The organism is Undibacterium sp. SXout7W (assembly GCF_049339385.1).
Lineage (GTDB): Bacteria > Pseudomonadota > Gammaproteobacteria > Burkholderiales > Burkholderiaceae_D > Undibacterium.
Genome location: NZ_JBMPPF010000007.1, coordinates 115,343 through 173,013 on the forward strand (window position 1 = coordinate 115,343; position 57,671 = coordinate 173,013).

Genomic DNA, 57,671 nt, shown 5'->3' on the forward strand with positions numbered 1-57,671 from the left:
CCCAACGACAACAAATAAAGAAATCGCTCAGGTTGGTTCTATCTCTGCAAACTCTGACGCTGACATCGGCGACATCATTGCAAACGCAATGGACAAAGTGGGCAAAGAAGGCGTGATCACTGTTGAAGATGGCAAATCCCTCAACAACGAACTCGACATCGTTGAAGGTATGCAGTTTGACCGTGGCTACCTGTCACCATACTTCATCAATAACCCAGAAAAACAATCCGTTATTCTGGAAAATCCATTCATCCTGTTGTTCGACAAAAAAATCTCGAACATCCGTGATCTGCTCCCAGTATTGGAACAAGTGGCTAAATCTGGCCGCCCACTGTTGATCATCGCTGAAGATGTTGATGGCGAAGCACTGGCAACTCTGGTGGTTAACAACATCCGTGGCATCCTGAAAACTGCTGCTGTAAAAGCGCCTGGCTTCGGTGATCGTCGTAAAGCGATGTTGGAAGATATCGCTATTCTGACTGGTGGTAACGTGATCGCTGAAGAAGTCGGTCTGACACTGGAAAAAGCAACACTGACAGATCTGGGGCAGGCGAAACGTGTTGAAATCGGTAAAGAAAACACGACAGTGATTGACGGCGCTGGTCAGGCTATCGCCATCGAAGCACGCGTAAAACAAATCCGCGCGCAAATCGAAGAAGCAACTTCTGACTACGACCGTGAAAAACTGCAAGAACGCGTTGCCAAACTGGCAGGCGGCGTTGCTGTGATCAAAGTCGGTGCTGCAACTGAAGTTGAAATGAAAGAGAAAAAAGCCCGCGTTGAAGATGCTCTGCACGCAACTCGTGCTGCAGTAGAAGAAGGCGTTGTTCCTGGCGGTGGCGTTGCTCTGTTGCGCGCTCGTGCAGCAGCTGGCGTGATCAAAGGCGACAATGCAGATCAAGAAGCTGGTATCAAGCTGGTATTGAAAGCAATCGAAGCACCATTGCGTGAAATCGTTGCAAATGCTGGTGGCGAACCATCTGTTGTGGTCAACGCGATCATCAACGGCACAGGCAACTACGGTTTCAATGCTGCTAATGACACCTACGGTGACATGATTGAAATGGGTATTCTGGATCCAGCAAAAGTAACACGCTCTGCATTGCAAAATGCAGCGTCTGTTGCTGGCCTGATCCTGACTACTGACGCTTTGGTTGCTGAACTGGCTGAAGACAAACCAGCTGGTGGCATGGGCGACATGGGTGGTATGGGCGGCATGGGTGGTATGGGCGGCATGATGTAATTGCCAGCTTCCGCTGATCAATATAAAAACCCTGCAACGTTAGTTGCAGGTTTTTTTACTTATGGAGAATGTCAGAATCGCTTACTGCTGATACTCACTCTGTACCCGATCTTTACTCCCTCTATCTAAGGCAACAACTGAATAAAAATCAACAATAGAGTGAATTGGACTCAGCCCCTCCCACTACTGATAAACATAAAGACATAAAACATGGCGGCTGTTCTGGCTCTCAGAAACAAGGGCGATACCACCGCTAATTCATGAGTTGATGCACATTAGCATGTGTTTTTACCACACTCAAAAATACTCTCGCCTTCTTTTTCTTAACGAAACTTGACAGTCGGCTGACGTGCTTAGATACTGCCGCTCCTGAAAGAAAATTTTCATAAATGACTGATATCGTTTTCATTTGATTGCATAGCAAGGCAAATTTCGACATCAGATGTACTGAAGTCATATGGTTTTGGAGGCAAGATGGCGCTGCAACAACTCACCGATGAGCAGATCCGTACCTGGACCCGGTCTCAAAAAGACGAATGGTGGTTCAAGAACATTTACCGTGGCGACATGGCGCAATTGACCTTGCGCTCTGCCATAACAGGTTTTTTCCTTGGCGGCATTTTAGCTGCCACGGCCTTATATATTGGCGCTAAAACAGGGATTTCGATCGGTGTAGGACTTACCTCAGTCATACTGGCTTTCGCCTTATTCAAAATACTGGATAACGCAGGTGTTGCCAAAGATTTCACCATACTCGAAAACAACTGTGCGCAATCCATTGCGACAGCGGCTGGTTACATGATCGTGCCCCTGATTACCGTCTTATCCGCATATATGATGATCACGGAAAAAGTAATTCCGTGGTGGCATATGATGATCTGGATGAGCGTTTGTTCCATATTGGGCGTGTTGGTTGCCTTTCCACTGAAGCGACGCTTTATCAACGAAGATCAACTGCCCTTTCCAGAAGGTCGCGCCAGTGGTGTAGTACTCGATGCGCTTTACAACGGCAACGCAGCCTCAGGCATGTTTAAAGCGCGTTTGCTGGCATTGACTGCACTCTGGACAGCAATTTATCAAATGCTGATCAGCGATGGCTGGATGCGTCTCGTGCAGTTCAAATTGTTGCAAATGGATAAATGGACCAGCATGCAAGAAGCGTGGAATCTGCATGAGCGCTGGGATGAGTATTATTATGCTCTGGCCGCCAGATATGATTTATGGATGCCCAATATTATGGGAGTCAGTTTCCGTACTCTTGGTCTGCGCTTTACCGTGGATGCCGCCATGCTGGGCGTTGGCGGACTGATGGGCATACGAGTAGCCAGCAGCGTTTTACTGGGTTCCATCATCAATTTTGTATTTCTGGCGCCGTGGATGATCAACAAAGGTGACATCATTCAACGTATCGCCCCCAATGGCAAAATTGTTCCTATTTCCCGCATCGAAATTGTGAATCAATGGGGCTTGTGGTGGGCGGTCAGTATTATGGTTGTGGGTTCCATTGTCAGTCTGGCTGCAAAACCAGAACTATTCATTAACATCTTCAAATCCTTCAAGAAAAATAAAGAACAGGCTCAGCAAGTTGATATTCTTGCGCATATTGAATTTCCGACACGAATTTCATATATCGGCATTCCAATCTTCAGCATTTTGTCTGCCTGGACTACGCATGCTTTCTTTGGTGTGCCTTGGTTCCTGTCATTTGTTTCCATGCCATTGATTTTTGTACTCACGGTGATCTGTGCAAATGCAATGGCGCTGACATCCTGGACACCTACAGGAGCTTTATCAAAAATCACCCAGTTCAGCATGGGTGCCATTGACAGCAGTAATCCCGCCAGCAATCTGATCCCCGCTGGCATGACTGCAGAAGTGGCATCGAATGCATCTAATCTGCTGTCAGACATCAAACCGGGCTATATGCTGGGCGCTAAACCACGCCAGCAGGCGATTGGCCACGTCATTGGTATTTTTTCCGGTGCGATTGCCTGCATCCCGCTGTATTACCTGTTATTTTTAAGACCAGATGCCAACGGCATTCGTCATACAGCCAATATCGTTTCAGACCAGTTTTCATTTCCTGGTGCAATGCAATGGAAAGGTGTTGCCGAACTCATTGCCAAAGGCGTTTCCAGCTTACCAGCGAGCGCGATTACCGCCATGATCATTGCCGCAATTGCCGCCGTAATCATCGAACTGGCGCGTTTGCTGACAAAGGGAAAATTCCCCTTATCTGCCGTCTCCATAGGTCTTGGTGTCGTGTTACCAGCAGAAGCATGTCTGGCCATGTGGCTTGGTGCTGCAGCATTCTGGTGGATGGGGCGTCGTCACAAAGAAGCCGGCACACCGGGCCATGATTTCTGGGTGGAAGGTTGCGAACCTATTTGTGCTGGTCTTATTTCTGGAGCAGCGCTGATCGGCATCGGGAATGCATTAATTAATGTATTAATATGATTTACTGATCTGAGGCGCTGATCTGATGTCATGATCAGGTCTGACTTCTGATTGATCTGTCGGCCCGTTAACGCGTTATAGCTTAACGGGCCGAACTCATTTTGCATCGGATATATGCTGGTGTAACTATCTGTACTTCAACTTCAGCATTGACGAGGAATATGTGCGAGTTGCTGTCCGACGAAACCGTCAAACGCATCCAGCAATCGCAGATATTCATCTTCCGCGTTTTCGAGCCGCATCAAGGCATATATTGTTGCCTCCAGTGTTGATAACTGATCAGCTTTGTGCGCCTTACGGATACGATAATGGCTTGCGGGCATATCGGCGAGGCTGAAGCGAGGCAAGCCTTGCAAAACAGGATTGCGGTATAACATTTTGCGACTTTTTCTCCATGTCGCGTCCAGCACAATCAACCGGATCTGCGACGCCTGCACATCTGATGTTTCCAGAACGAATTTCGGTGGTGGCAGGACCTGAATATCCTGCGCATCATTTTCTGTTGTATCGGGATACAGCAATAATGTACGCACAGGCGTCATCTCTGGCAAATAAGAGGGATTTTCGATCAGTTGCAGAAGCTGCTGCTCATCAAATTGCTCGCCGATCAACAATTGCGAATATCGCAGACTGAGATGTAAAAGGCGCGCGCTCCCTTTGGCATTACTGACTTCCAGAGGATGCTGCAATAAAATAACCTCTGTCTGATTCTGACAAGGTGAAATCCACTGACAAATACAACTGACAGAGGGACGCAGACATTGCTGGCAAGTTGGTCTTTTAATAGGCAATACGTTCATGACGGCATTGTGACCTGTTGGTATTTCTTCAGCAAGCACGATCTCGCGCAACAAGAAAAGACAGCTTCGACTATCATGTGGGAATTATTCCGCGCACTAAATCGCCTTATGAAACCTCGCTATCTTTTACTCTCCCTGATCGTTGCCCTATTAAATGCCTGCGGTGGAGGTGGCTCATCCGCCACTGGCACCACAACAACAGGTACAGGCATATCTACCGGCACCGGAGCGACAACCGGCACCAGCACAGGAACCTCCACAGGCACAACTACTGGGACAAATACAGGTACCAGCACAAGTACGGGCACATCTACCGGCAGCACGACAGATACCACAACGGGTTCCACAGGAACTGGTAGTAGTACCACGTCAGGCACTGGCACAAGTACCGACACCACAACAGGTACCGGCACCGTTGTTACTCTGGAAAAAAAAGCAGCCTTGCTGGCCGCCAAACTCGGCAAGCCATCACGCCTGCTGGTCGGACTGGGTAGTGTTGATCTTGCCTCCATACAAAAACAAAGCCTGACACCTGACATTTATGATCAGTACCTGGTCGGCGTAGGAGCTGGTTCTTGGCCGACATGGAATAGCCCTTCAGGTGCTTATGTTCAAGTGGTGGCAAAAAATGCTGACGCCATGGGTGCAGTACCCATGTTTACCTTATACCAAATGGCCAGCAATGGGGATGGCAATCTGACTGGCTTGGCCAATGCTACTTTTATGACGCAGTATTGGTCTAATGTACGTCTGCTATTCCAGCAATTACGGATTTATGGCAAGCCTGCCTTAGTGAATTTTGAGCCTGACTTCTGGGGTTATGCGCAGCGCATTTCCAACAATGCTGATCCTGCGACTATTTTTGCGCTGGTAAATACTGATGCCGACTGCAGTAATTTACCCAATAACCTGATTGGCGTCAGTAACTGCCTGATGCAAATTGCACGTAAATATGCACCGAATGCTTATATAGGCTTTCCACCACCATTGTTTGGTGATTTGCTGGCAACCTCGGTAGGTTTTTTGCAAAAACTCAATATGGACAAAGCAGATTTCATCGTCATGCAAACGCTGGACCGTGACGCTGGCTGTTTTGAAACCTCACCGCAGCCAACATACTGCCAGCGCGCAGGCACTGGCTGGTATTGGGACGAAACCAACACTACATCACCTAATTTTACTGAACATTTTGCCTTGGCAAAGAGTTACAACGTCGGATTGCAGCTGCCTGTTCTGTGGTGGCAAACTCCATTGGGAGCCCCATCCACACAAAAAGGATCCGCCACTCAATGGCGTGATAACCGTGCGCGCTATTTCCTGACGCATCCGAATGAACTGATTGCGGCAGGCGGTATCGGTGTTGTATTCAGCGCCGGCGAAGTGAACCAGACGACGATCAATACGGACGGTGGACAGTTCAAAACGCTGTCCACCAACTATTTCCTCAAACCAGCCAGCCTTCCCTGAGGATATCAGCCCAATAAATTCCTGAGGGCGACATTCAATTCCGGGTACTGAAACGTGTATGACAGCGCCTGTGCTTTCGACGGAAGCACACGCTGCCCACCGGTCAGTAATACGGACATTTCTCCCAATGCCAGCTGTAGCACAAAAGCCGGTGCAACCAATAGTGCAGGTCTGTGCAAAGCACTTGCCAGTTCGCGTGTGAATTCGATGTTTCTGACCGGATGAGGCGCAACCATATTGAAAACGCCACGTGCTTGTTCATCTTCCAGCAAACGACACACCAGTGCCACATAGTCACTGATATGTATCCAGCTCATCCATTGTCTGCCATGACCAATTCTGCTCCCCAGTCCTAAGGAAAAAGGCAAACGCATTTTTTTCAACACGCCACCTGCTGAATCAAGCACGAGGCCTGTACGTAAAATGCACACCCGCATATCCATCCCAGCAGCCTGCATCGCCGAGGCTTCCCAATCCACACACAATTGGGCTCCAAAATCTTTACCTGCTGGAGCAGATTCGTCGAGCATTATCTCTTCAGTGTCGCCAGTATCGCCATAAACGCCGATCGCTGAGCCACTTAAAAAAATGGAGGGTGGATGTTTGGCGGCCCTGACTTTTTCCATTAAAGAATCTGTCAGCGCAATACGACTATCACGCAATACCTGCTTACGCCTGGCACTCCAGCGCTGATCAACAATCGGCTCACCGGCCAGATTAATAATGGCATCCCAGACGCTATCTGCATGATAGTCATCAAGACTCCCGATAGCGTTAATAGTCTCGCCACAGAGTCTCTTCACACTTTCAGGGTGACGACTGAACACCGTAATCTGATGTCCCGCTTTACTTAATGCAGCGCATAAGCGACGCCCGATCAACCCCGTACCACCTGTCATCAAAATTCGCATTACTACCTCATGTAAAGTCAACGCACATTACATCAACGGATGTTGAAGTACAGTCTGACAATGTGCCAAATAAATTGCTTAATCGCTTCGTGACAGATAGGCGCAGGACTCCTGGTTAATGTCACTCAATTGAGACTTCATCGTGGCGTCATCATCCCCAAATCATTATGCGAACGGTGAATGCCTGTGAATGCAATGCCAGCGGATAACCAGAAAATACCCAGCGAACATCATCGCTATCGCATTTCCTCCAGAATCTTTAATGTCTCATCAAAATTCCACACCCGGCGGATTTCTATCACATCATATTGTGCCGCGATATTTGGTGGAAACGCCGCATAGCGCGCATTCAGCCGAACGATACGACGCACAGCCTCGTCAAGATCAGCCCTGCCACTGGAACGGATGATCGTGATCTCCTCCACGCTGCCATCACTGCGTATCGCGACATGAACAACAGGGTCACCCCGGGCTTTATCCTTCGCCAATTGAGAATAATTCAAATTACCGTTTCGCTCGATTTTTTGCTTCCAGCTGTCAATATACATTCGTAACGGTACATCTTTCTCAGCGCTGCCAAACACACTACGACGACGTGGGCGTTCATCGCTTTCAGACCGAGTCATTGGTGGTGTACCGCGCAGTAAGTCCAACCCCCTTGCCTGCTCACGGGCACGGTTTGCAAGTTCGCTGCCAAGCAAACTTTTCGGCAGAACAAATACCTGTGCGGTCGGTACTTGCGCTGTATTGCCGTGATCTCCGGTGCTGCTACCCTGATGGATATTGGCATTTGCAGCCTGTTGCATACTCCCTGCTGTGACTTGGGCAGTTTGTGCTGCTGGTAATGCCTGGCTGGCCGTTGTTGCTTTCGTTGCTGCCTCCATCACCTGTGCAGCAACCTGCACCTGCTCACGCTCTCTTTGTTGCATAGCAGCGCGCTCGGCTTGCTGGCGTATTGCCTGCTCCACTTTTTGCTTAGCCAAATTTTCTTCATTCTTTTTCTTACTCAGCAATTCTTCGGCTTGCGCTTTCAGTTTTTCTTCCAGTTGCTGCGCTAATTGCTGAGCCTGTCTCCGCTCCTCCTGCAACCGAACAGACTCAGCAACACGGGCATCTGCCTGCAAACTGCGTTGCTGTTCGATAATAATATCCTGTTGCTGTTTTCGTTCCTGTGTCCATGAATCTAAGGGCACCTGCATGACAAGTTCTGTCCGGCGCTGTTGCGCTGCCACGCGTCTTTGTGCTGCTTGTCGCAATGCCTCTGCACGTTCAGCTTCCTGCTCGCGACGGCTTTGCTCGTCAGCCTCCGCTTGTCGCTGCATTGTCAGTGCAGCAAGCTGGCGGCGACTGGCATCGTCGGCTTGTTGCCGATTTTCTTCGTCCATCTGTTGTATCAATTGTGGTGGCAAAACATTATCTGTACTTTTTTGCATCGCTGCTATTTCAGCTTGTCTCAGCATTTTGTCTTCATGCAATTGACGTTTTTTCTGACTTTCAGCCGCTTTCATCAATATCTCTTCAGACTGCGCATCCTTGGCGATTGCACTAGCGTCTTCCATTTTTTTATGAACATCCTCCGGATCAGGTACGGCCACAACAAAATCACTCAGTACAGCATCTTGGGCAATGATATGAGTAATGTCTGGTGCTGCTAGTGGTCGTGACCGTCTGGTTGCTGAGGTAGCGTCCTGCTTGGTTTTACTTTTGGGGGCGAGGACTGAAGACTTGCTCCTCGGTGCGACAACAGCGGATGCACGTGGCGCAAGCAGCTGCAAACCCGTTGGTGTTGATTCAGGCATTTTCTTGTCTGACGCAGGAGTATTCTGATATTTGCTCTCCGTGTTTGTAACCACGCTCACAGCGGGTGCGGCAAGTTCCGGAGCTGTCGCTGTAGTTACAGTAGCGGGCGTGTTAGCAATTTGTATGCTGAGGTCTGGCGTGGCAGCGCGCCGCTTGGACCAGGGAGCCTCCAGATCAGGTAATGCAAGACCAGGAATCCCGAACTGAAGCGACAATACAAACGCGTGAATTACCAATGAGATGAGTAATCCATACGTCAGACGTTTTTTCACTTCGTCTGGTAAGCGCTGTTCTGTGTGCGTATTAAATAAATTCATTCAGCAGGATTTGTGCCGGAGATAAAAATAGTGTCAGTTTCATTATCGCATGCAAAAACAAGCCAGCGACTATCGCCTTATTTATTGTCAGCATCCCAATCCTTGCGTTTACAACGCGTCGATACGATGTTGATAACAGCAATGTCAATGACAACCCATGCCACTATGCCAATTTCAACAACATCATGGTGGAGTTGAATCAAGAACATCGACCCAATGCGGCGTATGCTCATATTTTCAATGATTTCGGAGTCTTGGCTAGTATGAAAAAAATCTCGGTAATTGACTCACATACAGGGGGAGAACCTACCCGCGTGATTATCAGCGGCGGCCCCGACCTCGGGCATGGTTCACTGGAAACACGGCTGGAAAATTTTCGCCAGCAATTTGATCATTATCGCAGTGCAACCGTTTGTGAACCTCGTGGTTCTGATGTGCTGGTGGGTGCGCTGGCATGCACACCTACTGATCCGTCTTGTACAGCGGCCGTTCTGTTTTTCAATAATGTGGGTTATCTTGGCATGTGCGGTCACGGCATGATTGGATTTATGGTGACACTCGCACATCAAAACAAAATCAGTCTGGGTGCGCACCGCATAGAAACCCCGGTTGGTATTGTGGAAATCGAATTACACAATCATCACGAAGTCAGTGTGCACAACGTCCCTGCCTATCGTTATCGTCAAGCAGTACAGGTCGCAGTACCCGGTTATGGTTTGGTCACAGGTGACGTCGCCTGGGGTGGCAATTGGTTCTTTCTGATCAATCAACATGGTCAAGACTTGCAACTGTCTAATATCGAGAAGCTGACTGACTTTACATGGTGTGTGCGTCTCGCGCTGCAGGCTAGCAATGTCACTGGTGAACATGGTGCCTTGATAGACCATATTGAACTCTTCGGGGAGCCTGACTCAGAAGCTAATCACAGTAAGAATTTCGTCCTTTGCCCGGGGAAGGCCTATGACCGTTCGCCTTGCGGTACAGGCACCAGCGCAAAACTCGCCTGCCTGGCGGCGGATGGCAAGTTGAACGTTGGCGATGTGTGGCGACAGGAAAGTATTATCGGTAGTGTCTTTGAAGCTTCTTACCGACATCTGGAGGGGAGCAACAAAATATTGCCCAGTCTGAGAGGCAGCGCCTATGTGACCGCCGAAGCTGATTTGTTACTCAATGACGACGATCCGCTCATCTGGGGCATACGTTAAATGAACTGAGGCTGGTGAAATCTGCCAGCCTCATTCGTTCGCCTCAAAAAAACTAACGCAAAAAACGTCCATCTTTAGAAACGACCGTCAGCTCAACATAATCTGATCCTTGATGCAGAGTTTTGCTGAAATTCACGACAAAACCATCAAAATCGGTTTTCCCCATGGCATCCAGCGTATTGAGCAAGCGTTCGCTATTGACATCTTTTCCGGCACGCTTTAAAGCCTCGACCAGCACTTTGGCATCCAGAAATCCTTCTATCCCAAGGTAAGAATATTCTTTAACGCCCATCTTGCTCATTACTTTCTGATACTCACGTACCAGTGGCGTTGTCGCAGAAAAAGGGAAAGGCAACACTTGCGAAATGATCATGCCGACACCGTCTTTTCCCAATGCCCGGATGCTTGATTGCGACGCCAATACCGATAACGCAAAATATTGTATGCCTTTGACCTTTTTATTAAAGGCCTGAATAAAATCACTCGACGGCTTGCCAGTCGTGATCAGAATGATGGACTGCAACTCAGCCGCTTCCATTGTACTCACCGCCTTATCCAGATCGGAAGAGTCATTGTTGAGACTGGCCACGGCAGACAACTTTAACTGATGCCGTGCAGCAGCTTGTTCTATGCCTGCCAGTCCCTCCTTTCCGAACGCATTGTTCAGATACACCACACCGATCTTCCGGATTCCTCGTACGCTGAGGTGATCCACAATTTTCTCGGTCTCAGCGCTGTAACCGGCGCGAATATTAAACGTATGGCGATTGAATGGCTTACGGACAACATCAGCACCCGTGACAGGTGCAAAATTCACTATACTGGCTTCTTCCAGCAAAGGTAACAACGCCGTGTTGGCTGGAGTGCCTATCATGCCAAATAAAGTCAACGCTTTTTCTTTTTCGATCAATTGCCTGGCATTGAGCAATGAGCGGGCAGCATCATACCCATCATCCAGTACCACATAGCGCAATTTACGACCGTTCACACCACCTTGTGCATTGACGTAATCAAAGTACGCTTTGGCACCATTCGAATGTGCAACGCCAAGCTCAGCAAGAATGCCGGTCAGCGCTGTCGATTGTCCGATCACGATATCGTTACTTTGTGCAAACGTCGTCTTGTAAGCGAGCAGTAACAACGATAAAAATACTATTTTAATAACAAAAAATGGTCCTGATAATTTATTCCACATAGCGTCTCCTGAAAATTTTATATTGCACAGCAAAGAATACTGGCATCGTTTTATATATATTCCGGCGACACTTGTGGCGCACCATAATCATGGTAATGGCTTGTGATGCCACTATCTGAACCGGTGAGAATAAAGCAAGAAAGATAGAAAGTTTGTCTTACAAATGACTTTTTTTACACAACTGAGGATATCAGTGCAAATTGCCGAGAAATTAAGCATATTCAGCACTACAATTATTTGTCTGATATCAAATAACAACAAGATACATATCAAAAAATAAGTAAAAAATGTATTTTTGGCTTGAAATGATGCTCATTAAAAACATTTCCACAGAGTATCTATATAATCCGTCGTGAAAATAATGAGAGACGTCACTTTATGCGTATGAACACCCCCGTCACCGATATTGAGTACGAACTCAGTACATCTGAGACCATCGTGTCGACGACTGATTTACAAGGCAATATTACTTATGCCAATCCCTATTTCATCCAAGTCAGTGGTTACTCTGAAGAAGAGTTAATCGGTGCGCCGCAAAATATTTTGCGCCATCCTGATATGCCCGTAGAAGCATTTGCTGATTTGTGGAAAACGATCAAGAGCGGTCGTGCCTGGACTGGCATGGTCAAAAACCGCCAGAAAAGCGGTAATTTTTATTGGGTGCTGGCCAATGTCACGCCGGTCTTTGAACATGGCAATGTAATTGGATACTTGTCAGTCAGAACCAAGCCCAGCCGCCAGCAAATCAAGGCAGCAGCAGCTTTATACAAAGAAATGAAAGCGGGCAATCCGAAAAAAATTGTCATTCATCATGGCATGCCCAGAAGAACCGATCTGCGTGGCAAGCTTGCCAGCTTTCAGTATCTTTCTATTGGCAAACGGATCAACTGGAACCTGTCTTTGATCATGCTGGTTTTGTTGTTGACGATACTGAACACCGCTATATCCAAAGAAAAAAATCCTCTCTGGCTAATAGCGCTATGGGGAGTTGCTTTTTTCAGTACCGGATATTTATGGTATTCATTACAGAAATCCATCGTCAAACCACTGAAACAGGCATTACGTGCGAGCCAGATTATGGCTGGTGGCGACCTTACGCAGGAAATCGTGGCACATGCCAGTGATGACATGGGACGCTTATTGGCTTCATTGCGTCAACTCAATATCAATCTGTATTCAATCGTTGGCGATGTCCGTCGCAATTCAGATCAGATACGCATCGCCACCCACGAGATTGCCACGGGGAACATGGATTTATCCGGACGTACCGAATCACAGGCATCTGCACTGGAAGAGACGGCGTCGAGCATGGAACAACTTGCCGCCACAGTGCAAAACAATACCGATCATGCCTTGCAGGCAAACCAGATGGCCAGTACCGCATTTGATGTGGCAGACCGTGGCGGCGTGATTGCCTCGCAAGTTGTCACCACGATGGAAGATATCAGCAGTTCGTCCAAAAAAATTGTCGATATCATCAGCCTGATTGAAGGAATCGCTTTCCAGACCAATATTCTGGCGCTGAATGCAGCTGTTGAGGCGGCACGAGCTGGGGAACAAGGGCGTGGTTTCGCAGTTGTCGCCAGTGAGGTCCGGAATCTGGCGCAGCGCAGTGCCGTCGCAGCCAAGGAAATCAAACAACTGATTGACCTGTCCGTTGGTAAAATCGACGCCGGTACTCAACTCGCAGAACGCGCCGGACATACGATGCGTGACATCATTGAGTCAGTCGAAAACGTGCGTAGCATCATGCATGAAATCGCTGCTGCCTCGCGCGAGCAAAGCGCAGGTATCACCCAAGTCAATGCAGCCATTACTCAAATGGACGACGTCACACAACAAAATGCAGCGCTGGTAGAACAAGCAGCTGCAGCCGCAAGCAGCCTGGAAGACCAGACAGTTAAGGTCGTGAAAGCGCTGGCATTATTCAAGCTGGAGAAAAAATGATTAACAGCGGTATGCAGCGTAGCTGCATCCGCGCCTCAGTTCAAAAGCCAGAAGCAGAATCAGATTCAACATAAAATCGTAGTCAACGTTCTAGCAACGTATCCCGATACTGCGTGGGCGTCATCCCCACCGTCGCCTTGAACACACGAGAAAAAGCACTGTGATCCTGATAACCACACGCCTGAGCTATTTCCGTAATACTGTCTGCGGATTCAGCCAGCAGCTTTGCCGCAGCATCAAGGCGGATTTTCATCATCATCTGACGCGGTGTCAGCGAAAAAATTTTCTGAAAATACCGCTCCAGCTGCGACACTGATAAACCCGTCAAATGGACCAATGTCGCCATCGATACCTGATCCGCCACATGCTGATGGAGATGTGCCACAGCAGCCGCAATTTTTGCATAGACAGGATGATGATTATCTGGCGCAGCCAGATCACGTGAAATTCCGGCAACGCCGATAATATGCTGACGATGATTATACAAAGGTATTTTTTGTGTCATACACCAGCCAGCTGTGCGATTAGGGTAAAGATGTAATTCGAGTTGGTTGCGGATCACACAACTACCACGCAACACCGACTGATCCTGTGCGGAATAAGCCGCTGCCATCGAGCCAGGAAACAACTCTGCTACCGTACGCCCCAGCAAAGCCGATTTTTCCCGTAACCCACAGCGCCGAACCAGGGTTTGATTGACGACGATATATTTGCCTTGATCGTCTTTCACGAAAAAAACGATATCGGGCATGGCATCAAATAAGGCTTCTGAAAAAAAAGCATCACGGAGACTCAAGCCCAGTGTTCTTCGCTGTTCTGACCAATCCACTGCCGCAACTTTGCTCATGCTTTTCCCGTGTGTATTGAACGAAATGGAAAGGAGTGCAACTGAATCAGAAGCGGCTGAATATGGATAGCGTCTTAATATTGGGTAAGACTTCTGTCGTCAGCCAGCACTTACAATGCCTCATCTGAACATTAGCATAGCGTCACTCGCCGCGCCGCGCTGGTAAATCAGAAAAGCAATGCCGGTGCAGTTCGTAGACATAGAGCAAGTCATTCAACACAGCAACCACATGAAACCATGAACAGGCTGCGATTTCAGATAAGGCCGCCACTCATGTTATGTGCTTGTTATGTGCTTGATGTGTTTGTCATACCCTCGTTGTGTCCCCGACATGCCAGTCCGGCAAACGCTTTTCAATAAAGGCTTGCACACCTTCCTGCGCTGAAGCGTCCATCATGTTACACGCCATCGTCTGACCCGCAATCTGATAGGCAGCTTCAATACCCATGTCCAACTGCTTATAAAATAGCTGCTTGCCCATACTGATAGCCACTGCTGGTTTGCGAACAATGCTAGCAGCCAATGATGCAACAGCAGCATCGAGCTGATCGTTAGCAACCACACGATTGACCAGTCCACGCTGCATGGCGGTGTGTGCATCGATAAAATCCCCCGTCAGCAGCATTTCCATTGCCTGCTTACGTGACACATTACGTGACAAGGCAACCGCAGGTGTTGAGCAAAATAAACCGACATTCACTCCCGATACAGCAAAGCTGGCATTCTCTGCCGCTACTGCCAGATCACACATGGCAACCAACTGGCAACCAGCAGCAGTAGCCAGTCCGTGTACCCGCGCAATCACAGGTTGTGGCAATTTCTGTATTGCGATCATCAACTTGCTGCACTTCTGAAATAACTGTTGGTAATAACTAGCGTCAGGATGCTGCTGCATCTGTTTCAGATCATGTCCAGCACAAAACGCTTTTCCAGCCGCAGCCAACACCACGACGCGCACCTGTGGCTCCTGCGCAATGGTTTTAAATACCGTCAGCAATGCATCCAACATTTCTTCAGACAATGCATTAAAACGTTCGCCACGGTTTAATGTCAGCGTGGTAATGCCAGCAGCATCCTCACGTACCACCCAGGGAGATGATGTTGAGTGACTCATTCTGCCTCGCCCTCCTCATCTGGCTCCATACCGGTCTGGACACTCTTTCCTTGTCCCAGCAATACAGGCGGTACATAAGTTGCCAGCAAATGTTCGCGGCTGGCCGGCGTTTCCAGACTGATGCGCCCCAGAGCACCGCTACGATAGTCAAGCAGTAGCGTGTGGGATGCCTTTTCAAAATCCCAATCACCGCCTTTGAGCTTGTAACCACGTTTTTTTGCAACACCTTCCACCACAGCAACCGCATCCATCCCTTCCAGATCAAAACCATAGCGGGTCACCAGCGACTTCGGATAGTGAATCAGCAATTGCTCGGCAAGGAAAGTCGCGATCTCTTCTTCGATCAGCGCATTGATACCGATCGCATGACTAGCCGCCAGCATCAGGCCGTCGGTAGGATGTTCGATCTTCGGCCACAACATGCCCGGCGTATCGGTCAATATCATGTTTTTACCGAGATACAACCGTTGCTGCGTCTTCGTTACCGCAGGTTCATCACCGACGTTGGCAACGCGTTTTTTCAGCAAGGCATTCATCAGCGTCGATTTACCGACGTTAGGAATGCCCATGATCATCATGCGTAAAGGCTTCGTCGGCACGCCACGATGCGGCGCGAGCTTCAGTGCAAAACCGGGCACCTTGGCGACGTCCGCCGGTTTTTTGCAGCTCATCGCGACCGCAAACACGTCTTTCTGGGCGTTGTAGTAGTCCAGCCAGAATTTAGTGGCATTCGGATCAGCCAGATCGGCTTTGTTTAAAATTTTCAGGCAAGGGCGTTGGCGGAAAACGCGCAGTTGCTCCACCATAGGATTGCAACTCGCCTGCGGAATGCGGGCATCCAGCACTTCTATCACCAGATCGGTGTTTTCCATGGTTTCCGCCGCCTTCTTGCGGGCAGCGTTCATGTGGCCGGGGAACCATTGTATCGACATACTTATTCTTCTTTTGAGCAAAAACAAAGCGATATTGTACGTAAGTCTGCCGATCTTGCGCCGGAAGTTTGGATTTTCACGGCTTTTTCGCTTAATTTGCCGTATGTTCAACAGCACATAACTTAGGACTTACGCAAAATTGTCCCAGCAAGGCATGGCGACGAAGGCTGTACGTGCTTGTACAGCGTTTCGTACAATAAGGAGCCATAACACCGCTGAGGCAGTTTTGCGTAAGTCCTTTTGCGTGAGTCCTATAACTCTCTTTTGATGACCGACTTAATTATCCGCCGCTGTTCTGGCCAATTGTCGCAAGACATAAGCCGCCGCCGCCATACCAAATGATGCTGTGACGACAATAGAAGAACCAAATCCAGCACAATTAAGACCCGTAATTCCAGCATTTCCACCATTTTCGCTGTTCACGACTTGCTCATTCTCTGAACTGATCTCCACGGCGCATGCCTCCGCTGTTTCCGGCATGGTCAGCACTTCCATGGAAAATACCGCATCAATACCAAATTTGCTTTTGGCTCCGCGCGGAAACCCATGATTCTGGCGCAGACGTTTTCTTACCAACGCTAACAATGGCTCTTGCTCGGTACGTGACAAATCCCGAATTTCAATTTTACCGGGATCCATCTGACCACCGGCAGCACCAATCGTAATGAGGGGGATGCCTTGCTGACTACAGTAGGCAATCAACGCCGTTTTTGCCTTAACGTTGTCAATTGCATCAATCACATAATCAAAATTTTTCTGCCCCAGCATCTCTTCAAGATTGTCAGGCGTCACAAAATCTTCTACCTCAGTCACCTGACAATAAGGATTAATCAATGCAATACGCTCGGACAGCGCACTTACTTTGGCTTTCCCCAAGGTATCACTGTGAGCTTGTATCTGACGATTGATATTCGATTCAGCAACATTATCCAGGTCAATCATCGTCAGACGCCCGATAGCACTACGCGCCAGCGCTTCGACCACCCAGGAACCGACACCACCAACGCCAATGATGCAAACATGGGCAGTTTTAAAACGTTCCAGCGCAGCTGCGCCATACAAACGGCCAACGCCACCAAAACGGCGCTCAAAATCGATATCTGTGTGTTGTTGCATAATAGGAGAGAGAATGAATTCAGCCGCCATTTTACAAGAGCTGAATTGATGTGTCGCAAGCGCTGGCCGTATCTGTATTGCATAATGCTGCTATCAACCTCAACATGAGACTATCGTGAATCCATTCTTCGACAATGCTCCGGGTTTTGACCAGCCGCTGGCCGTACTGAAACACTGTCATGACCGCATTCGCAAACAACTGGCAACGCTGGATAAGTTATTGGCACATTTGCCCGTCTATGGTGCGGATCAACAGGCGCAGCAAGCGGCACAGGCGGTGCTGCGTTACTTCAGCAAAGCAGCACCATTGCATCACGAAGATGAAGAAATCGATTTACTGCCAACGCTGCAACAAACCGCACAAGACGCCGATGCGGCCTTGTTGCAGCAATTATTACCAACCATTTTGCAGCAGCATGAACAAATGGCATCACAGTGGCACGTGATTGAAGCACAACTGAATCAGATCGCCGAAGGCAGCAGTGCCGCATTGTCAGCATCGGCCATACAGGATTTTGCTGCTTTATATGCTACTCACATGGAAATTGAAGAGACCCAAATTGCGCCAATGGCTCAGCGGTTGTTCAGCGAGCAACAAATGCAGGCATTGGGTCAAGCTATGCAAACCCGTCGTGCAATTTGACAAAAATCTGACAAACATCCAACAAGCACATCGAATATATTTACAGACAATAAAGGAATCCTATGTCTATCGCCGATCTCCGTAAAGATTACCAGCAAGCCAGTCTGTCTGAAGCAGATGTGGCGAATAATCCGTTTCAACAATTCGGTACCTGGTTTGAGCAAGCATTAAAAGCTGATGTTGCTGAAGCCAATGCCATGAGTCTGGCCACGGTCAATGCAGATGGACGCCCGACATCGCGCATCGTGCTGATCAAGGAATTCGATGATCGCGGCTTTTCCTGGTTCACCAACTATGACAGCGCGAAAGGTCATGATCTGGAAAAAAATCCGTTCGCAGCCTTATTATTTTTCTGGACAGCACTAGAGCGCCAGGTACGCATTGAAGGAAAAATAGAAAAAATCAGCGATGAGGAAAATGATCGCTATTTCCAAAGTCGCCCGCTGGGCAGCCGTCAAAGCGCCAACGCATCACAACAAAGCCAGCCAATCGCGGATCGTCATGCATTGGAACAACAATTGGCAGCCGTCGTCGCTGAATTTGGCGAGCAGCCACCACGACCTGCGCATTGGGGTGGCTATCGTCTGGTGCCGGAAAAAATAGAATTCTGGCAGGGGCGCAGTTCCCGCCTGCATGACCGTATTGTCTACACCCGCAACGCAGACCAGCAATGGAGCATCAGCCGCCTGCAACCTTAATCAATCCCCCCGTCCCTTCATGCAGATGCGGGGCATACAGTCGCGCATCTGCTATCCTTGATTGGCAGCTCCAATCAACAGTCTCCACTAAAAGTACCCTGGCAACATTGCAGGTAAAGGTACCAGCGCAAGTTCGGATACGGACACTGTTTTCACGTCATCAAATCAACATATCTGCATGTTATTCTCGGCGCTTTATTGAAGATCCGCAGTTACCCCATGCGCAAGAAAAAAATTCTGCTGTTAAGCGTCTCAGCTGGTGCCGGACATCAGCGTGCAGCCGAAGCAATACGCGTACGTGCAGTACAAAACGAATCTCATCTGGATGTCCTGCATCTGGATGTAATGAATTTTGTTACAACAGGTTTTCGAAAAATCTATACCGATTTTTATATTCGCTTGGTTAACAAGGCGCCAACACTGTGGGGTTACCTCTACCACGCTAGCAATGAAGCCGAGGCTGACAGCACGTTACAACGTCTGCGTCGCGGCATTGAGAGGCTGAATGCAAGATCACTGCTGACAGCGATCGCCGATTTCCAGCCTGATGCCATCATCTGCACGCATTTTTTACCAGCAGAATTGCTATCACGGCTACTACAAAAACAACGTCTGGCATGCCCGGTCTGGGTACAGGTAACCGATTTCGATCTGCATAAAATGTGGGTCCATGATCACATGGCTGGCTATTTTGTTGCGAACGAAGAAACTGCCTATCGTGTGCATCTGAATGGCATCAGCAAAGAAAAAATTCACATTACCGGCATCCCGATCATGCCTGAGTTTATGCAACTGGCAAATCGCCAGCAATGCGCTGCTGACCTTGGCATTGATCCGGCACGCACCACAATTTTACTAATGGGTGGCGGCGCCGGATTAGGTCAACTGGATCAGGTTGCAGAAGGCTTATTAAATACACAGATGGACATTCAACTGATTGTCCTCGCAGGTAAAAATCAACAGGCTCTGACATCCCTGCAGCAATTGGAAAAACGGTATCCGGGTCAATTAGTTCCACTCGGTTTCAGCAACACAGTAGAACGACTGATGGCCTGCGCCGATCTGATCATTACCAAGCCCGGCGGACTCACAACCGCAGAGTGCCTGGCGTCAGGATTACCGATGCTGGTCAATTCGCCCATTCCTGGGCAAGAAGAAAGAAATGCAGATTTTTTGCTGGAGCAAGGCGTAGCGCTGAAGGCTATCGATGATATCAGCCTGCGTTTTCATATCGAATTTTTGATGACACATCCTGAAAAACTGGCAGACATGCGTCGTAAAGCACAAGCACTGGGAAAACCGGAGGCCGCAGCCAGCGTCCTCAGGCAAATTCAGTTATCAACCTGATTCGTTTGATTTTTTACCCTACTTCTCACCTGACTTATCACGTACGATGCAAACATCTTATCCACGTATTTTTTTGACTTTATTCTGGGTATTGTTACTGGCTTTATTTTTTGCGCAGGTCGAAATACAAATCGAAGGTGCCTCAGGCTGGGGTGGGAACTTACCGACATGGCGCATAGAAAAACACTGGCTACTTGATCTGCTCTGGGGTGGTCGCGCAATGACGGGTTACCACGCCTGGGTCTTCCCGTTTATTGCCATGTTTTTTCATTTCCCATTTTTCTTGATGCAGCAATGGAGCATCAAATCAGAAGCCCGAACACTTTCCTGTCTGATCATCTTCTGGATCATCGAGGACTTCATGTGGTTTCTCATGAATCCCGCATATGGTCTGCATCACTTTAATCAGATTGACGCACATTGGCATAAGCACTGGGTATGGGGTACTCCGATTGATTACTGGATTGGCGGTGCAGTCAGTATTTTTTTATTCTGGCGTTCGAATCAAAAATAAAGCACAGACAAATCCCGTCCCTGTTATCACTATGCGCCAGCATAACATCAACCCATATCACACCATATCGGCGCAGACCAGACACATTCGCTATATTACGAAAGTCCCTATTCAACACTGCATTTCTGCACAGTGCTGTATCTGTATCGCATAAGAAGACAAGACCTGAAATGATGGGTCTTTACGCGGCCATATCAAACCAACTCCATCGTCGGTATAGCGCGGTACCACATGTAAATGCAGATGTGGCACGGTTTGCCAGCCAGCTTCTTTATTGGTTTGCAGTACCGTAATACCGTCTGGATGAAACACCTGATCAATTGCTCTGGCAATGCGTCTGGCAACCCGCATCATGGCTTCCACTGAAGCTTCATCTGCCTCCATCAGTGTGGGATAAGGTTTTTTGGTCGCGACCAGTACATGGCCCGGATTGAGCTGTCCGGCATCCATGAAAGCAAATACCCATGCGTCCTCATACACTTTGGCACATGGCAACTCGCCGGACAGCAAGCGTTCAAAAATAGTCGGCATTTTTTATCCAGATCAGATGAAGCATCTCAGTTGAGTATTTTGCTGGCAAAGAGCTTCCGTGCTTTTGCCACTTTAGGAGCGACGACCACAGCACAATATCCCTGTTGCGGATGCTGCCGGAAATAATTCTGATGATAATTTTCGGCAATAAAAAATTGTGGTGCCTCTGCAATCTCAGTCACCACAGGGTCCTCCCACACAGCCGCCATCTGCGCTTTCACTTCACACGCAATCGCTTCTTGTTGTTGATTATAAAAATAAATGACTGAGCGATATTGTGTACCGACATCGTTACCTTGCCGGTTTAATGTCGTTGGATCATGGATGGTAAAAAATATTTCCAACAATTCACGATAACTGATCTGCTCCGCATCAAAACTCACACGCACAACTTCCGCGTGTCCCGTACGCCCAGTACAAATCTGTTCATAGGTAGGATGATCAGTCGCACCGCCCGCATAGCCCGATTCGACTTTCAGAACACCACGTATCTGCTGAAACACCGCCTCTGTGCACCAGAAGCAACCACCACCAAGCACTGCTATTTCTGTCATTTTCTACTCCTGAATTTTCTACATGACATCATTGACGTACCACCACAGCCCTCTTACAACAAAATACAAGCAAATACAGAGCCTGATTCTATTCCGACTGAAAATCCCAGTCAGGTTTGGCTATTTAAAGAGTCCGCAAATAATCGTCCAATTTGGCAAACGTACCACCGAATCCTTGTTCCATACCGCTACGTGCGGCGTCAAAGGTGGTATTTCCCTCCTGATCGGAATTCCAGGGTTGCCAGGTGATAGTTACTTTTGTAGAGGTATCTTCAAGCTTTTCAAAAGTGGTGACCGCCAGCATTTCAAGCGGCCATGTCGGAGACATTGGGTGCCTGGTCATACCACCTTTCTGATCGGAAAAAGATTGTATGAGAGTCAGTTGTGCATCAGGGATGATGTCACGAAATACTTGTTTCCCCCACATTTGCATACCGTTTGGCCCTTCCAGACCGTAGTGATATGTTCCACCAATCCTGAAATCCATCACCGCATGAATGGTTTTAAAGCCTTCAGGACTCATCCAATTTTGTAAATGCTCAACCTCAGTATTGACTTTAAATAACAGTTCACAAGGCGCATTGAAAATTCTGGAAATACTAAACGGAGCAACAGTTTGTATCATGGTTATTTTCCTTTGGTTGAAGTGACAAGGTATTTGCAATACTGAAGCGGACGACGAAGCACTTAACACCTCGCTTACATTCACCTTCAGATTATTAACGTAGCATTTAATTACTGACGAAATGCGTCTATTGCGTCTATTACGTATATTACGTATATTAAAACTCGTTTTCTTGTCGAAGCAGAATCCGGCTGATGATAAAAGCCTCACCTTGACAATATAATTCCGGATGATCGGGGATTAATTTTGCCTCGCTTACTGCCTCTAAACAACAGCAGGGTTACATTTCTAACAAACGCCGTTGGCGCTCTTTTTCTTCCAGAATAGCAGACTCAATTTCTTCCAATACAGCGCCAACATCCGCCTGATGCGTATCAAGTTCAACGATGCCGGTGAGCGGCGTATCGGGTGTCAGTAAGCCATCAGTGTATAAGGCCCATATTTCTTTACCGTACTGCGTTTCCGCCAGTTCAGGGGCAAACTGGGCAAAGTAGGTAGCCAGGTTAGCGACATCACGCTCCAGCAATACTTCCGCTTCGGTATTACTCGCGGCGTCAATTGCCTGAGGCAGGTCAATGATCACCGGCCCTTGCTCGTCGACCAGAATATTATATTCAGACAAATCTCCATGAATAATCCCGGCACACAGCATCAGTACAACCTGATGCAGCAATTGCGCGTGATACTCTCTGGCCATTTCAGGTGTCAGTTCTACGTCATTGAGTCGCGGTGCCGCATGTCCGGCTGCATCAGTCACCAGATCCATCAGCAGTACGCCTTCAAAACAGATATAGGGACGCGGCACTTTGACACCGGCGGCGGCCAGGCGGTACAAGGCATCTACCTCGGCATTTTGCCAAACTTCTTCCTGCATTTTTCGGCCATAGCGAGTGCCTTTTTCCATCGCGCGTGCCTGACGGCTATTTTTAACTTTTCTCCCTTCCTGATAAGAAGCAGCGTGCTTGAAACTGCGTTGACTCGCCTCTTTATACACTTTGGCGCAACGAATGTCTTCGCCACAACGGACGACATAAACAGTCGCTTCTTTTCCACTCATTAACTGGCGCAGAACCTCGTCAATCAATCCTTCTTCTACCAGTGGTTGTATTCTTTTTGGTGTTTTCATGAGCGGGTGGGGCTTCTAATATTCCTACGTTATCAGGACTGATGCAAAATTGTCCCTGAAAGGCCAAATAAGCGTCTTGTACTTGGAGGTACATCACTTGCAGGTGATGTTCGCTTCGCATGCAGGCGACATGTTGCCTGAAATCCTGGTACATCATGGCGACGACGGTAGTACTCGCCTGTGGCCTTGTATTGGACTTGTACAACGGCGAGCCATCAAGCCGCTGGAGCTATTTTGCGTCAACCTTTTTTACACTATATTTTGTCCGCAAAACAGGACAGCATTCTACTGCCTCAACAAATCGGGTTTAACGACGCGGTTTTCCGGGACGTTGCGGTGCCGTGTGTGGACGCGACTTATTTCTGTTAGCGTAAATGGTTTCAGCATCCTGCACTGCACGCTCTTGTGTGCGCATTTCTTCATGATCGTCGTGCAAAGTAAAAAAATCAGCGGCCTGCGCACGCATCACATGCTTGATAGCATCTTCATCAGTGACATCATATTTTTCTGTGATTAATGTCGTGACTTCGTCCAGGTATTCTTCGTAGGTCATCATCTTGGTATTCCGATCAATGTAGAGGTATGCAGCCAGCTGATGCACGTCGTCCGATGTGCGCCGTGCCAGTGTTACAGCATGCAGAGGCTAAGCATTGTACACGCGCCAGCACTGCAGCCTCTCATTTAGCGAGTGAGGCAATGCGTAGTTCAGAATACGGCATCAGAACCGTTCTCGGCTACAATGCCGCCTTTCGCGAACGATATCATCGGAGAAAGTTTTATGAGCATCATTATTCACGACGCCTTACGTGCCTATATAGACCCGTTGACAGAGCACGAATTTGCAGCGCTGGAACGTAGTCTGTTGACTGAAGGTTGTCGCGATGCGCTGGTCTGCTGGGGAGATGTTCTGATTGATGGACATAATCGCTACGCTATCTGCCAACGGCATCAGATTCCTTTTAACGTGATACAAAACAATCAATTTAACAATATTGAAGATGTGCAACTGTGGATGATTGACAATCATCTGGCTCGCCGCAGCGTCTCTGATTTTCAACGTGGAATGTTGGCTCTGCGCAAGAAAGAAATCATGCTTGCCAGAGCAACGGAGCAGGAAACAGCACCGGCCGACGTAGAAACAACTGACGTTGCAGTCCCCATCATCAAGACAACCCAGAGCCGTCAGGAAATCGCCCGGGCCGCCGGCATCAGCAGCAATGCCGTGGTACAGATAGAAAAAATTCAGCGGGCAGCCGCTCCTGAGCTGGTTGGCGCTGTACGCGATGGCACCATTTCTATCAGCGCCGCAGCGGCGATTGCTTCACTACCCGATGCGGAGCAGCGCACGGCTGTTGCCGGCGGACGTAAGGAGTTACAACAAGTTGCCCGACAGGTCAGAGAGAAAATTCGGGAACAACGCGCGCCTAAAACATCTTCACAGCCCAAAGAAGAAAAAGAGAACGCTGTACCAGCAACTGCCAGCGATGCGGTTCATTCACAGCAAGACTTATTGCAACAAATCGCCACGCTGAAAAGCGAAAATATCAGGCTGAATGAAGAACTTGTACAACTGAAAGCAGCGTTGGCTGCCGCAGGCGAATAAACTGTCAAGGGTTGAAATTACGTCAGAAAGCATATGGCGTGGCAGCCTGGTTACACAACAGTGGTCAGGCATAGCCTATCGGTGGATACTGGAGGCAGATCTGCTGTGATTGCTATTCACTTCACATTTACCACCATGTTGCCATGATAAAAGCTCCCCATACAACCCATACTCGCGACAACCGCACCTCAAAAAGACTTCTGAGTAAGTCGCGTGGTGACGAAGCACATTTGCAACTTCTTCAGGACTTGCATACAGCCCATGAAGGCAAACCCTTCGTATTCAATGACGACCACTTGCGCCTGTTATACCTGAGCCCGGAATGTATGCAGAGCGCAATGCGTCTGGATGCCCCTGAACGGCTGATCTGCGGCTATTCGCAGGTGATGATGGGATTCCTGCTATTAAATCCCACACCTCGCCATATCATCCTGGTCGGTCTGGGTGGTGGCTCGCTGGTCAAATACTGCTATCGCTATTTGCCTGACTGCCGCATTACGGCAATCGAGATCAATGCCGATGTGATTGTATTACGCGATCAGTTCCTGATACCAGCGAATGATGAGCGCTTCTGCGTTATTCATGCCGATGCGCTGTCCTGCCTGACCTCTATGCAATCGGAGTCCGATGTGATTTTGATCGATGCATATGATCAGCATGGATTAGTTCCTGCCCTGAATACTGCCGAGTTTTATCAAGATTGTTATCGCAATTTACGCTCTGGCGGAATCTTGGTCAGTAACGTGGGCGGCAAACCCAGCGTGCTGGCTCCCATGCTGAGTCGCTTACGACAGCAGTTTGCACGACAGGTTTGCTGGATCAAGTCACCAGATAGTTATAACCTGATTGTCTTTGCCATCAAAGAATTTCCTCATGCCATAGAAAAACTAAAAACAAGCCTGATGAAGCAAACAGAATACCCAGAACTCACCCTGACTCAGCTCCCATCACTGATGCATCATATCGATCTGATCAATGACGATGGCGAAATACCCGCGTTACTGAATGATTTACGTCATCTGTTGGTCGAAGACCCAAAAGTGCCACAAAGTTATGCAGCGTGGAAAACATACGTACTTGCCTGAAAGACTTTTTGTTGTCGGATCGGATAATTTCTGGCAAGCTTTCCTACACCGATCATTGCGCCGCAGAAGCGCTGGCAACAGCTTTGGAGAAATAAGCCATGTATGATGAAAACGATTTTTTTGCCATATCAAAATTCTTAAAACTAGGTGTCAAAATCAGTTTCAAAAATCCTATGGGACAAAATCCGATATTCCACACCAGTTTCCCCAATCCCAAAGGCGGCATGGTGACTATCGACGAAAAAAATTTATATGATGTGGAAAGAAAATTACGCAGCCTGATCGGCAGCGATGTTCCAGTAAAAACAAAATTATCACCATTTGTTTATCTGGGAACGAATTTCCGTGGGCTGTTATATTGCACCAAAGGTTCGAACGAATATGTTGTACAAGAAACGCACGACCTGTTCGGTACCGAATCAAAGCGTGTTGTTCGTCAGGCCGATAGTTTTTTACAATTACTGAGTTGATACGGTCAGTCTCTGCGGGTTTTATCACTCAGAAGTGTATATTTGGTATGTCTTAGCGTCGAATGAAAGGCTAGCAGCGACGATACAACGCAATGCATCAATCGCTTACAGGTCAACGCCACAGATCAACCGATTGCGCTTAATACCAGCGCCAATTCCGTACGGGTTTCCTGCATCAGAGCTTCAATATTATCCGCATCAATCTGCAACGTTTTTAGGGCATGCGGGACATTATCCCAGTCCAGATCATGGATGGATTCGTTGACAAAGTGGGCATCGAGATAATCGGCGGCAGCCACAACGTCGATCAGTGTCGGACGTCCACCCTGGCTGACAGGATAGTCTTTATGATCAAGCACTGCAGAACGGATATCGTCAGCGATTTCCCAGTCCTCCAAAATAGCAGCTCCGATACTGGCGTGCCATTGATCAATCAGATTCCACAATAACTGCTCGGAAGAAAATAATTCGCGGTAATGATGAGCGCGATTGAGTATGTAAAACTTACCTATGTCATGCAGCAAACCTCCCAGCATCGCTTTATCTGCACTCAGCTTGGTGAAATTACGTGAGATCACCATCGCCAAGGCGGCCACACGCAGACTTCGACGCCATAGCCCGTCCATCTGGCTGGTCAGATTGCCGTTATATTTATTCTCGGCCAACTGCTTCATGCCGATGGAAATCGCTATGTTGCGAATAGCAGCAAAACCCAGTAACAAGGTCGCCGAGCGTAAATCGCTGATTTTACGACCTTGAGGATTAAATGAGGAAGAGTTACTGAGATGCAAAACCTTGGCAGACAATACTGGTTCGGTGCCAATAATTCGCGCAACCATCTCGGTAGAAATATCAGGGTTACTTAGTGCCTTGCGGATTTTCATGGTGGCACTTAAAGAAGTGGGAAACACCAACTTCTTCGCCGACAGCTCCGCTGTAAAATCTTCAATGAAAGCAAACTCGGCTGATTTATCTCTGTGCATAAGGATATCGCCACCGGGGCTGTTGTACACTGATTATGGAATGCTGCTTCAGGCTGCAAAGATTGAACTTCGTCGTTATTGCAGCTTGCGAAGATAACCTGTGCAGCATTACTTCTTGGCATTATTGATTTACTATCGCGGGTTTCAGTTTGTCTTCTGTGACTGATCATGCGGCAATCAGTCATCAGGATAAACTAAAACAAGAAGCACTGTCCGTGAAATGCGCTATTTTCAATACGCAGCACTTCGGCAAACATCAACGATAGAGATTAATGGCATCACGGGTTTCTTGCGCTACGCGTCTTGCTGCAGCTGTATAAGTTTCGCCCGGCTGGGTTGTGGCATACAAAATGGCTCTGGAAGAATTGATCATCATCCCGGTACCACTCGCTGTTTTACCCGCCTGTACTGTTGCAGCAATATCTCCGCCCTGTGCGCCTATACCTGGCACAAGCAAAGGCATATCACCAACAATGCTGCGAACTTGCGCCAGTTCATTCGGGAAAGTTGCTCCAACTACCAGAGCGCATTGTCCACTGGTATTCCATTGATCAGCGACCAACTTTGCCACATGTTGATATAAGGGTTTGCCAGCCACATCCAGAAATTGCAAATCAGATCCGCCAGCATTCGATGTTCTGCATAACACAATGACACCTTTGTCTTTCCATTCCAGGTACGGTGCGACAGAATCAAAGCCCATATACGGATTGACGGTCACAGCATCTGCCGCGTAGCGCTCAAATGCTTCACGCGCATATTGTGCTGCTGTCGCCCCAATATCACCGCGTTTTGCATCTAATATCACAGGAATATGCGGATATGCGGATTTAATATAGCGGCAAATAGCTTCTAACTGATCTTCGGCACGTAAGGCCGCAAAATAAGCAATCTGCGGTTTAAACGAACATGCCAGGTCTGCCGTTGCATCAATAATTGATTTACAAAATTGATAAATCGCATCAGGCTGCGTAAGCAATTCAGCAGGAAAACGACTGATATCAGGATCCAGCCCGACACACAATAAAGAATCATTGTCGCGCCATGCGGCAGAAAGTTGTTCGATAAAATTCACAGCACACCTCAATCAATTGGCATGGCTCACCATGCGGAAGTCCGAGATTATACCGTGCTGCCTGCTCGCATTTCTATGCAACACAGACACATCTCAGAAGAGATTTGATTAAGCTCGTCGGGCAGATGATAATCTGTATCCCGTTGTATTCACTTGCTAAGCATCGCCATGAAAAAAAATTCAACAAAAAACACTGACTTGCTGGCACTGGATAATCAGTTTTGTTTTGCACTCTACTCCGCTTCTTTGGCGGTGACTAAAACATATAAGCCCTTGCTGGATGCTCTAGGGCTTACCTACCCGCAATATCTGGTCATGCTGGTGCTATGGGAACATGATGATATTCTGGTGAAAGATATAGGTAATGCCCTGTTTCTTGACTCCGGCACGCTGACACCGTTACTGAAACGTCTTGAATCCGCTCAATTAGTAGTACGCCAACGAGATAAAAATGACGAACGCCAAGTCAGGATCACATTAACGACTGAAGGTCTGCAACTGAAAAAAGCGGCACAAAATATACCGCCGCAAATCATGTGCGCCAGCAAACAATCAGCAGACACACTGATTGAGCTCCGCACGTTATTGTCTGCTCTCCGCGACGAACTACAATCCGCTTCGTAACAACTCCATATCGCTGCCTCAGTTCAGTATCTAATTTCACTATCAAACAGATAGACAAATACAATCAGCAATTAAATTGTACGCGATTTAATTGCGATATAGAATGATGACATCGACCTACAAATTAACTGGTCGCTTTTAATTTTCACAGGAGAGATTCATGCAAGTTCTTTACACTGCAAATGCGACAGCAACTGGTGGCCGTGATGGCCGCGCCGTTTCGAGTGATCGTCAACTGGAAGTGCAACTGTCAACACCAAAAGAATTAGGTGGCGCAGGCGGCACAGGTACTAATCCGGAACAATTATTTGCTGCTGGCTACTCTGCTTGCTTTATCGGCGCAATGAAATTTGTGGCTGCGGCTCAAAAACTGGCGCTTCCGGCAGATGTGTCGGTTCATGGTCAGGTCGGCATCGGTCCGAATGGTCAGGGTGGATTTGGCTTGCAAGTTGCGCTGAATATCTCCCTGCCGGGTTTGGATCGTGCTGTTGCCGAGGCGTTGGTACATAAAGCCCATGAAGTGTGTCCGTATTCGAACGCAACACGTGGCAATATCGAGGTTGCGATCAATTTGCTGTAATAGAAGATACAAAGGAAGGAGGCACAATAGGAAATTAGCTCCTTCCTCTCTTCAAGTTATTAAAATTGAGTAAATTTTAGCGTCATATTTGTGTCAATCGCAGAGTACTTGCAGCCGGTTTGTGTATGATCGTGGCATCAACACTGCTACTCTGAATATGATCGCTTATTTCAACCAACAACAAGTCCGCGGCAGTTTGGCGTACTCCCAACTGATTCCTGCGCTACGTCTTGCTTTTAGCGAAAAAAATGTCGCTCCTGCCAGGCATGTGCATACAGTTTCGGCAGAAAACAATACCAGCCTTTTATTAATGCCTGTATGGCAAGAAAATGCGCATGCGGGGGTCAAGCTGGTGACAGTTGCCCCGCATAACAAGCACGCACCTTCAGTGCATGCAATTTTCATCTTGTTCGACAGCGCAAGCGGTGTGCCGCTGGCAATCATGGATGGTGAAGAGTTAACGGCGCGACGAACTGCGGCCGCGTCCGCACTGGCTTCGGAGTATTTATCACGTACTGACAGCCGGCATTTATTAGTTGTGGGAAATGGCTCCTTAGCATCACATATGGCTGTAGCTCATTGCCAGACAAGAGCAATTTCTTCAATCACAGTCTGGGGGCGTTCTGTTGAGAAATCGATGCAGTGTGCGGCTGCAATACGTCACCATGTGGAACTTCCTTCGTCCGTTAAAGTGATTGCAGAGGAAAATTTGGAAGCTGCATGTGATGCCGCTGACATTATTTCTTGTGTCACAACCAGCAAAATGCCCGTCGTGCCTGGGAAATGGGTCCGCAAAGGAACACACCTGGATCTGGTTGGTGGTTTTAAGCCCGATATGCGCGAAGTTGATGACGAGCTGATGCGCAAAGCGATGGTGGTAGTCGATACCTACACCGGGGCAATGACGGAAGCGGGTGACATTCTGCAACCACTAGCCAATGGCAGCCTAGTCCGGGAATCCATTGTGGCAGAACTGGCAGACTTATGCGGGCAACGCCATCTTGGCAGAATAGATCATGAACAAATTACGGTATTTAAATCTGTAGGCAGCGCAGTTGAAGATTTATGCGCAGCCAATTTGGTGTGGAATGCTGCGCAGGCAGCCCCACACCAGACAATATGATTGCAGCAAATAATGAATCAAGGGCAGTAATCCAGACCCGCCATCAAACTCTGAACACCAGTTAATCCGCTTTGGGTCCACCACCCAGCAATACGGCCCTTCTCTGTGGCTTAGTGCCATTGCTGCTATTTGTGGCCGAGGATGCTTGCAACGTTGCCGGGTTAGCAGAAGAACTGGGTTCATATGGTTTCAAGAACCATGGATCAACTCTTTCTCTTGGTGGCATATAGCCTCTCGCAGGGCGCTCGGTGCGCTCGCTACGTTCTGCCCTATCACCGCCACCACTACGCTCTGTTTTTGTACGGTGTGGTGGGGCTACAGAAGCGGCAATAAAGCCTGCTAACTGCAAGCGTACGATTTTTTGCTTGATTAATTTTTCGATATCAACCAACAAACGCTCATCTTGCTCCGTGTGCAAGGAGATAGCATCTCCTTTGGCACCAGCACGGCCTGTGCGACCAATTCTGTGCACATAATCTTCCGCGTTATACGGTAGATCGTAATTAATCACACATGGCAACTCAGCGATGTCCAGGCCTCGAGCCGCCACATCTGTTGCCACTAACACTTCGACCTCACCTTGCTTGAAGGCCTCCAGCGCTGCCATACGTTCAGATTGAGATTTATCGCCATGGATAGCAGATGCTTTCACGCCTTGCTTGACCAAATGCACGGCCAGGCGAGAAGCGCCGATTTTTGTATTCGAAAAAACGATGACCTGCTTTAAACCACGTTCACGGATAATAAAAGATACCGCATCACGTTTTTCATCCTCTGCCACTTTATACAGAATCTGAGTCACATTTTCAGATGTCGCGTTACTACGCGCAACCTCAATCAATTGAGGATCGGACAGAAAACTGGCAGCAAGTTTTTTAATTTCTGGCGAAAATGTCGCCGAGAACATCAGATTCTGTCTCTTTTCCGGTAAGAGATTAATAATTCTCTGCAAATCCGGCAAAAACCCCATATCCAACATACGATCAGCCTCATCCATCACCAGAATCTGGGTCTGCGACAAATTGATCGATTTTTGCTGCACATGATCAAGCAAGCGTCCTGGTGTTGCGATCACAATCTCTACACCGGAGCGCAATATCGCCGTTTGCGGAGCCATATCAACGCCGCCAAATACTACTGTAGAGCGCAAAGGTGTAAAGCGAGAATATGCTTTAACGTTATCGGCAACCTGATCAGCAAGCTCACGTGTCGGCGTCAGAATCAATGCCCGTACCGGATGTCTTGCAGGTGATGCGCTGCTACTCGCATGCTCCAGCAAACGCTGAATAATTGGCAAGGAAAAACCAGCCGTTTTTCCAGTTCCTGTCTGAGCAGCGCCCATGACATCACGCCCTGTCAAAATAACAGGAATTGCCTGAGACTGAATCGGAGTTGGATGGACGTAACCTTGTTCTGACAAGGCACGCAAAATTTCAGCTGACAAGCCAAAATCTTCGAACTTCACCGATGCGGCAGGTTGTTCGGAAATAGGTAAATTCGGGGACGTTATTTCAGTCATGATGAGTGGTGGGCCTCCCGTGAGTCGAACACGGTACCAACGGATTATGAGTCCGCTGCTCTAACCAACATGAGCTAGAGGCCCAATTCTTTCTGCAAGCTTTGCCTGCTTTAATCTGAAGTTAATCCAGGGTTGGAAAAATACATCAGTTATTGCAGGTAAAGCCAGATGCCAGCACCTGCAATATGTCACATCAAACAACCGATGCAACACTATGAACGGGCACCAAAAAAAATCAGCGCCCATTGTATAACATTAATTACCTTCGAGGAAGCTTTTGAGCTTATCTGAACGCGATGGATGACGCAATTTACGCAAAGCCTTTGCCTCTATTTGACGGATTCGCTCACGTGTCACATCAAATTGCTTGCCAACCTCTTCCAGAGTGTGGTCCGTGGACATTTCTACACCAAAACGCATACGTAATACTTTAGCTTCACGTGGTGTGAGTGAATCCAAAACGTCTTTTACTACATTTCGCATTGATGCATGCAAAGCGGCATCAGCCGGCGCCAACGTATGGTTATCTTCGATGAAATCGCCCAAATGGGAATCATCATCGTCACCTATCGGCGTCTCCATCGAAATCGGCTCTTTCGCAATCTTCATGATCTTGCGGATTTTATCTTCCGGCATTTCCATTTTGATTGCCAATGTCGCCGGATCAGGCTCTACACCTGTTTCTTGCAAAATCTGACGTGAGATACGATTCATCTTATTAATCGTTTCTATCATGTGCACAGGGATCCGGATAGTGCGCGCCTGGTCTGCGATAGAACGGGTGATGGCTTGACGTATCCACCATGTTGCGTAAGTTGAGAACTTATAACCGCGGCGATATTCAAACTTATCCACGGCCTTCATCAAACCAATGTTACCTTCCTGGATCAGATCAAGAAATTGCAAACCACGGTTCGTATATTTCTTGGCGATGGAAATGACCAGACGTAAGTTGGCTTCCGTCATTTCCCGTTTCGCACGGCGAGCCTTCATTTCTCCGGCAGACATACGTTTATTAATTTCACGCAAATCCGGCAGAGGCAACACAACTCGCAATTGCAAATCGATTAATTTCTGTTGCAACTGCTGTACTGTGGGGATATTACGCCCCAGAATCGCGCTATACGAATGTCCGGAATTCACTTCACCTTCAACCCACAATAAATTCGTTTCATTCCCTGGGAAGACTTTAATGAAATGAGAACGCGGCATACCACAACGGTTCACGACCACATCTAATATCTGCTTCTCGACATGGCGAACTTCATCGACCTGCCCACGCAGGGTATCGCATAGTTTCTCGACAACTTTGGCAGTAAAACGAATACCTAATAACTCGTTAGAAATCGCTTCCTGCGCCTTTACGTAGGACTTCGAGTTGTAGCCTTCTTTTTCAAAGGCCTTACGCATCTTGTCAAAATTGGAAGAAATAACATCGAATTTGGCAAGCGAGTCGCGCTTGAGCTGCTCTAACTGTTCAGCAGAAATGGCCGCAGCACCAGCTGCACCGCCGTCATCTTCCTCATCCTCTTCTTCGTCTTCTTCTTCATCCTCTTCTTCAGAATCTTCTTCTGCTGCAACAGCAACGACCGCAACAGGAGCGGAGTCTTCAGATGCATTGGGATCAACCAAACCATCGACGATTTCATCAATCTTGATTTCATCAGCAGAAATTCTTTCAGCTGCTGCCAGAATTTCTGCAATCGTCGTAGGACATGCCGAGATAGCCTGAATCATATCTTTCAGGCCTTCTTCAATTTTTTTGGCGATGACGATTTCGCCTTCGCGCGTCAACAATTCAACCGAACCCATTTCACGCATATACATGCGCACTGGATCAGTAGTACGACCAAAATCAGAATCAACCGTCGATAAAGCGGCTTCTGCAGCAGCTTCCACTTCATCATCATCGGTGGTGACTGTCACCACATTATCCGACAACAACAAGGTTTCAGCATCAGGCGCTTGCTCGTAGACAGCCACGCCCATATCGTTGAAAGTGCCGATAATGCCTTCAATTGCTTCTGGATCAACAACGTTTTCCGGCAAATGATCATTGATCTCTGCAAAAGTCAGATAACCGCGATCCTTACCAAGCTTAATCAGTGTTTTTAATTTCTGACGGCGACGCTCAAGCTCTTCTTCAGTGGCTTCCGGGTCAGAAGAAAACGCATCTTTCAACAGCGCTTTTTCTTTTGCTTTACGATCTTTTGCCTTGGCTTTATCAATCGCCTTCATCTCGGCACGTTCGACCGCATTCAATGCCGCGATCTCTTCGTTTTCCGGCTGATATTCTTTAGGCTTGCGTCCGCGACGACCCGGCACCTTCACGCCCGGCAACACGTATCCTGAAGTATCAATGGCAGCAAGTACCGCAGCATCGGTAGTCTGGCTGACCGTTGGTGCAGACCCTGTCTTGATTTCTTGCACCTCTGGCGCTGCTTTCGCTGAATTCTTAGTTGGCTTAGTCACTGTCTTTGAATCGGATTTATTAATGGTCACAGAAGCTTTCGATGGTGCAGATGCCAGAGATTTCTCTTGCGGCTTATCTACAGATACATTCTTTTGCTTAATCGCTGTTTGAGGAGCAACTACTTTCGCAGATGCTTCATTCTTTTTTGCTACCGGCACAGCCTTGGCTACTGCTTCTTTACGAGTAGTCGTTTTTTCAGATTGTTTTTTGTCTTTTTTCACATCTTTGGGCACTGATACCGTTTTCAATGCCACCGACGAACGCACCGATGTTTTTTTAACTGGACTGACTACTGGCTGAACTTCAGCTACTGCTGATGTCTTTGTGGCCGTTTTTGCCGCCGTCTTTACCACTTTGGTATCTTTTACAACATTACCCTTCGCTCCCGACTGCGGGCTAGCCTTTGCGCTGACAGGAGCTATTTTAGGAGCGGTTGCAGGTCGAGCAGGTTTTGCTGCAGACGCAGTGGCCGCATCTTTAGATGCTTTTACAACAACAGTCTTCGCCTTTACAGGCTCAGGAATTTTCGCGGGTTTCTTCATTGCGCTAGCCATTGAATCAAACCATCCGGAACTGAAGAAGTCGCTGGCACGGCGCAGGCAATCAACAGATCAGCATTGTCTATTTACAAGCCATTACCACGCTTTTTTGCTACAGACTTCCCAAGTCTCAGTGCCAGTGTTTTGGGTTACTCGGAGGAGCACTACACTCACCTAAACAACACATTCGGCTTGAACGCTCAGTGCTTCAGCCAGAATGAAACAACCTAAGACCTTGAATTGAAAGCTTTTAATTATACCATGCCCGACATGCATTCTCCAGACCACAAGGCCGTACAAGGTCAATTAAGTGAATAAAAATTAAGCAACGAAATCCCTTAACGCTGTGCGGCTTCTAACTCTGCTTGCTTACGCAAACCCTCCTGCAACTGAAGAATTTCCCGGTAACGCGCAACAGCCAGAGGATCTCGCAAACCACCGACGACCAATGCATCCAGCTCGCTACGCAATACCTGCAGCCGGACCTGGCGAATAGCCCCCGCCAACTCAAGCCTGACGACATCCAACTCACTTTCGGTTTGCTCTGCAACCTCAGCAATCAAGGCATCAAAATCGGAACCACTCTGGCGCAGGCGATCTGCCAAAGCGGCAAATTGTGCGGATTCACCCATTTCCTGCGCAAACTCAACCAACTGCGCCAACATCGCCGCACCATCGGGAGCCAGCACAGCTGCTGCAGCCAGAACCTCACCATCCAACATGGCGGATAACGAAGGATGCGCCACCAGAATCCGCATAATTTGCCTCTCCAGCCCCACTGGCGCATTACGCCGCGACTTGGGAGGTGCCAGTTTATGGCGGGCAACCGGCTGCACAAGATCGAACAAAGTCTCAATTTCTGCTGGCGTCGTTTGCGTCAATTGCGCCAGATGACGCACTATTTGCAATCGCAACCCTGAAGCCGGCATCAGCTGCAACAGAGGTTTCGCATCAAATTGAGTTTTAGCACGACCTTCAGCCGAATTCAAATCATTATCACCAACCACTTCGCGCACCAAGAATTGCGACAGCGGCATCGCATCCCTGACTTCCTGATCGAAAGCATCTGCGCCAAACTCCCGAATAAAACTATCAGGATCATGCTCGGCAGGCAAAAACAGGAATTTAATGACTTTATCATCATTGATGTGCGGCAGACAGGCATCCAATGCACGGCGAGCCGCACGACGTCCAGCGGCATCACCATCAAAACTGAAAACTACATGATCTGTCTGGCGTAACAGTTTTTGAACATGCGTTGAGGTACAGGCAGTCCCCAGAGTGGCAACAGATTGAGGAAACCCCATTTGCGCCAACGCGACGACGTCCATATAACCTTCAGTCACCAACACATAACCCGCTTCCCGTATTGCCTGACGGGCTTCAAACAAGCCATACAATTCAAGGCCCTTCTGAAATAAAGGCGTTTCAGGGGAATTCAGATACTTTGGTTCTCCCTGCTCCATGATGCGCCCACCGAAGGCAATCACTTGTCCTTTTGTATTGCGGATCGGAAACATGACGCGATCGCGAAAACGATCATACCTTTTTCGATGTGCGCCATCGTCATCCGTCTTATCGATGACCAGACCAGCTTCCACCAGCGAGGGTGCGGCGTAATCCAAAAATACAGAACGCAAACCATCCCAGGCATCAGGCGCAAACCCCAATCCGAAGCGGGCGGCTATTTCACCTGTCAGGCCACGCTTTTTCAAGTAAGCAATTGCCTGCGGTGCGCCTCTCAACTGCTGCTTGTAATAGTCACTCGCTCTGGTCATCACATCAGACAATGCCAGACTTTTGGCCTGCACCTCAGCCCGCTGCGCAGGTAAAAGCCGATCCTCTTCGGGAACGATCATGCCGTTGTTCTGCGCCAAATCACGGATGGCATCAACATAACTGAGGCCAGAATATTCCATCAAAAACCCAATGGAACTGCCGTGCGCGCCACATCCAAAACAGTGATAAAACTGCTTAGTGGGACTAACGGTGAAACTAGGAGATTTTTCGTTATGAAAAGGACACAAACCCATGTAGTTTGCGCCCCCTTTTTTGAGCTGGACGTATTTACCCACCACGTCGACGATATCAACGCGGGCCAATAAATCCTGAATAAAGCTTTGCGGTATCAAATGATGATGCCTGAAATGCCAATCAGATCAGCACAAGTGCTTATCGTGATAATGCAGCCTTTACCAGACCAGATACTTTACCCATATCAGCCCGCCCAGCCAGTTTGAGCTTGAGCACATCGATCACTTTACGCATATCCTGTGGACCTGCCGCACCCGTTTCGGCAACAGCAGCAACCACCGCCGCCTGCACTTCTTCATCACTGAGTGCCGCTGGCATATACGCGGACAACACTGTCAACTCTGCTTTCTCGATATCAGCCAGGTCCTGACGCCCACCAGCCTCAAACTGAGCAATAGAATCTTTCCGCTGCTTGATCATTTTCTCTATGATAACCAGAATCATGGCGTCATCCAGCTCAACGCGCTCATCGACTTCTTTCTGCTTCATAGCAGCAGTCAGCAAACGGATCGTTCCCAGCTTGCCTGCTTCTTTGGCGCGCATGGCGGCTTTCATATCATCGGTAATTTGATCTTTTAAACTCATTTTTGACCCCGGAACTGATTCAGATAAAAATAACAAAGCCCGCTGCGGCTGACCGGAGCGGGCATGCAAAACCTAAGCAACTAACTGAAGCAACCTGATCTTAACGATCAAGCAGTGCATCAGATTAGTACATTTTCTTAGGCAATTGCTGACTACGAATGCGTTTGTAGTGACGCTTAACTGCTGCTGCCAGCTTGCGCTTGCGCTCTGCAGTTGGCTTTTCGTAGAACTCGCGAGCGCGCAATTCGGTCAACAGACCGGTCTTTTCGATAGTGCGCTTGAAGCGGCGCATGGCGACTTCGAACGGCTCGTTTTCTTTAAGGCGAATTGTGGTCATGTAAGTTCAAACCAATTGAAAGATTATAGGAAGACAGAGATATTAACAGGAAATTCTGATTATTGGAAGAACACTGATTAAATTTTACGCAAAAATGTATATTCACGTGAAAATCAGTCTTCAGAAATGCCTGTCAACGTCCGAAAAAATACAGAAAAATGGGGAGTATAGGCAAAAAATTGCCATGTACACTTTAATTTTAAAGCGGGAGAAAAATATACTCCCCCATGTATTAATCTAATCTATACGTTCTAACTAAAATACAACAAATGCTTTTTCTGTCAGATCGCATTGCCTGCGGCGCTGCCGGAGGCCCAGGCCCATTGAAAATTATATCCACCAAGCCAGCCCGTCACATCCACTGCTTCGCCAACAAAATACAGGCCGGGAACTTTATTAGACATCATGCTTTGCTGTGACAATTCTTTTGTATCTACACCGCCACGCGTGACCTCGGCTTTGCGATAGCCCTCAGAACCATTCGGCTGTAGCTCCCATCGATTGATTTTATCTGCCAGATCGCGCAAACGCTTATCCGGCATATCCGCAATGCGGCTATCGCCCTGTATCTGGTGCGCTGCCAGTAAACCGTCCACCAACCTGGCAGGTAAATACTGTGAAAGGTAGTTTGATATATTTTTCTTGCTCGTCGTTTTTGCCTCAATAAGCTCCTGCGCCAAATCGTTTTCAGGCAACAAATTAATTCGGATTGAGGTGCCGGGCTGCCAAAAACTGGAAATTTGCAGCACCGCTGGACCAGACAAGCCTCGATGAGTAAATAACAAGTCTTCACGAAATACCATTTTCTGCTTCTTTTGACCGGTCTCGATGTCGACTTCCAGTGAAATGCCCGCCAGCGCCACGAAAGGCTGCCAGGCTGCAGCATCAAATGTCAGGGGAACCAACGCAGGACGAGGATCAACCAACTTCAAGCCGAACTGGCGCGCAATCTGATGCGCAAAATCCGTAGCGCCTATTTTGGGTATCGACAAACCACCCGTGGCGATCACAACATTCAGTGCGGTGATATCCCCTTGCGCGGTGGCAATAGTGAAGCCTGATGCGTCTTTTTGAATACCGCTGACGGCACAAGGCATGCGCCATTGTACTTTTCCACTGTCGCATTCTGCTTTGAGCATACGGATAATGTCTTCAGCACTATCGTCGCAAAACAGCTGACCTTTATGCTTTTCATGCCAGGAAATTTGATGCCGCTTGATCAGCGCCAGAAAATCCTGTGATGTATAGCGAGACAAGGCGCTTTTACAAAAATGCGGATTATCCGATAAAAAATTCGCTGGTCCAGCGTGTAAATTCGTGAAATTACAACGCCCACCGCCAGAAATACGGATTTTTTCCGCCAGGCGACTCGCATGATCAATCAATACGACGCGCTTACCGCGTTGCCCGGCAACCGCAGCACACATCATGCCGGCTGCACCTGCGCCGATCACAGCAACATCAAATTGTTTGCTCATACTAAACCTTCCTGAAAATGGAGGCGAGATTGTATAGGATTGGCGACACAATCCCCTTATCCACCTCATGCCGCGCCATAGATTGTCGGAAACAAGCATCCTCCGACATCAATTTGCCCTTTTTTGATGCACGTATTGGCATCGCCATCGTGACTCAAAGATTTTCCTGCTCGTAAGCAAAACAGCAATGTATTTGGGAAATATCGACGCATGCTGTTTGAAATTCACAACAATTTATACTAATTATCGTATTCCACGATCACCGCTTTTAAGTAATTCTTGACTTGCCCCACACAAGAAGAGATAACGGATTTGCAATGACGCAAACGATTGCGCCGCTCTGTAATAAAAGCAGTCCGGGTGCGCCATCACTACCCAGTCATGCTGCACTTGCACCAATCCATGCACCATAATGGATTTTGTCTGATATCACTTCTTCGGGAACTATGACATGCGAAAAATCACCTCTCATCCTGTGCTTAATAGCACAAGCAAAACGCTGATTGCACTGGCAGTCGCCACTGCATTCCCCATGCACGCAGCATGGGCGCAAGAAGCCAAGCCAGAAACAGCAAAAAATACAACGCAGCTAGAAACGGTGATCGTGACCGCCAACCGTCGCGCTGAAAACATCAAAGAAGTACCAATGTCGATTACCGCCATCAAAGGCGAAGCGCTGGATACTTACAATGCCAGCGGTCAGGACATTCGCTTCCTTGCTGCCCGCGTGCCCAGCCTGAATGTTGAATCTGATTTCGGTCGCTCTTTTCCGCGCTTTTATATCCGCGGCCTTGGCAATACTGATTTCGACCTGAATGCATCACAACCCGTCGGACTGGTGTATGACGACGTGGTTCAGGAAAGCCCGATGCTCAAAGGTTTCCCAGTATTTGACGTTGATCAGGTAGAAATATTACGCGGCCCACAAGGAACGCTGTTTGGTCGCAACTCTCCTGCTGGCGTCTTGAAATTTGACTCTGCCAAACCAACACGTCGTCTGGAAGGCTATGGCAGTGTCGGCTTCGGCAACAACAGTGCGTTGAATCTGGAAGGTGCAATTAATATTCCGCTCAATGATGCATGGGCGATGCGTTTCTCAGGACAAGCGCAAAGCCGGGATGATCGCGTGACGAATCCGCGCAGCACAGGAACCAAAACACTGGAGGGATATCACGACAATGCAGCACGTCTGCAATTACTGTACAAAAATGGAAATTTCAGCGCTCTGCTGAATGCACATGGCCGCGACATGGCAGGCAATGCCACCTTATTCCGTGCCAATATCATCCAGAAAGGTACGAATGAACTGGTTCCTGGCTTTGACTATGCCAATTACCCAACCGATGGCATCAATCGCCAGACCCTCACGTCCTCCGGTGCCAGTGCGCGCTTGCGCTGGGATCTGGATGGCATCAGCCTGCATTCCATTACCGCCTACGACAAAGCAAAGTTCTATAGCCGCGCAGACGTTGACGGTGGTTTCGGTGCCTCATTTGCATCACCGATGGGCCCAGGATTTATTCCATTCCCGGCAGAAACAGCAGATGGCATGCCTTACCTGAGGCAAGTCACACAAGAATTCCGCGTGGAATCCAATACCAAAGACGCCCTGCAATGGATCGGTGGCTTGTACTATTTCAGTGAAAACCTGCAAGTTGACAGCTTTGACTATAATTCTCTGGGCGGCAATGTACAGGATGGCTATGCCGTACAGCACCAATATGCCAAATCCTACGCAGCATTCGGCACCCTCAATTATGCTGTCAGCGATCAGTTGAAATTACGCGGCGGTCTGCGCTATACCAGTGATAAAAAAGACTTTGATGCTCAGCGTCAATGGACACCTGGCAATCCACAAAGTGCAGGTGGCACGCCAGTACTGCGCGCTAATCCATCGGCAAGCAATGTCAGTTGGGATCTGGGCGCGAATTACACACTGGATAAACAGACCTCGCTGTTCTTCCGTGCAGCTACCGGCTATCGTGCACCAAGTATTCAGGGTCGGATTTTGTTCGGCGACTCAATCTCCGTGGCAAACTCTGAAAAAACATTGTCTTTTGAAGCCGGGATTAAAAAGGACCTGTTCGACAATACTGCGCGTATCAGTGCCACCGTCTTTCAATACACAGCAAAAGACTTGCAGCTGACAGCTGGCAGCGGTGCGGTGAACCAGAACAAACTGGTCAATGCGGATAAGGCAACCGGACAGGGTTTTGAACTCGATTTGCAGGCAAACCTGAACCGCAACTGGAAAACCACCGTCGGTATCAGCTATAACGACACACAAATCAAAGACCCTGGTTTATTTGTCGCAACCTGCGGCAACGGCTGTACGGTCACGAATCCACTCGGACCTTTCGCCGGTACTGCAGCAATCAATGGCAACCCTTTACCGCGTGCACCTAAGTGGGTAGGCAATTTCTCACTGCGTTATTCGACTCCGATCGCAGAAGGCAATCTGTACGCCAGCACAGACTGGGCTTACAAAGATACTTACAATATGTTCCTGTATGAAGCCAAGGAATACAAAGCAAAATCACTGCTGGAAGGCGGATTGCGGATCGGCTATACATGGGCAGATGGGAAATATGAGCTGGCAGCATACGGTCGCAATATCACGAATAAGCAACAAGTCATTGCGGCAATTGATTTCAATAATCTGACTGGTATCCTGAATGAACCTCGCAGTTACGGTATTCAATTCAAAGCCAATTTCTGATTGGTAGATGAAATAAAATAAAAAATGCACGGAACTGATATTCCGTGCATTTTTTTTGCCTGATCAACATTCCCCGTTAACTCAAACATTCGTTGGCCCACTCATTTAATCAGCAGCTAAGGACTAGCGACGAGATATTAGATAGAACAGGAGTGCATGAGTAAATACATGGATTAATACATGAGTAAATACATGAATTAGTACATAAGCTAGTAAATAAGTTAGTCAATAAGCTAGCGCAGGATTTAGCGCAAATTTAAACAGGATTGGTCACTAACCCAGCGCACATCTATGCTGCCTCCCGCTCCCTGACCAATTTTGCCACCATCACACAATGTTCGACCTGATCGGCGATATTTTTAGGTACAGGAATTTCACCAGACAACACAGACTCAATCCAGCAAGCTGTTGTTGCAGCATCCAGTGCATCCGGTGTATCGGCAACAGCACCAATAATCGACGCTTGCGTCTGTACCAGCGTGGTTGATTCGCCCGCATGAAACCAGTCAATTTGCTGCGCACGTCCAGTGCTGGCAACGGTTTCACCTTCGGTTCCCCGCATCAGAAACACATCACCGCTTTCATGCTGGGTATGATGACTAAAATAATGTTGCAGCATCGTGAAATACTCGGGATGCGTGTAGGAAGCCAGTCTGAGGGCGGCGTGTTGAAAAGGCTGCAGTAATTTGACGAGTGTATGTGTGGAATTGCGCACACCCAGTACACGACGCATCGACAGTAATCTTGCCATCGCGGGCGACAATACATCAATCGCCATGAAAGACACCTGGCCTTGCTGCATCTGTTGTTCCGCATGTACAACGTGTGCAGATAATGGATGCTGCATCACTTCAAAAATCTCTGCCGTCGTTACCCTGCCCGCATCATGCAACACGCCATGAACCAGCACAGGCACGCCGCGCCGCGCCAGCAGCAATGCCAGCAGCGGCGTTAAATTGGCCTTCTTGCGGGCGCCGTTATAACTAGGAATCACCACTGGGGCAAACTGAGCGCCTGATGGTGCGTGTAATGGCAATACAAACTCTTTTGCCGCGCGTAAAAAGCCAGCAATCTCATCTACCGATTCCCCCTTAATACGCATGGACAATAAAATAGCCCCCAGCTCCAGATCAGAAACCCTGCCGTCTAACATCGCGGCATACAACATTTGCGCATCGTCACTGGACATACTGCGGGCACCATCTTTACCACGACCGATTTCTTTAATAAAACGCGCCGCCGCCAGTGGCTCCTTATGAGGTGATGCTATACATTGGGTCATATTGATTCATCTTTTAAAGTAAGGAAAGTACCGTATTCCATTCTTCTGGCGTGACCGGAGTAATGGATAAGCGACTGCCTTTCTGTAACACCTGCATTGTGGATAATGCCGGAATTGTTCTGAGTTCAGCCAGACTGAGTAAGCGGGTTTTACGAATAGCCTTGATGTCCACCATCATCCAGCGCGGATTTTCTGGTGATGCTTTAGGGTCAAAATAGTGGCTGGAGGGATCAAACTGCGTATGATCGGGATAAGCTGTACTCGCCACTTCAGCCAATCCGGCAATGCCTGGTTCGACGCAACTGGAATGATAAAAAAGGACGCCATCCCCGTTGGTCATCGCATCGCGCATGAAATTACGCGCCTGATAATTACGAACACCAAACCACGGCGTTACTTTGCTTTTCAAGGCATCGTCAATGCTCACTTCGTCGGGTTCGGATTTCATTAACCAATAAGCCATCGCCATGAACCATTGAGAGATAAGAAAACGAAATTGTCGCATATTTACGCGGTATCACGCTGGTCTGCCAAGAACAGGACAAGAGGTAAAAATATGACGCCAGACAATCTGGTCACTTCTGACTCTGAATAACAGGAAACATGCACATCATTCAGCCGCAGAGCGATTTGTCTTGCGAAGGCAAAAAATAATAAAAAAACGGCTGTCGCAATGACAGCCGTTTCAGAAGAAGTCCCCACCGATGCCGCTATGCCGGCATCCTGAACCTAACGGTTCAAGTTGGCCACAGTCAATCCAATTTCGGGCTCATCGGACTAGCGACGCTCACACCTATCAGACTATGTTCCACGGCCTATGCACATAAATGGTTCAAGGAATATATGACATTGGCGAACACGGCAGGGAATTAAAGTTTACTCCTAACGGAAATTTTCACAACAACTATTTTGATTAAATTAAATAATCCATCTGAAAATTAAAATAGATTCTCTTGCGGCGTCAATGCGCTGTCGAGCACCTGATGCATATCGCTGATTTTTTGTTTCACTTCCGCCAGAGATAAACCTGCCAGTGGACCTTCCGGTGATTTTGTCGCCAACAACTCTGTCGTCATGCCCAAGGCGGCCATCACCGCAATTCTGTCATTGCCTTTGACTTTGGCTACATCACGGATGGTGCACATTTTGTGATCAAGATAGGCAGCAGCCTCGCGCAAAGCACGATCTTCCCCCTCTTTGCAGGCGAGTTTGTAATTTTGCCCCATGATGATCACGTCAACCTGAATCGTTTTCAGCTCGCTCATACTGCCTCCTCGTCATCAGTGGTGTTTTCGACCGGTAGCTGAGTCAGCAACACGGCCACACGGTCATGGGCCTGTTGCATACGTTGTTGCATCTCCAGATTTTGCGCTGTCAGTGTCGCCATTTCATGACGCAAACCCGCATTTTCTATGCGCAAGGCCTGCGTGAGCGCTGCGAGCGCCGCCACTTTATCAGAGAGTAATTCGAAATCAGAAATCATTATATCGGTGTAGTGAGATTGGATCAGGGTACATTGCGCTGGATGTCATACTACGTATTTCATCAAATGCCCTGATCCTTTTATTATACGAGGAAAAATTCGGTCAAAGCATTTCTACCAAGTGACCGCTGGCTAGAATCAAGGCCGCTCTTGTCCGTTTATCTGCAAAAATATCACTAATCGCAGCCTGATATGTCTGTAATTGTGTCAAATATATATCTTTCTGCCCTGGTAGTAATTGTCGTTTGTAGTCGAGTATCCACACTTCCTTCTCAAAAACAACGACCCGATCGAGTCTGATCAGTTGATTCCCCTGCAACACATCCATCTCGTTTCTGGCATACAAATACTGGGCGGGATTAAAAAATCGTTCCAGTGCTTTATTGCCAAAAATCTGCGTAGCCTGCTGATGCACGACCTGCGCAATGCTGCTGGCACATGGCAGCCAGGCAGCAATCGACTCCGGCTCAGGCAATGTCAGTGGCCATACTGACGATTGATTGCTCAGGCGTTCCATCAATGCGTGCAAAGCAATCCCTTCAAGCTGCTCATCTGTTTGACTGACAACCGGCTGCGCCTGAAGCGCCATGACAGGGGGCTGAAAACACTGCAACGAAAATTCTGTATTGACGATGGCGAATTCCGACATCGCAATCACAGGCGGAGCGGCTTCTTCGACCATGGCCAGCGTGTCGTACCAGCTTGGTGAAGAAGATTTTCTACCGTTGTGTACCCCGCTGAGAATGAATAACTGCTTGGCGCGGGTAATGGCAACGTACAGTAAATTCCAATTTTCCTGCGTTGCTTGTTGCTCATCCTGTTCAAATAGCAGATCACGCGCGGCACCTCGCTGATCTTTTTTTTCAAAAACAGAAAAATGAGGTGATTCATCGGGCGATAAAGGCCATTGGCACAAAATACCCACACGGTCCTTCATCGATTCACTGTGGTTCGCATCGAGCATGACAACCACTCTCGCTTCCAGACCTTTGGCACTGTGTATGGTCAGAATACGCACGGCATCCGCCGCGCTATCTACCGATGACTCGTCAGGTGTGTCGCCATCTCCTGCTCGTTGCAGAGTATGTAAGGCAGCAATAAATTTAGGCAGACTGGGATAGCGCCCTGCATCCATATTCAATGCCAGTTCGGTAAAAGCGCTGATATTGCCAATCACTTGATAACGCTGTGCCGCTGATGCAGATTGCGCATAACGCTGAATAACCTCTCCCTGATGCAAAATCTGATCGAGTAAATCATGCACCGGCAAATGATGCGCAGCCGCCATCCATGACTCCAGCAGCCGTGCGGCGCGGCACAGGGATGGGAAAACATCTTCTTGGGCAGTAGCCTGAAGACGTTTCCACCAGGCAGTCTCTGATCGCTGCGCGAGATAAATCAAATCGTCATCAGTGCATCCCATCAACGGTGATTTCAGCACATGGGCAAGGGAGCGATGATCGCCCGGCGTGATCAGAAAATTCAACAATGCAATCAAGTCGAGTATTTCCAACGCCTCCAGTAATCCTCCACGACGGCTGGAAACAAAAGGAATACCCGCTTCGCGCAATGCCTTCTCATAGGCAGATAAATGCGTGCGGCGCTTGACCAGCAACATCACATCTGACCACCTGAATTTGCCATCCAGTGTCTGTTTTCGCACGTCAAGCAAGGTCAGGGCAACTTGCTGACCTTCAATATACCTGAGCTGATTTTCCTGCTCCTCCAGCGGTGAGGTCAGAGGATTACGCAAAGGAAAACGTGATGCAACTTCTGTCGTTTCGTTTTGTGACGCGCTCTGTTCAGTCACCAGTGGAAGCCGCCAGACTGCGCCGACGGACGATGATCCCGTGGTCTGGGCTTTAAACAATGGATTATGTCCGACCATTCCCTGATTCAGCATATCCACAATCGCTGGCGCATTCCGACGCGTCTGATTCGTCCGCAACACCACGGCACCACGCTGTGCCAGCATTGCGGATGCGGTGGTAAACACACGTGGTTCAGCACGGCGAAAACGATAAATCGATTGCTTGGGATCGCCAACAATAAACACGCTCGGTTGCGTCGAGTCATCGCCATAGGCTTCCAGCCAGGCTTGCACAATACCCCATTGCAATGGATTCGTATCCTGAAATTCATCCAGCAAAATATGCTTGTAACGCGCATCCAGGCGACTATGCAGGTAGGCCGCAAATTCTTCATTCTTAAGCAGACGGTATGCTTGCCATTCAAGATCAGCAAAATCAAACACTCTTTGCTCAGCCTTCAACAACTGATAACAATCGAGATATACCTGCCCAACGCGGAATAAAGCTTGATTCAGCTGTACTACCCTTTTTTCCTGACTACGCCGCTGCAATTGCAACAGGGTTTGTACGATGGCTGCGCACTCGTCTTCAAAAGCCAATATCTGATTAGCGCCGAGATGTGTTTCGATTGATGCTATCAGGGCTTTGACTTTGATATTGTGCGAACGTGGACTACCTGTACTGCCGATCAATCCATCACACAGCAATTCAAAACTGTCCAATGAAGGCCCTTCGCTAAGTCCCCGTTCTATCTTGACTGCATTGGTTTGATTTGGCTTAGAACCCTGTCCCAGAATACGTGCCAGCAAACTGATTCTGTTATACAAGGTGGCATCATTCCAGAGCGAAAGCCGGGCATCGGCATGCAGGTCGTTGCCGCATAATTCATGCAGCCACGTCAACGGTGCATCCTCACCGTCAAACTGGGTTGATGCCCACCATTCCGCACGCTTATCCAGAAAGGCATCGAGCATGGCTCGTGTATTAAAATCACCTACCTGATCATACAAAAATAACAGTGATTGTCGTGTTTCATCGTAATCAGTTTGCGACAGTTTTTGCATCAACTGACCGTATGCCTCGCGCTGCAATTCTGCGGTCGTCTCGGTCAAACTAAAACCATGCGGAACACCCGATGCCAGCGGTGCCAATTGCAGCAAGCGTCCAAACCAGCTATGAAACGTATCCATGGCAAGCGTTTGTGGGCTGGATAAAACACGTTCATACAAACTGCGTGCCAATGGCAGCAACGCGGGTAAATCCTGAGTGCGCACGCCTCTTTCCAACAACAATCCGGATGCCGTGGCCTGATCTGCAAGTGCTAATGTGTGCAACAGCTCCATCAGCCGCTCGCGCATTTCCTGTGCCGCCTTGCGGGTGAAAGTAATCGCCAGCAATTCTGCCGGCGCCGCCCCTGCCAGCAACAGGCGCAACATTCGAGATACCAGCAACCAGGTTTTACCACTACCGGCGCAAGCCTCTACCACCACACTATGATGAGGATCACAAGCGGCCGCAGTGAATTGTTCTGCCCTGACTGCTTCTTCATTCAACTCGTAAGCAGCAGAGTGCTGATTGACTGCGTGATTGAGGGCGGTACTCATGACCACGCTCCTTTACGGCATAATCCCCGCATATCACAATACTGGCAGGCAGTTTCCACACCATGCGCGGGCAATGCTGCTCCCTGCTGAATTGATTGCATACTGTTGCGTATTGATTCCGCCAATGCAGTAGTCCACAGATCAAAGTCTGCGGCATCAATATGTCCGGTTTTTTGTTGCGACAATTCGAGTGCAACATAACTGGCGGCCTGCACAGGATGCTCACTCAACAAACCATAAAATGGCAATTGATGGTCTTCTCCATCCAACAGGCGACGGCGCAGATCAAGAATATTTTTTGTCTTGTAATCAAGTACAGCACGCTCATCATCTGCATTTTTATCAATACGATCAATACGACCGCGCAATCTGATCTGTCCGCCATCCCAGGTCAAATCTTTTTCACACCAGAGTTCACCAATTTCAAACTGCCAGCCGTCAAGCTGACGTTGTTCCACCCATTGAATATATGCAGGAATCACTTTTTTCCAACGAACGCTATATGCCAATGCCGATGGACTTTGCCGAAGCACTTCCATAAAAAAACCATCCGATATCTGATGTAACAATGGCTCTTTTTCTGCATCAGGATGAAGTGATAACTGATCGTGAAATAATTTCAGAATGGCATGTAGCCAGTCGCCGTAATCCCGTTTTTCCGGCATATCGGACAACTCATCCAACGCGTTCAGGCGTAACATGCGACCCGCAAAAAATTGATATGGACACACCACCAGGCTACCGTATGCGCTGGCAGATAATGCCTCCGGTAACAAATCAGGCGCGCTGGGCGCTGGCTGAGTCACAGACATAACCTGTAATTTGAGTGAGGTCACATCGGTTGCATGCGTTACCAGCGCGGCCTCACCAGTACGCTCCAGAGTCAGGTTCAGTTGCGCAATCCAGGGGCTGACCGGAAGATGCTCACCATTCATTGAGCCTTGCCATGACAACACGACCACCGGGTTGGACAATAACAATTCCGCAAAATCTCTGAGTTGTTGACACTGTCTACTCTCACGTGTTGCAAGTCCGCATTCACGTCGTACAGCATTCGCAAAAAATAAAATCTCCGGTGGCTGTGATGGCAAATGCGCAGCATCGGCACCGACCAGCAAGACAGCATCAAAACAACGTAAACGCGCGCCATTTAATGGCAACATCATCACTCGCTTATCAATATGTGTTGAAATAAAAGGGGTGCTCTCCATTTGCAGATTAACGAAAGCACGCCATTCGGCAAATGAAAACGTGATGTCCATCCCGCTACAATCTTCCTGCAATGCCTGTAGCATCTGTATCAACTGGCTACCGGCAGTATCTTCCTGCAAAGCGTTATACATCGATAATTCATAAAAACTCTGCAAGCTCGTTGCACTCCATGCCGATAAACTACGACGCTCAACAAAATTGGATGCCTGACGGGCGATACCCGCTAACCAATTTGCCGCATGCGCTGCATCTGCGTGCCTGTTCAGCGCGCTCAAAACAGAAGACCAGCCTCCTAACACATTAGAGCGCCGCACAATCAGTTCAATCTGCATTACCAGATCGGCTTTATTCAGTTCAGTGTCTACGGATTTAACCTGAAGATAAGGAGACTTGATTAAATCCAGCAAAGCGATCGTATCGGCACGCGTAGTAATCACTTCAAACCACGCAGCGAATGCTGCTGCAGCACGCGTGGTGGATAATTTCCAACCAGTCTCATCCGCCACATAAATCTGCGCGCGCTCAAGCAGTGCCCTGATACGACGTGCGACAACCCTGTCCTGCGCAATGATGGCAACATTTTGCAAGCCATTCTGCAACCAGTCGATAATAGTCTGCGCACCTTGAACAGCTTCATCCTCTAATGAGTCTGCGTTATATAAGCGAATATGACTGATATCGACATATTCATTTAATACCTGCTGAACACCGGCTTCTGAGACTTCCTGCAAAGCAGGCCATGCATGGTAGTAAGGCTGCGGTATTGCCATTGCACGCCAATCCAACTGAACAGGTAACACCATGTCATGCTCAGACCAGGTACGCAAAAATGCGTTCTCCATCGTATCCGGTGCTGTCGGACTAATCCATACCAGCACACCTGTCGTATTTTTCGCCAGTTGTTGCAAGCGTTGATAGCGCTGTGCGGTAGGATCGCGCTCATCTAATTGGCTTTGCCATACCGACCAGACAAGTTGCGTTTCTTCCGATAATAAAGCCTGTGCGGGCGGTGGCAATTCGGCCAACGCAGAACGCCAGCCCTGCTCCATGGCGGCACGACTTTCTCCGGCAACTGGCAACATTGCCAGACTGAGTTCATCTGACAAAGTGAGTAAGGTTTGCGCTAGTGGTAAAACGTCGGTATTACGGCGCGCACTGAATAATTTTTTCAACCAGGCGTGCTGACGCAATTCTGCATACAGCCCCATCAGACGTTCACTGGCAGAACTGGCGCGTGGCATCTGCAGATCCGGCACCTGCATTTCCAACAAAGCGAACAGGGTATGTATGCGTGGAGGAATAAAGTTAGTTTGCAACTCATTCGCCAGCGCCTGCAACAACAGATGTGCATGTGCGAATGTTGGAACAATGATCTGTATCGCCGAATAATCCCTGCTTCCGATCGCAACCCATTTGTGCTTGCGTGTGGATAGCAGAAATCGCTTTGCAGTCAGCATCCAGAAATCAGAAGATGCAGAGATGAACTCTGGGGGAAGGAGCATAAAAGGAACAAATTTACCTGTTGGGCAATTATTCTATGCGACTGCTTCATGAAAATGTAGGTAAGCACCACACTTTTTTGAAAATAGGTTATCATCTGAAGAATAGCTAGGCACTTCTGACTCTTCGTTGGCATAGCTTGGGTGCTGCACATTCGATATCATTGAATTCGTGCCTGTCGCCCCCAGATTCGTTACCGGACGCGGCAAGTTCCAATTCTCTGAGCTGCATTCTGTGGTGCTGTTACCCCTTAATTTTTCCCTCTCGATGAGGATTCCATGAGCGAAAACATCAAATATGTAAGCGACGCTTCATTTGAAGCTGACGTATTAAAATCCGACAAACCAGTTCTGGTTGATTTCTGGGCCGAATGGTGTGGTCCATGCAAAATGATTGCTCCTATTCTGGAAGAAGTAGCTAAAGAATATGATGGCAAAATCGTTGTTGCAAAAATGGATGTCGATGCAAATCAAGCGGTACCTGCTAAATTTGGTATTCGCGGTATTCCAACACTGATTTTATTCAAAAACGGTGCTGTCGCTGCTCAAAAAGTTGGCGCACTGGCAAAAGGTCAATTGACCTCGTTCATTGACAGCAACATTTAAGCTCTTATTTCTAAAGCTACTATTGCAGTCAACAAACACTGAATTTCAGATGGGTAAGCGATCAATACTATCGCTTACCCTTATATCATCACCCATGATATTCTTCAGTCAGTTTTAACGAATTAAAGCAAAACAGCATTTCTTTCTGATTATTTCTTTCTGATTTATTCCGTAGTTCCTCTGCTCACTCCCCCACCTCATTTTCCCATCCCGGGACACTCACCATGCATCTATCTGAACTAAAGGCCCTGCACGTATCCGCTTTGCTGGAAATGGCAATAGGACTCGATATCGACAACGCTGCGCGTATGCGTAAGCAAGAATTGATGTTCGCCATCCTGAAAAAGCGCGCAAAAGCAGGCGAACAAATTTTCGGCGACGGCGCCCTCGAGGTCTTGCCTGATGGCTTCGGCTTCTTGCGCTCGCCTGACGCCAGCTATATGGCATCGACCGACGATATATATATATCGCCTTCACAAATCCGCCGCTTCAATCTGCACACCGGCGATTCGATCGAAGGCGAAGTGCGCACGCCGAAGGACGGCGAACGCTATTTTGCATTGGTGAAGGTGGACAAAGTTAACGGCGAATCGCCGGAAGCATCCAAGCATCGCATTCTGTTTGAAAACCTGACGCCGCTGCACCCAAATAAAGTGCTGACGCTGGAACGCGAAATGCGCGGCGAAGAAAACACCACTGGCCGTATTATTGACATGATCGCCCCTATCGGTCGTGGTCAGCGCGGTTTGCTGGTAGCGTCGCCAAAATCCGGTAAATCCGTGATGCTGCAGCACGTCGCGCATGCGATCACCACCAACCACCCGGACGTCACGCTGATCGTATTGCTGATCGACGAACGTCCGGAAGAAGTAACTGAAATGCAGCGCTCGGTGCGCGGCGAAGTGGTTGCATCCACCTTCGATGAACCAGCCACACGCCACGTACAAGTTGCAGAAATGGTGCTGGAAAAAGCCAAGCGTTTAGTTGAAATGAAAAAAGACGTCGTCATTCTGCTCGACTCGATTACCCGTTTGGCGCGCGCCTACAATACCGTTATTCCGGCATCCGGCAAGGTATTAACCGGCGGTGTCGATGCAAATGCACTGCAACGTCCAAAACGCTTCTTCGGTGCGGCACGTAATGTCGAAGAAGGCGGCTCACTGACCATTATCGCAACCGCGTTGATCGAAACAGGCAGCCGTATGGATGACGTGATCTACGAGGAATTCAAAGGCACGGGCAACATGGAAGTGCATCTGGAACGCCGTCTTGCCGAAAAACGCGTCTATCCGGCGATCAACCTGAACAAATCCGGCACACGCCGCGAAGAGTTGTTGATCAAACCGGATCAGCTGCAAAAAATCTGGATCTTGCGCAAGCTGCTGTACTCGATGGACGAAATCGAAGCGATGGAATTCATCCTGGACAAGATGAAAGCCACCAAAAACAATGCAGAATTTTTTGAAATGATGCGTCGCGGTGGATAAGCCTTTGGCATGACAAGGCGAATGCCTTTTCATCTTAAGGCATGCGGCAATAAAAAAGCCGGTACTGTATAAAGTACCGGCTTTTTTTATTGCACTCGTCGTTGAAATTGTATTAGCGACTCTTATTCATAGAACTGACACAAAATTACCTCAGCATGGGATAGTGATGAAAGCACTACGCATGCTTGCACGACAAAGAACCATAACTCCACTGGGGAGGTTTTGCGCCAGTCCTGACTACCTTTATTGACGACTTAAGACTGCGTTTTTCTCCCAGCCACCACCGACAGCTTTGTACAGACTGACGACGGCATTCAGATGCGCTCTTTGCGTATCAATCAGGCTGACTTCTGCTTGTGATAAATCACGTTGTGCATTCAAAGTTTCCAGATAACTACTGTAGCCATTGTTATAGCGCAGCTCTGTCAAACGCAATGAGTCTTTGAGAGCCGCGACACGACGCTGACTGGATGAAAATACCTGTTCATTTGCTGCGGTATTCGTCAAAGCATCATGCACATCACGAAAGGCACCCTGCACCGTTTGTACATACTGTGCCAGCGCTTGTGTTTTACGCGCTTCTGCGCCCGACACTACCGCACCGATCGCCCCGGCTCTGAACACAGGCTGCGCAAGACTGGCACCCAGATTCCAGAGCAAGGATGCCGGGTTGATCAGATCTTGAAATACTCTGGACTCGTAACCGACGCCTGTTGTTAATTTCAAGCTGGGGAAATACTGCGCTTTTGCCTGACCGATATCGGCATTAGCAGCAACCAGCGTGTATTCGGCAGCAATCACGTCAGGACGGCGATTTAATAAATCCGAAGGTAAATCTGCAGGAACAATCAACTGCTGATACAACTGGCCAATGCTATTCCCACGCGCAATGACAGGTTGAGCAATCGCACCAGGCGAGCGCCCCAACAAAATGGCAAGCGCAGATTCAGTAATAGAAACCTGTTGCTTTGCCTGCGCCACACTGATTTCAGCCGCTGCCGCTTCTGACTCCGCTACATGCAGATCCAGTTCGCCAATAGAGCCTGAGCTATATCTTTTTTGTTGCAGGCGTAAATTTTCCTGACGAGTTTTCAGGGTTGATTGCGCCAGCAACAATTGCGCATCCGCTGCACGCAAACCAAAATAGGTCTGCGCGAGATTACTGTACAAGCTAGCCTGTACCAAGCCGCGATTTGCCTCTTGCGATAACAAACGAGATTTTGCAGCTTCGTCAGCACGCGCCAGTTTCCCCCAGAAATCAAGTTCATAAGACGCAGTCAGTCCGAGCTGAAAATCCTTACTATCAGGATTCACGCCAGCAGCCAATTTGCCCGCATTCTCACTGGTACGCAGTCGCGATCCACTGAGCGTTGCATCTACCGTAGGATAGCGATTAGAACTGGCACCGACGGCAACAGCACGCGCCTCTTCAATGCGCCCGGTGGCCAGCAATAAATCCTGATTATTTGCATTGGCTTCATCAAGCAAACTGTTCAGAACCGGGTCCTGAAAATTTTTCCACCAAGCTGTGTAATCAAACTTCACTGCATTTTTACCTGTTTGAGCACTGGCAGAAACAGCGCCAAAATTTGCCGGTGTCTCCAACACAGGTCGCTGGTAATCAGGACCTACCGAGGCGCATCCTGCCAGTGCCAGACTGGCCGCCAACGCCGTTACTACAAATTGAGTTCTTAACATAACTTATTCCTTTGCATCGGCTGGAGGGGCGTTGTGCAATATATGAACCGGATGATCAAAATCCTGCTCCGTCGTTTTCAAGCGTTTGTCATTGATCAGCTTAAAGAACAAAGGCACAAAGAAAATCGCCAGGAAAGTAGCTGCCAACATGCCACCCAGTACGCCGGTACCGAGTGACTGACGTGCTGCAGCACCTGCGCCGTGTGAAAATGCGAGTGGTACAACACCCAGGATAAAGGCCAGCGATGTCATCAGAATCGGACGGAAACGCAAGCGTGCAGCTTCCAGCACAGCAGCAACCGGGGCATATCCCTCATGTACTTTCATCACTGCAAATTCAACAATCAGAATCGCATTTTTTGCTGACAATCCGAGCAAAGTGACCAAACCAATCTGGAAATACACATCATTATTAAAATGACGCAGATACACCGCCATCAGCGCGCCAAAGATACCGAAAGGCATTGCCAGCAATACAGAAAAAGGCAAAGACCATTTTTCGTACTGAGCAGCCAAGATCAGGAAAATCATCAACACACCTGCACCGAGCGCCAAACCGGAAGCATTGCTGCTACGTTTTTCCTGGAAGGATGCACCGCCCCAGTCATAGACAACATCTGCAGGCAATACATTCGCCGCCGCACGCTCCATCGCTGCAATCGCCTGGCCCGAACTGAATCCGGGTTTTGCATCGCCCAGCAACTTAATTGACGGTAATGCATTGAATCGTTGTACCGAGTCAGGACCGGTAATAAAGCGTATCGTTGTGAACGCGCGTACCGGCACCATCTGACCAGTGGCAGAACGAACATACATATTGCCTATATCGTCCGGTTTAGCACGATACTGGCCTTCTGCCTGCAATTGTACGGTGTAGATACGTCCATTTTTATTGAAGTCATTCACGTAGTAACTACCCATGGTGGCTGCCAGTGTGTTGTAAACATCTGACAATGCAATCCCCATAGAACGTGCTTTTTCATTGTCCACATCGACATACAACTGTGGGGAGTTTGCCTGCCACAAGGTTTTCACCCCTGCCAGCTCAGGTTGTTTGTTTGCTTCGGCAATCAATTGAGGCAGCAGTTGTGCCAAACGTTTAACACCACCTTCACCTTTGTTTTGCAGGTAGAACTCAAAACCACCGGTTTGACCAAGGCCCTGAATTGCCGGTGGTGCAAAGAACAGCGGTAAGCCTTCTTTGATACGACCGGTTTTCATGTAGCTTTCGCCAACCATTTGCTGTGCAGACTGATTTCTTTCTTCCCACGGTTTCAGGGGGAAAAACATCGTCGCTGCAGAAGACTTCAGTCCGCCACCGCCCAGAAAATCGAGTCCGACCAAGGCAAACGTCGTATCGATGTTCTTGTTGGTTTTCATGATGCCTTCCACCTGACGCACCATCGCATCAGTACGATCCAGAGATGCACCATCAGGCATAATCGCAGCGCCAATGAAATAGCCCTGATCTTCATCCGGAACCAGACCGCCAGGCACGTTTTTCCACAACAAGCCTGTGAGCACCACCATACCCAATACGACCACCACACCCAGCGCAGCGCGCTTGAGGAAGAAAGTCACGCCATTGGTATAGTGTTTGGTCAACCGCAGGAAAGCAGCATTGAACCATGTAAAGAAACGATTGTGATTTTCAGAACCTGGCTTTAAGAGCAAGGCACACAGGGCTGGTGTCAGCGTTAGTGCAACCAGACCAGACAAAACTACCGCAATCGAAATCGTGACGGAGAACTGACGATACAACTCACCCGCCAGACCACCGAGGAAAGCAATAGGACCAAACGCGGCCACCAGCACCAGCACAATCGCAATGACAGGGCCAGTGACTTCGTGCATGGCTTCAATTGCTGCGTCTTTTGGTGTCATGCCCTCTTCATTGATCAGACGCTCGACATTTTCCAGCACCACAATCGCATCATCAACAACGATACCAATCGCCAACACCATACCGAACAGAGTCAAGGTATTAATGCTGTATCCCAGCAGATGCAAACCTGCCATCGTACCGATCAGCGATACCGGCACCGCCAGTGTTGGAATAATCGTCGCTCTCCAGCTTTGCAGGAACAGATACACGACAATGAATACCAGTACCATTGCCTCACCCAGGGTTTTTAATACCTCGGCGATAGATTCCGTCACGAAAGGTGTCGTATCGTAGGGTGTCGCGTATTCCATACCTTCCGGAAATTTGGACTTCAACTCTTTCAACGTGGCTTCTACCGCTTTGCGTGTATCCAGCGCATTAGCGCCGGTTTGCAAGAAGACACCGATATTGGCAGAAGGATGTCCATTAACACGTCCATACAAGTTGTAGTCTTTTGAACCCAACTCAACACGCGCCACGTCTTTAAT

General features: G+C 48.4%; 47 protein-coding genes, 1 tRNA gene and 1 other RNA gene (2 of these 49 running past the window's edge). 18 read left to right on the top strand and 31 right to left on the bottom strand.

Features of this window, described 5'->3' with window-relative positions:
* Together groL and ACO0LB_RS08885 are read left to right on the top strand one after the other, a co-directional pair.
* Positions 1-1,243: the 3' portion of a chaperonin GroEL gene (gene groL / locus ACO0LB_RS08880; protein WP_186883079.1), read on the top strand. 407 nt of this gene lie to the left of the window's left edge; the window shows 1,243 of its 1,650 coding nt (coding positions 408-1,650); its start codon lies beyond the left edge, outside the window; the stop codon is at positions 1,241-1,243.
* Positions 1,244-1,717: 474 nt separating this feature from the next.
* Positions 1,718-3,700 (top strand): OPT family oligopeptide transporter, encoded by a 1,983-nt coding sequence (locus ACO0LB_RS08885; RefSeq protein ID WP_423048582.1) that lies wholly within the window; start codon positions 1,718-1,720, stop codon positions 3,698-3,700.
* A gap of 143 nt (positions 3,701-3,843) precedes the next feature.
* Here the strand turns inward: ACO0LB_RS08885 and ACO0LB_RS08890 are convergent, their stop codons facing one another.
* On the bottom strand, positions 3,844-4,554 hold the full coding sequence (locus ACO0LB_RS08890; RefSeq protein ID WP_423048584.1) for a tRNA-uridine aminocarboxypropyltransferase: 711 nt from the start codon (positions 4,552-4,554) through the stop codon (positions 3,844-3,846).
* A 54-nt stretch (positions 4,555-4,608) separates the two neighbouring features.
* On the opposite strand from ACO0LB_RS08890, the gene ACO0LB_RS08895 reads away from it, so the two are divergent.
* Entirely contained in the window at positions 4,609-5,967 is a 1,359-nt protein-coding gene (locus ACO0LB_RS08895; protein WP_423048586.1) for a hypothetical protein, read from the top strand.
* 5 nt (positions 5,968-5,972) lie between these two features.
* Here the strand turns inward: ACO0LB_RS08895 and ACO0LB_RS08900 are convergent, their stop codons facing one another.
* Complete coding sequence (locus tag ACO0LB_RS08900; protein ID WP_423048588.1) at positions 5,973-6,878, bottom strand: TIGR01777 family oxidoreductase; 906 nt, start codon at positions 6,876-6,878, stop codon at positions 5,973-5,975.
* 236 nt (positions 6,879-7,114) lie between these two features.
* On the bottom strand, positions 7,115-8,995 hold the full coding sequence (locus ACO0LB_RS08905; RefSeq protein WP_423048590.1) for a TonB family protein: 1,881 nt from the start codon (positions 8,993-8,995) through the stop codon (positions 7,115-7,117).
* Between the two features lie 254 nt (positions 8,996-9,249).
* On the opposite strand from ACO0LB_RS08905, the gene ACO0LB_RS08910 reads away from it, so the two are divergent.
* Positions 9,250-10,200 carry a proline racemase family protein gene (locus tag ACO0LB_RS08910; protein WP_423048592.1) on the top strand — a complete coding sequence of 317 codons (951 nt, stop codon included), beginning with the start codon at positions 9,250-9,252 and terminating at the stop codon, positions 10,198-10,200.
* Between the two features lie 52 nt (positions 10,201-10,252).
* On the opposite strand, the gene ACO0LB_RS08915 is transcribed toward ACO0LB_RS08910, so the two are convergent.
* Positions 10,253-11,395, bottom strand: a complete 1,143-nt coding sequence (locus ACO0LB_RS08915; RefSeq protein ID WP_423048594.1) for an ABC transporter substrate-binding protein — start codon at positions 11,393-11,395, stop codon at positions 10,253-10,255.
* A gap of 378 nt (positions 11,396-11,773) precedes the next feature.
* Here ACO0LB_RS08915 and ACO0LB_RS08920 point away from each other — a divergent pair, with 378 nt between their 5' ends.
* The gene (locus tag ACO0LB_RS08920; protein ID WP_423048596.1) at positions 11,774-13,342 is read left to right on the top strand and encodes a methyl-accepting chemotaxis protein; all 1,569 of its coding nucleotides are present in this window, start codon (positions 11,774-11,776) and stop codon (positions 13,340-13,342) included.
* An 82-nt stretch (positions 13,343-13,424) separates the two neighbouring features.
* On the opposite strand, the gene ACO0LB_RS08925 is transcribed toward ACO0LB_RS08920, so the two are convergent.
* The 4 genes from ACO0LB_RS08925 to ACO0LB_RS08940 form a co-directional block, all read right to left on the bottom strand.
* Positions 13,425-14,189 carry a helix-turn-helix domain-containing protein gene (locus tag ACO0LB_RS08925; RefSeq protein ID WP_423048598.1) on the bottom strand — a complete coding sequence of 255 codons (765 nt, stop codon included), beginning with the start codon at positions 14,187-14,189 and terminating at the stop codon, positions 13,425-13,427.
* Between the two features lie 307 nt (positions 14,190-14,496).
* Positions 14,497-15,303, bottom strand: a complete 807-nt coding sequence (locus tag ACO0LB_RS08930; RefSeq protein ID WP_423048600.1) for an enoyl-CoA hydratase — start codon at positions 15,301-15,303, stop codon at positions 14,497-14,499.
* Positions 15,300-16,235 (bottom strand): ribosome biogenesis GTPase YlqF, encoded by a 936-nt coding sequence (gene ylqF / locus ACO0LB_RS08935; protein ID WP_423048602.1) that lies wholly within the window; start codon positions 16,233-16,235, stop codon positions 15,300-15,302. Before ylqF ends, ACO0LB_RS08930 begins: the two co-directional genes overlap by 4 nt.
* 276 nt (positions 16,236-16,511) lie before the next feature.
* Entirely contained in the window at positions 16,512-17,381 is an 870-nt protein-coding gene (locus tag ACO0LB_RS08940) for a tRNA threonylcarbamoyladenosine dehydratase (protein WP_423048604.1), read from the bottom strand.
* 85 nt (positions 17,382-17,466) lie between these two features.
* Here ACO0LB_RS08940 and ACO0LB_RS08945 point away from each other — a divergent pair, with 85 nt between their 5' ends.
* The 4 genes from ACO0LB_RS08945 to ACO0LB_RS08960 all read left to right on the top strand — a co-directional run bounded on the left by ACO0LB_RS08945 (position 17,467) and on the right by ACO0LB_RS08960 (position 20,553).
* A complete protein-coding gene (locus tag ACO0LB_RS08945) occupies positions 17,467-17,994 on the top strand; it encodes a hemerythrin domain-containing protein (RefSeq protein WP_423048606.1) in 528 nt (175 codons plus the stop codon).
* 62 nt (positions 17,995-18,056) lie between these two features.
* The gene (gene pdxH, locus ACO0LB_RS08950; RefSeq protein ID WP_423048608.1) at positions 18,057-18,692 is read left to right on the top strand and encodes a pyridoxamine 5'-phosphate oxidase; all 636 of its coding nucleotides are present in this window, start codon (positions 18,057-18,059) and stop codon (positions 18,690-18,692) included.
* A 219-nt stretch (positions 18,693-18,911) separates the two neighbouring features.
* The gene (locus ACO0LB_RS08955) at positions 18,912-20,039 is read left to right on the top strand and encodes an MGDG synthase family glycosyltransferase (protein ID WP_423048610.1); all 1,128 of its coding nucleotides are present in this window, start codon (positions 18,912-18,914) and stop codon (positions 20,037-20,039) included.
* Positions 20,040-20,085: 46 nt separating this feature from the next.
* Positions 20,086-20,553, top strand: a complete 468-nt coding sequence (locus tag ACO0LB_RS08960) for a hypothetical protein (RefSeq protein WP_423048612.1) — start codon at positions 20,086-20,088, stop codon at positions 20,551-20,553.
* A gap of 111 nt (positions 20,554-20,664) precedes the next feature.
* On the opposite strand, the gene ACO0LB_RS08965 is transcribed toward ACO0LB_RS08960, so the two are convergent.
* From ACO0LB_RS08965 to ACO0LB_RS08985, 5 genes are all read right to left on the bottom strand, one after another.
* The gene (locus ACO0LB_RS08965) at positions 20,665-21,084 is read right to left on the bottom strand and encodes an HIT family protein (protein WP_423048614.1); all 420 of its coding nucleotides are present in this window, start codon (positions 21,082-21,084) and stop codon (positions 20,665-20,667) included.
* A 26-nt stretch (positions 21,085-21,110) separates the two neighbouring features.
* Positions 21,111-21,638 (bottom strand): peptide-methionine (S)-S-oxide reductase MsrA, encoded by a 528-nt coding sequence (msrA, locus tag ACO0LB_RS08970; protein ID WP_423048615.1) that lies wholly within the window; start codon positions 21,636-21,638, stop codon positions 21,111-21,113.
* 124 nt (positions 21,639-21,762) lie between these two features.
* Positions 21,763-22,263, bottom strand: coding sequence for an SRPBCC family protein (locus ACO0LB_RS08975; RefSeq protein ID WP_423048617.1), 501 nt, complete (start codon positions 22,261-22,263; stop codon positions 21,763-21,765).
* Positions 22,264-22,543: 280 nt separating this feature from the next.
* Positions 22,544-23,389, bottom strand: coding sequence for a PA4780 family RIO1-like protein kinase (locus ACO0LB_RS08980; RefSeq protein ID WP_423048619.1), 846 nt, complete (start codon positions 23,387-23,389; stop codon positions 22,544-22,546).
* Positions 23,390-23,696: 307 nt separating this feature from the next.
* Complete coding sequence (locus tag ACO0LB_RS08985) at positions 23,697-23,942, bottom strand: hypothetical protein (protein ID WP_423048696.1); 246 nt, start codon at positions 23,940-23,942, stop codon at positions 23,697-23,699.
* Positions 23,943-24,167: 225 nt separating this feature from the next.
* Between ACO0LB_RS08985 and ACO0LB_RS08990 the strand changes: the two genes are divergently transcribed.
* From ACO0LB_RS08990 to ACO0LB_RS09000, 3 genes are all read left to right on the top strand, one after another.
* Positions 24,168-24,992 (top strand): hypothetical protein, encoded by an 825-nt coding sequence (locus ACO0LB_RS08990; protein WP_423048621.1) that lies wholly within the window; start codon positions 24,168-24,170, stop codon positions 24,990-24,992.
* A gap of 143 nt (positions 24,993-25,135) precedes the next feature.
* A complete protein-coding gene (locus ACO0LB_RS08995) occupies positions 25,136-26,077 on the top strand; it encodes a fused MFS/spermidine synthase (RefSeq protein WP_423048623.1) in 942 nt (313 codons plus the stop codon).
* A gap of 98 nt (positions 26,078-26,175) precedes the next feature.
* Positions 26,176-26,547 carry a hypothetical protein gene (locus tag ACO0LB_RS09000; protein WP_423048625.1) on the top strand — a complete coding sequence of 124 codons (372 nt, stop codon included), beginning with the start codon at positions 26,176-26,178 and terminating at the stop codon, positions 26,545-26,547.
* A 125-nt stretch (positions 26,548-26,672) separates the two neighbouring features.
* Here ACO0LB_RS09000 and ACO0LB_RS09005 read toward each other — a convergent pair whose 3' ends face one another.
* Both ACO0LB_RS09005 and pyrF read right to left on the bottom strand, forming a co-directional pair.
* On the bottom strand, positions 26,673-27,530 hold the full coding sequence (locus ACO0LB_RS09005) for an HDOD domain-containing protein (protein WP_423048627.1): 858 nt from the start codon (positions 27,528-27,530) through the stop codon (positions 26,673-26,675).
* Positions 27,531-27,786: 256 nt separating this feature from the next.
* Positions 27,787-28,605, bottom strand: a complete 819-nt coding sequence (gene pyrF, locus ACO0LB_RS09010) for an orotidine-5'-phosphate decarboxylase (protein ID WP_423048629.1) — start codon at positions 28,603-28,605, stop codon at positions 27,787-27,789.
* Positions 28,606-28,773: 168 nt separating this feature from the next.
* On the opposite strand from pyrF, the gene ACO0LB_RS09015 reads away from it, so the two are divergent.
* The 3 genes from ACO0LB_RS09015 to ACO0LB_RS09025 all read left to right on the top strand — a co-directional run bounded on the left by ACO0LB_RS09015 (position 28,774) and on the right by ACO0LB_RS09025 (position 30,932).
* Complete coding sequence (locus tag ACO0LB_RS09015; RefSeq protein ID WP_423048630.1) at positions 28,774-29,229, top strand: MarR family winged helix-turn-helix transcriptional regulator; 456 nt, start codon at positions 28,774-28,776, stop codon at positions 29,227-29,229.
* Positions 29,230-29,389: 160 nt separating this feature from the next.
* Positions 29,390-29,809 carry an organic hydroperoxide resistance protein gene (locus tag ACO0LB_RS09020; RefSeq protein WP_423048632.1) on the top strand — a complete coding sequence of 140 codons (420 nt, stop codon included), beginning with the start codon at positions 29,390-29,392 and terminating at the stop codon, positions 29,807-29,809.
* Positions 29,810-29,930: 121 nt separating this feature from the next.
* Complete coding sequence (locus tag ACO0LB_RS09025) at positions 29,931-30,932, top strand: ornithine cyclodeaminase family protein (RefSeq protein ID WP_423048634.1); 1,002 nt, start codon at positions 29,931-29,933, stop codon at positions 30,930-30,932.
* Positions 30,933-30,993: 61 nt separating this feature from the next.
* Here the strand turns inward: ACO0LB_RS09025 and ACO0LB_RS09030 are convergent, their stop codons facing one another.
* The 7 genes from ACO0LB_RS09030 to ACO0LB_RS09060 form a co-directional block, all read right to left on the bottom strand.
* Positions 30,994-32,451 (bottom strand): DEAD/DEAH box helicase, encoded by a 1,458-nt coding sequence (locus tag ACO0LB_RS09030; protein WP_423048636.1) that lies wholly within the window; start codon positions 32,449-32,451, stop codon positions 30,994-30,996.
* A 6-nt stretch (positions 32,452-32,457) separates the two neighbouring features.
* Positions 32,458-32,535: transfer RNA gene (locus tag ACO0LB_RS09035), tRNA-Ile, on the bottom strand.
* 171 nt (positions 32,536-32,706) lie between these two features.
* Positions 32,707-35,466, bottom strand: coding sequence for an RNA polymerase sigma factor RpoD (rpoD, locus tag ACO0LB_RS09040; RefSeq protein ID WP_423048638.1), 2,760 nt, complete (start codon positions 35,464-35,466; stop codon positions 32,707-32,709).
* Positions 35,467-35,801: 335 nt separating this feature from the next.
* The gene (gene dnaG / locus ACO0LB_RS09045; protein WP_423048640.1) at positions 35,802-37,595 is read right to left on the bottom strand and encodes a DNA primase; all 1,794 of its coding nucleotides are present in this window, start codon (positions 37,593-37,595) and stop codon (positions 35,802-35,804) included.
* A 40-nt stretch (positions 37,596-37,635) separates the two neighbouring features.
* Positions 37,636-38,082, bottom strand: coding sequence for a GatB/YqeY domain-containing protein (locus ACO0LB_RS09050; protein ID WP_423048642.1), 447 nt, complete (start codon positions 38,080-38,082; stop codon positions 37,636-37,638).
* A 124-nt stretch (positions 38,083-38,206) separates the two neighbouring features.
* Positions 38,207-38,419, bottom strand: a complete 213-nt coding sequence (gene rpsU / locus ACO0LB_RS09055) for a 30S ribosomal protein S21 (RefSeq protein ID WP_005877634.1) — start codon at positions 38,417-38,419, stop codon at positions 38,207-38,209.
* A gap of 281 nt (positions 38,420-38,700) precedes the next feature.
* Positions 38,701-39,897, bottom strand: coding sequence for an NAD(P)/FAD-dependent oxidoreductase (locus ACO0LB_RS09060; RefSeq protein ID WP_423048644.1), 1,197 nt, complete (start codon positions 39,895-39,897; stop codon positions 38,701-38,703).
* A gap of 451 nt (positions 39,898-40,348) precedes the next feature.
* On the opposite strand from ACO0LB_RS09060, the gene ACO0LB_RS09065 reads away from it, so the two are divergent.
* Positions 40,349-42,616 (top strand): TonB-dependent receptor, encoded by a 2,268-nt coding sequence (locus ACO0LB_RS09065; RefSeq protein WP_423048646.1) that lies wholly within the window; start codon positions 40,349-40,351, stop codon positions 42,614-42,616.
* A 289-nt stretch (positions 42,617-42,905) separates the two neighbouring features.
* Here ACO0LB_RS09065 and ybiB read toward each other — a convergent pair whose 3' ends face one another.
* From ybiB to ACO0LB_RS09100, 7 genes are all read right to left on the bottom strand, one after another.
* A complete protein-coding gene (gene ybiB / locus ACO0LB_RS09070) occupies positions 42,906-43,898 on the bottom strand; it encodes a DNA-binding protein YbiB (protein WP_423048648.1) in 993 nt (330 codons plus the stop codon).
* A gap of 13 nt (positions 43,899-43,911) precedes the next feature.
* On the bottom strand, positions 43,912-44,361 hold the full coding sequence (locus tag ACO0LB_RS09075; protein ID WP_423048698.1) for an EVE domain-containing protein: 450 nt from the start codon (positions 44,359-44,361) through the stop codon (positions 43,912-43,914).
* A 228-nt stretch (positions 44,362-44,589) separates the two neighbouring features.
* A non-coding RNA gene (gene ssrS / locus ACO0LB_RS09080) (6S RNA) lies at positions 44,590-44,769 on the bottom strand.
* 67 nt (positions 44,770-44,836) lie between these two features.
* Positions 44,837-45,163, bottom strand: coding sequence for a cell division protein ZapA (locus ACO0LB_RS09085; RefSeq protein ID WP_423048649.1), 327 nt, complete (start codon positions 45,161-45,163; stop codon positions 44,837-44,839).
* Positions 45,160-45,381, bottom strand: a complete 222-nt coding sequence (locus ACO0LB_RS09090; protein WP_423048651.1) for a DUF904 domain-containing protein — start codon at positions 45,379-45,381, stop codon at positions 45,160-45,162. Before ACO0LB_RS09090 ends, ACO0LB_RS09085 begins: the two co-directional genes overlap by 4 nt.
* Positions 45,382-45,484: 103 nt before the next feature.
* Positions 45,485-48,796, bottom strand: a complete 3,312-nt coding sequence (locus ACO0LB_RS09095) for a UvrD-helicase domain-containing protein (RefSeq protein ID WP_423048653.1) — start codon at positions 48,794-48,796, stop codon at positions 45,485-45,487.
* Positions 48,793-51,510: a PD-(D/E)XK nuclease family protein gene (locus ACO0LB_RS09100; protein WP_423048655.1), complete on the bottom strand. Its 2,718-nt coding sequence runs from the start codon at positions 51,508-51,510 to the stop codon at positions 48,793-48,795. The genes ACO0LB_RS09095 and ACO0LB_RS09100 overlap by 4 nt, the downstream gene beginning before the upstream one ends.
* A 276-nt stretch (positions 51,511-51,786) precedes the next feature.
* Between ACO0LB_RS09100 and trxA the strand changes: the two genes are divergently transcribed.
* Both trxA and rho read left to right on the top strand, forming a co-directional pair.
* Positions 51,787-52,113: a thioredoxin TrxA gene (trxA, locus tag ACO0LB_RS09105; protein ID WP_423048656.1), complete on the top strand. Its 327-nt coding sequence runs from the start codon at positions 51,787-51,789 to the stop codon at positions 52,111-52,113.
* A 224-nt stretch (positions 52,114-52,337) separates the two neighbouring features.
* The gene (rho, locus tag ACO0LB_RS09110) at positions 52,338-53,600 is read left to right on the top strand and encodes a transcription termination factor Rho (protein WP_162040410.1); all 1,263 of its coding nucleotides are present in this window, start codon (positions 52,338-52,340) and stop codon (positions 53,598-53,600) included.
* Between the two features lie 243 nt (positions 53,601-53,843).
* On the opposite strand, the gene ACO0LB_RS09115 is transcribed toward rho, so the two are convergent.
* Together ACO0LB_RS09115 and ACO0LB_RS09120 are read right to left on the bottom strand one after the other, a co-directional pair.
* Positions 53,844-55,298 (bottom strand): efflux transporter outer membrane subunit, encoded by a 1,455-nt coding sequence (locus tag ACO0LB_RS09115; protein ID WP_423048658.1) that lies wholly within the window; start codon positions 55,296-55,298, stop codon positions 53,844-53,846.
* A gap of 3 nt (positions 55,299-55,301) precedes the next feature.
* A protein-coding gene (locus tag ACO0LB_RS09120; protein WP_423048660.1) for an efflux RND transporter permease subunit crosses the window boundary here: on the bottom strand, positions 55,302-57,671 show its 3' portion. Its footprint extends 786 nt past the window's final position; only the last 2,370 of its 3,156 coding nucleotides appear in the window; the start codon falls outside the window, past its right edge; its stop codon occupies positions 55,302-55,304.

Excerpts from the sequence above, each read along its gene's own strand:
- ACO0LB_RS08930 (WP_423048600.1), bottom strand. The coding sequence starts at position 15,303 with ATGAGTCACTCAACATCATCTCCCTGGGTGGTACGTGAGGATGCTGCT.
- ACO0LB_RS09020 (WP_423048632.1), top strand. The coding sequence starts at position 29,390 with ATGCAAGTTCTTTACACTGCAAATGCGACAGCAACTGGTGGCCGTGAT.
- ACO0LB_RS08995 (WP_423048623.1), top strand. The coding sequence starts at position 25,136 with ATGATAAAAGCTCCCCATACAACCCATACTCGCGACAACCGCACCTCA.
- ACO0LB_RS09090 (WP_423048651.1), bottom strand. The coding sequence starts at position 45,381 with ATGATTTCTGATTTCGAATTACTCTCTGATAAAGTGGCGGCGCTCGCA.
- ACO0LB_RS08980 (WP_423048619.1), bottom strand. The coding sequence starts at position 23,389 with ATGAAAACACCAAAAAGAATACAACCACTGGTAGAAGAAGGATTGATT.
- ACO0LB_RS08955 (WP_423048610.1), top strand. The coding sequence starts at position 18,912 with ATGCGCAAGAAAAAAATTCTGCTGTTAAGCGTCTCAGCTGGTGCCGGA.
- ACO0LB_RS09000 (WP_423048625.1), top strand. The coding sequence starts at position 26,176 with ATGTATGATGAAAACGATTTTTTTGCCATATCAAAATTCTTAAAACTA.
- ACO0LB_RS09060 (WP_423048644.1), bottom strand. The coding sequence starts at position 39,897 with ATGAGCAAACAATTTGATGTTGCTGTGATCGGCGCAGGTGCAGCCGGC.
- ACO0LB_RS08975 (WP_423048617.1), bottom strand. The coding sequence starts at position 22,263 with ATGATACAAACTGTTGCTCCGTTTAGTATTTCCAGAATTTTCAATGCG.
- pdxH (WP_423048608.1), top strand. The coding sequence starts at position 18,057 with ATGTCTATCGCCGATCTCCGTAAAGATTACCAGCAAGCCAGTCTGTCT.
- ACO0LB_RS09100 (WP_423048655.1), bottom strand. The coding sequence starts at position 51,510 with ATGCTCCTTCCCCCAGAGTTCATCTCTGCATCTTCTGATTTCTGGATG.
- ACO0LB_RS09085 (WP_423048649.1), bottom strand. The coding sequence starts at position 45,163 with ATGAGCGAGCTGAAAACGATTCAGGTTGACGTGATCATCATGGGGCAA.
- ACO0LB_RS09015 (WP_423048630.1), top strand. The coding sequence starts at position 28,774 with ATGAAAAAAAATTCAACAAAAAACACTGACTTGCTGGCACTGGATAAT.
- ACO0LB_RS08920 (WP_423048596.1), top strand. The coding sequence starts at position 11,774 with ATGCGTATGAACACCCCCGTCACCGATATTGAGTACGAACTCAGTACA.
- ACO0LB_RS08960 (WP_423048612.1), top strand. The coding sequence starts at position 20,086 with ATGCAAACATCTTATCCACGTATTTTTTTGACTTTATTCTGGGTATTG.
- ACO0LB_RS09030 (WP_423048636.1), bottom strand. The coding sequence starts at position 32,451 with ATGACTGAAATAACGTCCCCGAATTTACCTATTTCCGAACAACCTGCC.
- ACO0LB_RS08925 (WP_423048598.1), bottom strand. The coding sequence starts at position 14,189 with ATGAGCAAAGTTGCGGCAGTGGATTGGTCAGAACAGCGAAGAACACTG.
- ACO0LB_RS08915 (WP_423048594.1), bottom strand. The coding sequence starts at position 11,395 with ATGTGGAATAAATTATCAGGACCATTTTTTGTTATTAAAATAGTATTT.
- ACO0LB_RS09115 (WP_423048658.1), bottom strand. The coding sequence starts at position 55,298 with ATGTTAAGAACTCAATTTGTAGTAACGGCGTTGGCGGCCAGTCTGGCA.
- ACO0LB_RS08940 (WP_423048604.1), bottom strand. The coding sequence starts at position 17,381 with ATGGCGGCTGAATTCATTCTCTCTCCTATTATGCAACAACACACAGAT.
- ACO0LB_RS08990 (WP_423048621.1), top strand. The coding sequence starts at position 24,168 with ATGAGCATCATTATTCACGACGCCTTACGTGCCTATATAGACCCGTTG.
- ACO0LB_RS08905 (WP_423048590.1), bottom strand. The coding sequence starts at position 8,995 with ATGAATTTATTTAATACGCACACAGAACAGCGCTTACCAGACGAAGTG.
- ACO0LB_RS08885 (WP_423048582.1), top strand. The coding sequence starts at position 1,718 with ATGGCGCTGCAACAACTCACCGATGAGCAGATCCGTACCTGGACCCGG.
- ACO0LB_RS08985 (WP_423048696.1), bottom strand. The coding sequence starts at position 23,942 with ATGACCTACGAAGAATACCTGGACGAAGTCACGACATTAATCACAGAA.
- rpoD (WP_423048638.1), bottom strand. The coding sequence starts at position 35,466 with ATGAAGAAACCCGCGAAAATTCCTGAGCCTGTAAAGGCGAAGACTGTT.
- ACO0LB_RS09095 (WP_423048653.1), bottom strand. The coding sequence starts at position 48,796 with ATGAGTACCGCCCTCAATCACGCAGTCAATCAGCACTCTGCTGCTTAC.
- trxA (WP_423048656.1), top strand. The coding sequence starts at position 51,787 with ATGAGCGAAAACATCAAATATGTAAGCGACGCTTCATTTGAAGCTGAC.
- ybiB (WP_423048648.1), bottom strand. The coding sequence starts at position 43,898 with ATGACCCAATGTATAGCATCACCTCATAAGGAGCCACTGGCGGCGGCG.
- ACO0LB_RS09050 (WP_423048642.1), bottom strand. The coding sequence starts at position 38,082 with ATGAGTTTAAAAGATCAAATTACCGATGATATGAAAGCCGCCATGCGC.
- ACO0LB_RS09005 (WP_423048627.1), bottom strand. The coding sequence starts at position 27,530 with ATGCACAGAGATAAATCAGCCGAGTTTGCTTTCATTGAAGATTTTACA.
- ACO0LB_RS09065 (WP_423048646.1), top strand. The coding sequence starts at position 40,349 with ATGCGAAAAATCACCTCTCATCCTGTGCTTAATAGCACAAGCAAAACG.
- rho (WP_162040410.1), top strand. The coding sequence starts at position 52,338 with ATGCATCTATCTGAACTAAAGGCCCTGCACGTATCCGCTTTGCTGGAA.
- ACO0LB_RS08895 (WP_423048586.1), top strand. The coding sequence starts at position 4,609 with ATGAAACCTCGCTATCTTTTACTCTCCCTGATCGTTGCCCTATTAAAT.
- ACO0LB_RS08900 (WP_423048588.1), bottom strand. The coding sequence starts at position 6,878 with ATGCGAATTTTGATGACAGGTGGTACGGGGTTGATCGGGCGTCGCTTA.
- rpsU (WP_005877634.1), bottom strand. The coding sequence starts at position 38,419 with ATGACCACAATTCGCCTTAAAGAAAACGAGCCGTTCGAAGTCGCCATG.
- ylqF (WP_423048602.1), bottom strand. The coding sequence starts at position 16,235 with ATGTCGATACAATGGTTCCCCGGCCACATGAACGCTGCCCGCAAGAAG.
- msrA (WP_423048615.1), bottom strand. The coding sequence starts at position 21,638 with ATGACAGAAATAGCAGTGCTTGGTGGTGGTTGCTTCTGGTGCACAGAG.
- ACO0LB_RS08965 (WP_423048614.1), bottom strand. The coding sequence starts at position 21,084 with ATGCCGACTATTTTTGAACGCTTGCTGTCCGGCGAGTTGCCATGTGCC.
- ACO0LB_RS09075 (WP_423048698.1), bottom strand. The coding sequence starts at position 44,361 with ATGGCTTATTGGTTAATGAAATCCGAACCCGACGAAGTGAGCATTGAC.